This window comes from Shewanella sp. NKUCC06_TVS, from assembly GCF_019345515.1.
GTDB classification, from domain to species: domain Bacteria; phylum Pseudomonadota; class Gammaproteobacteria; order Enterobacterales; family Shewanellaceae; genus Shewanella; species Shewanella oncorhynchi.
On the sequence record NZ_JAHKQX010000026.1, the window covers coordinates 1 to 52,675 of the forward strand.

General features: G+C 42.5%; 57 protein-coding genes and 1 pseudogene. 42 read left to right on the top strand and 16 right to left on the bottom strand.

Going from position 1 to position 52,675, the window contains the following annotated elements; translation table 11 throughout:
* From KO531_RS21170 to KO531_RS21305, 28 genes and pseudogenes are all read left to right on the top strand, one after another.
* Window positions 1-470, top strand: a pseudogene (locus KO531_RS21170) (P-type conjugative transfer protein TrbL); the annotation flags it as partial.
* Between the two features lie 54 nt (window positions 471-524).
* A complete protein-coding gene (locus KO531_RS21175; RefSeq protein WP_012198013.1) occupies window positions 525-1,223 on the top strand; it encodes a VirB8/TrbF family protein in 699 nt (232 codons plus the stop codon).
* Window positions 1,223-2,101 (top strand): P-type conjugative transfer protein TrbG, encoded by an 879-nt coding sequence (trbG, locus tag KO531_RS21180; protein WP_012198014.1) that lies wholly within the window; start codon window positions 1,223-1,225, stop codon window positions 2,099-2,101. Before KO531_RS21175 ends, trbG begins: the two co-directional genes overlap by 1 nt.
* Window positions 2,102-2,103: 2 nt before the next feature.
* Complete coding sequence (locus KO531_RS21185) at window positions 2,104-2,544, top strand: hypothetical protein (protein ID WP_219252170.1); 441 nt, start codon at window positions 2,104-2,106, stop codon at window positions 2,542-2,544.
* A complete protein-coding gene (locus KO531_RS21190) occupies window positions 2,537-3,832 on the top strand; it encodes a TrbI/VirB10 family protein (protein ID WP_219252171.1) in 1,296 nt (431 codons plus the stop codon). Before KO531_RS21185 ends, KO531_RS21190 begins: the two co-directional genes overlap by 8 nt.
* 65 nt (window positions 3,833-3,897) lie before the next feature.
* Entirely contained in the window at window positions 3,898-4,707 is an 810-nt protein-coding gene (locus KO531_RS21195) for a hypothetical protein (protein WP_251069036.1), read from the top strand.
* A gap of 13 nt (window positions 4,708-4,720) precedes the next feature.
* Window positions 4,721-6,199, top strand: coding sequence for a hypothetical protein (locus KO531_RS21200; protein WP_012198018.1), 1,479 nt, complete (start codon window positions 4,721-4,723; stop codon window positions 6,197-6,199).
* On the top strand, window positions 6,196-7,308 hold the full coding sequence (locus KO531_RS21205; RefSeq protein ID WP_219252172.1) for a hypothetical protein: 1,113 nt from the start codon (window positions 6,196-6,198) through the stop codon (window positions 7,306-7,308). Before KO531_RS21200 ends, KO531_RS21205 begins: the two co-directional genes overlap by 4 nt.
* Window positions 7,305-7,751, top strand: coding sequence for a hypothetical protein (locus tag KO531_RS21210; protein ID WP_219252173.1), 447 nt, complete (start codon window positions 7,305-7,307; stop codon window positions 7,749-7,751). Before KO531_RS21205 ends, KO531_RS21210 begins: the two co-directional genes overlap by 4 nt.
* A 177-nt stretch (window positions 7,752-7,928) precedes the next feature.
* Window positions 7,929-9,665 (top strand): ATPase, T2SS/T4P/T4SS family, encoded by a 1,737-nt coding sequence (locus KO531_RS21215; RefSeq protein ID WP_251069037.1) that lies wholly within the window; start codon window positions 7,929-7,931, stop codon window positions 9,663-9,665.
* Window positions 9,662-10,687: a hypothetical protein gene (locus KO531_RS21220; protein ID WP_219252174.1), complete on the top strand. Its 1,026-nt coding sequence runs from the start codon at window positions 9,662-9,664 to the stop codon at window positions 10,685-10,687. Before KO531_RS21215 ends, KO531_RS21220 begins: the two co-directional genes overlap by 4 nt.
* A gap of 102 nt (window positions 10,688-10,789) precedes the next feature.
* A complete protein-coding gene (locus KO531_RS21225; protein WP_012198023.1) occupies window positions 10,790-11,311 on the top strand; it encodes a hypothetical protein in 522 nt (173 codons plus the stop codon).
* A gap of 22 nt (window positions 11,312-11,333) precedes the next feature.
* Complete coding sequence (locus KO531_RS21230) at window positions 11,334-11,840, top strand: hypothetical protein (RefSeq protein WP_251069038.1); 507 nt, start codon at window positions 11,334-11,336, stop codon at window positions 11,838-11,840.
* Window positions 11,837-12,787 carry a hypothetical protein gene (locus KO531_RS21235; RefSeq protein ID WP_219252175.1) on the top strand — a complete coding sequence of 317 codons (951 nt, stop codon included), beginning with the start codon at window positions 11,837-11,839 and terminating at the stop codon, window positions 12,785-12,787. The genes KO531_RS21230 and KO531_RS21235 overlap by 4 nt, the downstream gene beginning before the upstream one ends.
* 13 nt (window positions 12,788-12,800) lie before the next feature.
* Complete coding sequence (locus KO531_RS21240) at window positions 12,801-13,490, top strand: hypothetical protein (protein WP_219252176.1); 690 nt, start codon at window positions 12,801-12,803, stop codon at window positions 13,488-13,490.
* 291 nt (window positions 13,491-13,781) lie between these two features.
* Window positions 13,782-14,780 (top strand): trypsin-like serine protease, encoded by a 999-nt coding sequence (locus KO531_RS21245; protein WP_219252177.1) that lies wholly within the window; start codon window positions 13,782-13,784, stop codon window positions 14,778-14,780.
* 68 nt (window positions 14,781-14,848) lie between these two features.
* The gene (locus tag KO531_RS21250; RefSeq protein WP_219252178.1) at window positions 14,849-15,520 is read left to right on the top strand and encodes a hypothetical protein; all 672 of its coding nucleotides are present in this window, start codon (window positions 14,849-14,851) and stop codon (window positions 15,518-15,520) included.
* A gap of 65 nt (window positions 15,521-15,585) precedes the next feature.
* On the top strand, window positions 15,586-15,849 hold the full coding sequence (locus KO531_RS21255; RefSeq protein WP_012198029.1) for a hypothetical protein: 264 nt from the start codon (window positions 15,586-15,588) through the stop codon (window positions 15,847-15,849).
* A gap of 3 nt (window positions 15,850-15,852) precedes the next feature.
* Entirely contained in the window at window positions 15,853-16,059 is a 207-nt protein-coding gene (locus KO531_RS21260) for a hypothetical protein (RefSeq protein ID WP_048908723.1), read from the top strand.
* 98 nt (window positions 16,060-16,157) lie between these two features.
* Window positions 16,158-16,550 carry a hypothetical protein gene (locus KO531_RS21265; protein ID WP_219252179.1) on the top strand — a complete coding sequence of 131 codons (393 nt, stop codon included), beginning with the start codon at window positions 16,158-16,160 and terminating at the stop codon, window positions 16,548-16,550.
* Window positions 16,550-17,437: a hypothetical protein gene (locus KO531_RS21270; protein WP_012198031.1), complete on the top strand. Its 888-nt coding sequence runs from the start codon at window positions 16,550-16,552 to the stop codon at window positions 17,435-17,437. Before KO531_RS21265 ends, KO531_RS21270 begins: the two co-directional genes overlap by 1 nt.
* Before the next feature lie 54 nt (window positions 17,438-17,491).
* Window positions 17,492-18,001, top strand: a complete 510-nt coding sequence (gene traF, locus KO531_RS21275; protein ID WP_048908724.1) for a conjugative transfer signal peptidase TraF — start codon at window positions 17,492-17,494, stop codon at window positions 17,999-18,001.
* Window positions 18,002-18,009: 8 nt separating this feature from the next.
* Window positions 18,010-19,890: a type IV secretory system conjugative DNA transfer family protein gene (locus tag KO531_RS21280; protein ID WP_219252180.1), complete on the top strand. Its 1,881-nt coding sequence runs from the start codon at window positions 18,010-18,012 to the stop codon at window positions 19,888-19,890.
* Between the two features lie 77 nt (window positions 19,891-19,967).
* The gene (locus tag KO531_RS21285) at window positions 19,968-22,037 is read left to right on the top strand and encodes a DNA topoisomerase 3 (protein WP_219252181.1); all 2,070 of its coding nucleotides are present in this window, start codon (window positions 19,968-19,970) and stop codon (window positions 22,035-22,037) included.
* Between the two features lie 60 nt (window positions 22,038-22,097).
* The gene (locus KO531_RS21290) at window positions 22,098-22,277 is read left to right on the top strand and encodes a conjugal transfer protein TraD (RefSeq protein WP_219252182.1); all 180 of its coding nucleotides are present in this window, start codon (window positions 22,098-22,100) and stop codon (window positions 22,275-22,277) included.
* Window positions 22,270-25,503, top strand: coding sequence for a zincin-like metallopeptidase domain-containing protein (locus tag KO531_RS21295; RefSeq protein ID WP_219252183.1), 3,234 nt, complete (start codon window positions 22,270-22,272; stop codon window positions 25,501-25,503). Before KO531_RS21290 ends, KO531_RS21295 begins: the two co-directional genes overlap by 8 nt.
* 110 nt (window positions 25,504-25,613) lie before the next feature.
* Window positions 25,614-25,874, top strand: coding sequence for a type II toxin-antitoxin system Phd/YefM family antitoxin (locus tag KO531_RS21300; protein ID WP_012197989.1), 261 nt, complete (start codon window positions 25,614-25,616; stop codon window positions 25,872-25,874).
* Window positions 25,874-26,185, top strand: a complete 312-nt coding sequence (locus tag KO531_RS21305) for a type II toxin-antitoxin system RelE/ParE family toxin (protein WP_219252184.1) — start codon at window positions 25,874-25,876, stop codon at window positions 26,183-26,185. The genes KO531_RS21300 and KO531_RS21305 overlap by 1 nt, the downstream gene beginning before the upstream one ends.
* A gap of 43 nt (window positions 26,186-26,228) precedes the next feature.
* Here the strand turns inward: KO531_RS21305 and traI are convergent, their stop codons facing one another.
* Together traI and traJ are read right to left on the bottom strand one after the other, a co-directional pair.
* On the bottom strand, window positions 26,229-28,370 hold the full coding sequence (traI, locus tag KO531_RS21310) for a TraI/MobA(P) family conjugative relaxase (RefSeq protein WP_219252185.1): 2,142 nt from the start codon (window positions 28,368-28,370) through the stop codon (window positions 26,229-26,231).
* A complete protein-coding gene (gene traJ, locus KO531_RS21315; RefSeq protein WP_012197992.1) occupies window positions 28,367-28,741 on the bottom strand; it encodes a conjugal transfer transcriptional regulator TraJ in 375 nt (124 codons plus the stop codon). The genes traI and traJ overlap by 4 nt, the downstream gene beginning before the upstream one ends.
* A 355-nt stretch (window positions 28,742-29,096) precedes the next feature.
* Here traJ and KO531_RS21320 point away from each other — a divergent pair, with 355 nt between their 5' ends.
* Genes KO531_RS21320 through KO531_RS21335 form a run of 4 tightly spaced genes read left to right on the top strand, consistent with a single transcriptional unit; the run spans window position 29,097 to window position 31,469 of the window.
* Window positions 29,097-29,462, top strand: coding sequence for a TraK family protein (locus KO531_RS21320; RefSeq protein WP_219252186.1), 366 nt, complete (start codon window positions 29,097-29,099; stop codon window positions 29,460-29,462).
* Between the two features lie 8 nt (window positions 29,463-29,470).
* Entirely contained in the window at window positions 29,471-30,193 is a 723-nt protein-coding gene (locus KO531_RS21325) for a conjugal transfer protein TraL (protein ID WP_219252187.1), read from the top strand.
* The gene (locus KO531_RS21330) at window positions 30,190-30,645 is read left to right on the top strand and encodes a conjugal transfer protein TraM (protein WP_219252188.1); all 456 of its coding nucleotides are present in this window, start codon (window positions 30,190-30,192) and stop codon (window positions 30,643-30,645) included. The genes KO531_RS21325 and KO531_RS21330 overlap by 4 nt, the downstream gene beginning before the upstream one ends.
* An 11-nt stretch (window positions 30,646-30,656) precedes the next feature.
* Window positions 30,657-31,469, top strand: coding sequence for a hypothetical protein (locus KO531_RS21335; RefSeq protein ID WP_219252189.1), 813 nt, complete (start codon window positions 30,657-30,659; stop codon window positions 31,467-31,469).
* On the opposite strand, the gene KO531_RS21340 is transcribed toward KO531_RS21335, so the two are convergent.
* From KO531_RS21340 to umuD, 6 genes are all read right to left on the bottom strand, one after another.
* Complete coding sequence (locus tag KO531_RS21340; RefSeq protein ID WP_012197997.1) at window positions 31,466-31,732, bottom strand: PapB/FocB family fimbrial expression transcriptional regulator; 267 nt, start codon at window positions 31,730-31,732, stop codon at window positions 31,466-31,468. The two genes, KO531_RS21335 and KO531_RS21340, sit on opposite strands and share 4 nt — an antisense overlap.
* A 127-nt stretch (window positions 31,733-31,859) precedes the next feature.
* Window positions 31,860-32,204: a hypothetical protein gene (locus KO531_RS21345; protein ID WP_219252190.1), complete on the bottom strand. Its 345-nt coding sequence runs from the start codon at window positions 32,202-32,204 to the stop codon at window positions 31,860-31,862.
* Window positions 32,205-32,222: 18 nt separating this feature from the next.
* Window positions 32,223-32,561: a type II toxin-antitoxin system HicB family antitoxin gene (locus KO531_RS21350; RefSeq protein ID WP_219252191.1), complete on the bottom strand. Its 339-nt coding sequence runs from the start codon at window positions 32,559-32,561 to the stop codon at window positions 32,223-32,225.
* A complete protein-coding gene (locus KO531_RS21355; RefSeq protein WP_219252192.1) occupies window positions 32,558-32,803 on the bottom strand; it encodes a type II toxin-antitoxin system HicA family toxin in 246 nt (81 codons plus the stop codon). The genes KO531_RS21350 and KO531_RS21355 overlap by 4 nt, the downstream gene beginning before the upstream one ends.
* 283 nt (window positions 32,804-33,086) lie before the next feature.
* Window positions 33,087-34,340: a Y-family DNA polymerase gene (locus tag KO531_RS21360; RefSeq protein WP_219252193.1), complete on the bottom strand. Its 1,254-nt coding sequence runs from the start codon at window positions 34,338-34,340 to the stop codon at window positions 33,087-33,089.
* Window positions 34,328-34,762: a translesion error-prone DNA polymerase V autoproteolytic subunit gene (gene umuD / locus KO531_RS21365; protein WP_219252194.1), complete on the bottom strand. Its 435-nt coding sequence runs from the start codon at window positions 34,760-34,762 to the stop codon at window positions 34,328-34,330. Before umuD ends, KO531_RS21360 begins: the two co-directional genes overlap by 13 nt.
* Before the next feature lie 375 nt (window positions 34,763-35,137).
* On the opposite strand from umuD, the gene KO531_RS21370 reads away from it, so the two are divergent.
* Window positions 35,138-35,389: a hypothetical protein gene (locus tag KO531_RS21370; protein ID WP_219252195.1), complete on the top strand. Its 252-nt coding sequence runs from the start codon at window positions 35,138-35,140 to the stop codon at window positions 35,387-35,389.
* Window positions 35,390-35,539: 150 nt separating this feature from the next.
* Here the strand turns inward: KO531_RS21370 and KO531_RS21375 are convergent, their stop codons facing one another.
* Window positions 35,540-36,052: a hypothetical protein gene (locus tag KO531_RS21375; protein ID WP_219252196.1), complete on the bottom strand. Its 513-nt coding sequence runs from the start codon at window positions 36,050-36,052 to the stop codon at window positions 35,540-35,542.
* Between the two features lie 36 nt (window positions 36,053-36,088).
* Window positions 36,089-36,721, bottom strand: coding sequence for a site-specific integrase (locus tag KO531_RS21380; protein WP_219252197.1), 633 nt, complete (start codon window positions 36,719-36,721; stop codon window positions 36,089-36,091).
* Window positions 36,722-37,195: 474 nt separating this feature from the next.
* On the opposite strand from KO531_RS21380, the gene KO531_RS21385 reads away from it, so the two are divergent.
* Genes KO531_RS21385 through KO531_RS21395 form a run of 3 tightly spaced genes read left to right on the top strand, consistent with a single transcriptional unit; the run spans window position 37,196 to window position 40,468 of the window.
* Window positions 37,196-38,146: a retron St85 family RNA-directed DNA polymerase gene (locus KO531_RS21385; RefSeq protein WP_219252198.1), complete on the top strand. Its 951-nt coding sequence runs from the start codon at window positions 37,196-37,198 to the stop codon at window positions 38,144-38,146.
* On the top strand, window positions 38,139-39,782 hold the full coding sequence (locus KO531_RS21390; protein WP_219252199.1) for an AAA family ATPase: 1,644 nt from the start codon (window positions 38,139-38,141) through the stop codon (window positions 39,780-39,782). The genes KO531_RS21385 and KO531_RS21390 overlap by 8 nt, the downstream gene beginning before the upstream one ends.
* Window positions 39,779-40,468 carry a retron system putative HNH endonuclease gene (locus tag KO531_RS21395; RefSeq protein ID WP_219252200.1) on the top strand — a complete coding sequence of 230 codons (690 nt, stop codon included), beginning with the start codon at window positions 39,779-39,781 and terminating at the stop codon, window positions 40,466-40,468. Before KO531_RS21390 ends, KO531_RS21395 begins: the two co-directional genes overlap by 4 nt.
* 370 nt (window positions 40,469-40,838) lie before the next feature.
* Here the strand turns inward: KO531_RS21395 and KO531_RS21400 are convergent, their stop codons facing one another.
* The 6 genes from KO531_RS21400 to KO531_RS21425 all read right to left on the bottom strand — a co-directional run bounded on the left by KO531_RS21400 (window position 40,839) and on the right by KO531_RS21425 (window position 45,476).
* Window positions 40,839-41,051 (bottom strand): hypothetical protein, encoded by a 213-nt coding sequence (locus KO531_RS21400; RefSeq protein ID WP_219252201.1) that lies wholly within the window; start codon window positions 41,049-41,051, stop codon window positions 40,839-40,841.
* A 155-nt stretch (window positions 41,052-41,206) separates the two neighbouring features.
* On the bottom strand, window positions 41,207-41,809 hold the full coding sequence (locus tag KO531_RS21405; RefSeq protein ID WP_219252202.1) for a hypothetical protein: 603 nt from the start codon (window positions 41,807-41,809) through the stop codon (window positions 41,207-41,209).
* A 270-nt stretch (window positions 41,810-42,079) separates the two neighbouring features.
* Window positions 42,080-42,304: a hypothetical protein gene (locus tag KO531_RS21410; RefSeq protein WP_219252203.1), complete on the bottom strand. Its 225-nt coding sequence runs from the start codon at window positions 42,302-42,304 to the stop codon at window positions 42,080-42,082.
* Between the two features lie 48 nt (window positions 42,305-42,352).
* The gene (locus KO531_RS21415) at window positions 42,353-42,973 is read right to left on the bottom strand and encodes a ParA family protein (protein WP_219252204.1); all 621 of its coding nucleotides are present in this window, start codon (window positions 42,971-42,973) and stop codon (window positions 42,353-42,355) included.
* Between the two features lie 898 nt (window positions 42,974-43,871).
* Complete coding sequence (locus KO531_RS21420) at window positions 43,872-44,804, bottom strand: hypothetical protein (RefSeq protein WP_219252205.1); 933 nt, start codon at window positions 44,802-44,804, stop codon at window positions 43,872-43,874.
* Between the two features lie 411 nt (window positions 44,805-45,215).
* Window positions 45,216-45,476, bottom strand: a complete 261-nt coding sequence (locus KO531_RS21425) for a hypothetical protein (RefSeq protein ID WP_219252206.1) — start codon at window positions 45,474-45,476, stop codon at window positions 45,216-45,218.
* A 678-nt stretch (window positions 45,477-46,154) separates the two neighbouring features.
* Here KO531_RS21425 and KO531_RS21435 point away from each other — a divergent pair.
* The 6 genes from KO531_RS21435 to trbL form a co-directional block, all read left to right on the top strand.
* Window positions 46,155-46,334, top strand: a complete 180-nt coding sequence (locus KO531_RS21435) for a hypothetical protein (protein ID WP_048908719.1) — start codon at window positions 46,155-46,157, stop codon at window positions 46,332-46,334.
* Window positions 46,335-46,914: 580 nt separating this feature from the next.
* Entirely contained in the window at window positions 46,915-47,847 is a 933-nt protein-coding gene (trbB, locus tag KO531_RS21440) for a P-type conjugative transfer ATPase TrbB (RefSeq protein WP_012198008.1), read from the top strand.
* 11 nt (window positions 47,848-47,858) lie between these two features.
* Window positions 47,859-48,179 (top strand): TrbC/VirB2 family protein, encoded by a 321-nt coding sequence (locus tag KO531_RS21445; protein WP_012198009.1) that lies wholly within the window; start codon window positions 47,859-47,861, stop codon window positions 48,177-48,179.
* Between the two features lie 207 nt (window positions 48,180-48,386).
* Window positions 48,387-50,915: a conjugal transfer protein TrbE gene (locus KO531_RS21455; RefSeq protein WP_346345254.1), complete on the top strand. Its 2,529-nt coding sequence runs from the start codon at window positions 48,387-48,389 to the stop codon at window positions 50,913-50,915.
* Between the two features lie 19 nt (window positions 50,916-50,934).
* Window positions 50,935-51,693 carry a P-type conjugative transfer protein TrbJ gene (gene trbJ / locus KO531_RS21460; protein ID WP_012198011.1) on the top strand — a complete coding sequence of 253 codons (759 nt, stop codon included), beginning with the start codon at window positions 50,935-50,937 and terminating at the stop codon, window positions 51,691-51,693.
* 9 nt (window positions 51,694-51,702) lie between these two features.
* A partial coding sequence (trbL, locus tag KO531_RS21465; protein ID WP_219252209.1) for a P-type conjugative transfer protein TrbL occupies window positions 51,703-52,675 on the top strand: 973 nt, incomplete at its 3' end.

The window sequence follows — 52,675 nt, forward strand, 5'->3', positions numbered from 1 at the left end:
CAACGACCGCAGCACTCACGGCCGGAGCCATTGCCCTTGCCTCTGGCGGAGGGGGGCTGCTCAAGAATGCATGGTCACAGGCTGGCGGAGACGGAGGGGACAGCGGAGGTGATGGCGGCGGAGGCAATGACCCCGCAACGTCACCGTTAGCTGAAAATAATGATGGCGGCGGTGGGGGTGAAGCAAATGCCTCGCCACTGCCTCGCTCGCACGGGAATGACAACGCTGATTTTCAGGGTTCGATATCCGGTAGTGAACAGTCTCCTTTAAATGCAAACCCTCAAGACAATGGCAGTGAGCAAGCAGCACCCAAATCGTCCTTAGCGAGCAAATTTGTCACAACCGCCAAAATAGCCAGTGGCGCGTTAGCAAAAGAAGGGGCCAGTAGCGCTAAAAAAGCGTTCTTAAGTTCACAAGACACATTCATCGGTCGTGCTGCAAATTCATTAGCCCCCAACAAGAAAGATTAATCCCACTGATGGTGGGGTTTCCCGCATATAGCAAACATATCAATAGGAATTTATATGGAAAACACCCCAAGTGAGGTGAGCGCATCCTCACAAGATGAATTAACGCTTCTCTATGCCCGAGCACGGCATGAGTGGGATGAAAGGTTAGGCGATACCCTGTCTCAAAATAAAAATCTCAAACTGATCACCCTCGTAGCACTGTGTATTGCGCTCGCTGCCGTTTTTGGGGTTATTTACATTGGCTCTCAAAGCAAAATAGAACCGTATGTTTTTGGGATGAATGAGGGACAAGTTATTGCGTTACAAGCGGCGAAATCAATGCCTGCAGATGACCGAAAAAAACTCGAAATGACGAAAATAGGGGAAATTGTTGAGTACACCAGAACAGTCTTCACCGATATCAACGCTCAACGTACTTTTGTACTAAAAGCCTATGCTCATCTTCGCAGTTCAGATCCTGCATTTATGCAAATTAACACCTATTTGAGCCAGACCTCACCGCCCAATGTTCGTGCTGAAACTGAAGTCGTTACGATAAAAATAGAAAGCATTTTACCGTTGGGCGACAAAGCAATGACTTATCAGGTGGAATGGACGGAACTCATTACGGACCGTAAAGGGGTCCCCAAACCGTCACAACATTTCAAAGCTGCGGTAGAAATCTATTATTCACTCCCCACAACCCCTCAAGAATTCATGAAAAATCCATTGGGCTTATGGGTTAAATATTTCAACGTTACGGAGCGTTTTTAATGCGATATCCCCTCATTATTACGGCATTACTGTTCTATATCCCAATGGCAGCTGCAGAGTCATTTGACGACGATTACCCCGTTCCCTCCTTATCCTTGAAAGAAAATTCAGCGCTGGCGTTATCTGATGCATGGATTGAAAAATCGACCCAACCTATCACCGATGGGACCGGACGAGTGACGTACTACTTTGGTGATTCATTACCATCGGTCGTGTGTTCGCCGATAAAAACCTGTGTCGTTGAATTAGAAGATGGAGAAATGATCGCCCAATCCGGATTGCAATTAGGGGATAGTGCGCGTTGGAAGGTGTCAATGGCCGTGTCTGGCATGGGTGCAAATAAGCGTACTAATTTAATCATCAAGCCCACCGACATTAATCTTGAAACCACGATGACGGTAGCAACCGATAGACGCGTCTATCAAATTAAGTTGATTTCAGACGCAGTGAAATGGATGCCCTTTGTTGCGTTCACTTACCCAGAACAGCGCCAAATGGAGTGGGAAGTCTACAAAGCCGCCATGGTTCACGAGATAAAACAAAACACCCTTTCTGATGGGGCCTATATTCCAGAACTGGATTTTAATTATCAGGTCAATGGCAAGGCGTCATTTAAACCGTTACGTGTTTATAACGATGGCGTCAAAACGTATGTCGAAATGCCCTCCCAAGTTGAACAGGGCAGTTTACCCATTATTTTAGTCGTCAACGGTTCACAAAAAGAACTCGTGAACTATCGATACCAAAACAGTTTTGCTCAAGATGATGGTCGGAAAATCAACGGTCGATTCATTATCGACCAGGTATCCAAAGAGCTGATCCTAACGATGGGTGTTGGAAGTGATCAGGTATCCATTTTGGTTAAGCACAAGGGCTAAAAATGAAAATCATATTTGCCGCAATATTGACGTTGCTGTTGGCAGGTTGTGCAACATCGGATGTCAATTATTACGATTTCCCCGTGAGCAAGCCTGACCAAATACGGGTCGCTAAAGACTTAGCTTGGCATATAAAAGAAAAGCATGGCGCAAATGCCGTATTCAATTTCAATTACCCCCAGTGGTCAACAGGGACGTTTTTTTCTGAAGCGCTTGAAACGGAACTCAGACGACTAGGTATTGGTGTTTACGTATCCGATACCCCACAGAGTAAACATAACGATCTGTACTACACGTTATCAAAACTGAATAACAGCCAGTTTTATATCCGAGTCGTCGTAAACCAACAGTTTTCATTTCAGCGAATTTGGATATACCAAGACGATGAATTATTTCCGTTGCCAACGACCACAGTTTTTAAAGGAGTGAAGAATCGTGACTAAGATTTCAGCAATGGGCGACCCCACCCAACATCACCAAGGCGCGTCACTCAAAAAGACCCCAATAAAAATCATATTTTTTGTCATGGGTATACTGCTCTTGCTCGTTCTGTATGTCATAGCGTCGAAAGGACAGCAGAAACCTCAAGAGCCCAGTGCAGCAGAAGAAACCCAATCGAGTCGTAACAATAATGGTAACTCAGCGGAAATTCCGCAGGCACTGCAGGGGATTGGCCAAACGCCCCCGTCCATCCCCGCAGCTGACGAGCCACCACCCAAACCCGCATCACCGGATTACCCAACGAGCCCTGATTATAATTATAGTGACAATAGTGGTTATCAAAGAGAAGCTCCCCCGTCTCTGGAAGAACAACTCCGTATTCAACAAATGCAACGACTCGCAGATTTTAGAACCCAACAACATCTCGCGGCATTGGTGGCTGATACGGAAATAAAAATCAATGACAGCATCACTCAATCGATGACAAAAGAACAAACGTCTAGCATGAGTGAAAACGATAGTCTGATCATGCAAGCAAAAAAAAAAATGACTGAGTTACAACAGAATTTAGGAGGCAACCCGTTTATCTCTTCTGCTATGGCAGAACCGATGATGCAACAAGCCGATCCTAATGGCCAAGCCCAAAAAGCCGCATTCTTAGGGCAACAACGCAGTGATGATTATCTGGGATATACCAGAACTGAACCGCTTTCACCCTACGAGTTAAGTGTGGGGACACTCATCCCCGCCACGTTAATAACCGGTATGAATTCGGATATTCCTGGGGCCATTACTGCTCAGGTATCACAAGACGTTTACGACAGTGCCACGGGTAAACACTTGCTCATTCCGCAAGGAGCTAAGTTATATGGTGTATACGATAGCAACGTGTCCTATGGGCAAACTCGCGGGGTGTCGGCATGGACACGGATAAACTTCCCCGATGGTACTCGGCTTAATCTGGCGGGAATGGGGGGTACTGATACCGAGGGTTACAGCGGTTTTGCCGATGAAGTCGATAACCATTATTGGAAAACATTTGGTAATGCATTTTTACTTGGCATGATCTCCGGTGTTGCACAAGCTGGTATTAGCGAAGATAGCAAAAATGGTGATACCAAAAGCGCAATTGCAGATGGCGTAACTCAACAGTTTGCGCAAACGGGATCTACATTGATCCAGAAAAACCTAGATGTGCAGCCCACCATCAAGATAAGACCAGGATATAAATTTAATATCATGGTCAATAAAGATGTGATGCTATCCCCCTACAACAAACGCACTCGTTAGCCATTCAGCCCCCCCTTATATAACTCTTTTCATGCGACTTTTTGTAAAGCCGTTAAGGAACTATTTTGTCCAAAAAAATCGCTTTTATGCTCACTATTCCACTACTCCCCACCATGGCATTTGCTGCCCAGCCATGGATTGAAAACGAATCAGCAACCTATTCGAAAGAGGGAATTGTGATCAATGCCGAGGTGTTAAGAAAGACACCCGCACCGACACCGGCAACACTCCCCAAACGTCAAAAAGTGGAGGATGACACTTTATTTAATGACACGCAGGCCGTCACTGAAGAACCCAAATTAGCAATAACAGAGCCAGTGGCTGTGGCTGTTACTGAACCGGCAGTGATCACCCACAACTTATTTATCTACCCTGACGAATCCTATTTTGATGCCATTAATCGTTGGCTGAAAAATGCTGGCTACCAAAATGTGGCATGGTCTATCGACGATCACACCGCCGAGGAACTGAAAAAAAATCCAGCCGGTATTGTCAGTTTCGCAGGTTCTGTCAGAACCGTGCTCCCGACGTTATCTAAACAACTTGGTGTGCCATTTTATTTATCTGAAACATCCAACCTTGCCGCGATTCACCAATGGCATAACCGCGAGGTCCAAATTGTCATGGTCAGAGGCTCCTCGATGAAAGTGGCCATCGAGCAACTGGCAAGCGATTACGGTTGGAACTGGAGTGATGACACGACAACCAACAAAAGTTGGTTAGCTAAAAACGATTACCCCTTTTCGGGGAGCTACCCCCTCGTGACGCCAAAAAATGATATCGCTAAGGCGCTGCGGGTGGTTTTAGAAGGTTATCCCATTTCTGCAAAACTGCTCACTGGCACTCAATCACTGTTCATCGTAGATACCCAATAATTAAGGACATAAAATGTCACTGTACAAAAAATTGATAGTAACAGCATTGGTTGCAACCCTTGCTGGCTGTGTTACTCAAGATTTTAAGGACACGAAATCGGCGGCGGATAATATTCATAACCAGATTGGTGAGCACAGCCAATCGCAATACACCTCGCAAGTTTCCAACATCATCAGGCCGCCCATTTCAACTACGCCATTAGCCGTAGAAAAAAACATCCCTTGGCTCAATGATCCTGTCTCTATCAACTCAGTGGATATGCCGTTATCGATGGTGATATCTCAAGTGTTAGCCGGCGCGGAATATCAAAACAAACCGATTAAAATCTGGTTTGACGGCGACGTAGACCCTAATCAGCGCGTCACATTGTCGTTTAAATCCAGCCGAGAAGACGTGCTCAACTTATTAGCGAGGCAGACCCAATACGGTATCAACACCACAGAGGATAAAGTCAGCATATCGCGCTTTGAATCTGAGCTATTCGTCATTCATTTACCACAGGGCACTTACAGTGGCCAGCTCGGTTCACAGGGTAGTTCGTCTGGCTCGGGTGCCATGGGCAGCAGCCCTCGCGTCGAAGGGCAGTATCTCAATACCGCCTATAGCAACGTCGATTCTGTCACAGAGATCGTTACCGGCATCAAAGCGTTGCTGAAAAATGATGAGAGTGATGATGATAAATTAGTCGGCAGTGTTGAAGCGATCAAGTCTCTTACCGCTATCGCGGTACGCACTACCCCTGACCGCATGGTCAATGTTCGCAATCTCGTTAACAGCGTACAAGAGCAGTTTGGCCAGCAAGTGGTACTTGATATTCGCATCCTCGAATTTCGCTCTAATCGCGGAAAAGAGCGCAGTCTAGATTGGAACATTATAAAAGACGTGGGCAATGGGTCGCTGGAATTTATGATCCCAGGCACCACAACCGTCTCGCAAGGCGCAAGCTATGGAATGGCATTTAGAGGCACGGGAAAATGGGATGGCACCGCCGCATTTATTAGGGCATTAGAGCAACAGGGCACCGTCTCAACAGAAACCCCTATCACCGCGCTAGGCCTAAGTAATCGACCTGCTCGTATCGCTCAGACAATGACAACCCCCTACATCGATGAGATCAAATCCGAGTCTAACGACAAAGTGATCACCGCATCCGTGACAAGAGCATCACAGAGTGAGGGCGTGGATATGATGATCACCCCCAAAGTAATGGATGATGCCGTTTGGCTCAGCATTGCGGGAAAACTCACAAAAATCGTCGGGAAGCGCAATGAAACAGTGCATGACGTTCAATTACTGTTTTTAGATACTCGGGAATCAGAAATCAATTTTACTAACAAATTATTGTATGGCCAAACGGTGGTCATTGGTTCCATTAAGCAGACCAGCACGACTGCTGAAAGCAATTCAAATTTTGGCGTACCGAGCGGTGAAGGCACGTTAAGCAACACAGTTGAAACCCTCGTATTGCTGACACCAAGGAAAGTGCAATGATAATCCCACGATTAGCCGCGCTCCCCAATAGCGCGGCGCTACGCGAACACCGTTCGCGATATCCCAGTCAGTTTGAAAAAATCATTAAACACGATGAGGGAATAACCCGTTATTACAGTGATTCCGCTGCAACGTGTATAGGCGAATGGGTGTTAACCCAATTTGTCCCTGCGCACAGTGAATGGTTATTGCTGCTACCGATGGACAACACGAACTGGTATGGCTTACACGTTAATGCCGGTCGCGTACAGACTGAATCTGTCGAAACGAGTCTGACAGCGTTAATCACTCGGTTAGCATTCGAATGTGAGCACAGCGAGCAACTGTATTCATCAGACAGTGATATTCCGCTACCCGCTGACTTAAAAGCGAAATGCTCGACCGTTAACGCATTTAATCTACACGCTATCGCGAATCAATTTGTACTCAAAAAGAGTGAGCGATTTCCTAAAAAAATCATATTGGGATTAACGGGGGCCATCATAACAAGTGGTGCGCTGTGGTTTGCTCTACTCAATCCACCTGCGGTGAAACAGAACAACCAACACGATCCACTGGCACTGTGGATCACTCAATTAGCGCAAACACCCACGGCTGAAAGTGTTTTAGAGCAAAGTCAGTTGTTACTCAATTCGACTCGGTTATTACCCTCCCAGTGGCAGGTCAAATCGACAACGTTATCTGGGACTCAATTAACATTACAACTCAGCACAGATGCACCATCCGCAAACCGAGCGGCTTTACTTGCATGGCTATTGGCTGAGCGTAACGAATTGCAGTGGAATGACAGTGGCCAACAACTCACAACTAACATCCCATTGAATACGCAAATGCAAATTAACCCGCTCGGAAATTACCCCGAGCAACTCTATGAAGAATTGCGGCTACTCAATGCGGGTAATTTAACGATCAATCATATCGGGATCACCGGTGCCGTCGACTTGTGGACGATTACCGGTAAATTTTTACAAACCGCACTTTCCCGCCCGTCGACTCTCGCCAAGTTGTTCAAAGACAAACCTGTTTTTGTTCAGGAGTACAGCACTCAGCAGGGGAGTGAAGGGCTGGATATTACATTTTCATTATCTATTTTAGGGTCACCACAATGAATAAAAATAGGCTCATTTTGATAGTCGCGTTACTCAGTCCATCCGTTTTCGCCAACGATTCAGATGCACACGTTCAGCAATTATTGGACTTAGCACGTCAAACCGAGATTAATAACGCCAAGGCCGAAGCTGCGGCAGCAAAACTTAAATTGAATGACCTCAATAAACAATTAAGCCCTCCGGCCGTGATTGCGCCTGAACCTGCGATTGAAAAGCTATCCAGAACATCCCCCACTGTACTAGACACGATTCGTCTAAAAAGTTTAGTCACGACTAACGGCGTCACGACAGGCTGGATAGCAGTTGACAGTGAATTGGTGGAGATTAAAAGAGGGTCACGATTTGGCTCTATAGCGATTATCGAGCTGACCAGCGAGTCGGTGTTATTGAGTGATGGCCAACGTCAAAAGCGACTTTATGTTGCAGGTCAAGGTAATCAATGAACGAGAATCGTTTAAATATAAGAATCGTGTCAGGTCACACTAGGCAAGGCAGAACAACGCTCATTGCGGCGGCGCTAGCGTTAAAACAGTCTGACAAGACTCGAACATTACACGTTCTAGATGAGCCCCCTGAGATTGAACTCTCCCAGAATGTGCCGCAATTGATAAGGAAAGTTCATGAGCGATAATTTATTAAAAAAACTGTGGCGATTTTTACGCCAAAGTCAAAATCAGATTGAGAATGATGGAGGCTCGACTCAAACAACATTGACCGATTTTGATACCGATATTATCGTGAGTCACAAATTGAAAATGTGGTATTACCAAGGCCGCAACGTCATCGCGTTAACCAATGGAACCATCATCACCAGCGATTTCCGCGCAGAAAAGCTCAGTGAAATACGTGAACACATTCGAACTAACCCCGATATTTGCCAAGGCCGATTTTTTGGGCAATCGCTACCCATCAAGCTGACCACCCCTGATGTTATCGAAAAACTACTTGAGCGAGGAAGCCTACTTCTCGAACACAAATCTGAAAAATTAGTGGATACAGAAGTCGCGCAGCACCTGACCGAGTTAATGCAAAAAGCCGTGTTACTGGGCAGCTCTGATATTCATATTGAGTTATACGAAACGGAGACTCAATTCTTTACACGGGTTGATGGCCGGCGGATCTATCTGCAAAACACCATTCCGCTTCACGCTGTAGGACTGCGATTGTTCGGCTACATTTTCACGTCTCTCGCGGTTGATACTGATGATGACTTTTTCATCAAAAAAATCAACAACGGCAAAATCGAAATGGTCCTCGATTGTCCGACCGATGACAAAATGACTGAACGGCGGGAAACCTTATGGCGGATTGCGTTTATCCCAGCAAAAGGCGGTGGAAAGGTGACAATGCGTTGGCTCAACGCCAATAAAAAAATCCCACCACTCACGAAAATGGGACTTGAGCCTGGTCATATCAACATATTGAAAGCGTTTTGCGAGGGCAACTCAGGGCTAATGATCATGGCAGGTAAAACAGGCAGTGGAAAATCTACGCTGATTGCCGCGTTGCTTAAGCTGTTTGGTAAAGATAGGTCGCTACACGCATTGGAAGACCCGCCAGAATTTGACAACGGCATCCCACAGACTCACGTCACGCCGAGTCTTAAAAAAGGCGGCGACGACTTGTTAGGCTTCAACTTTTACTCGAAAGCACTCTTACGCCATGACGTTGATGTTGAGTTACACGGGGAAGTACGGGATCACGATGGCGCAATGGAAGTCACGCGCAAAGGCGAGACGGGCCAGATTATGTTTACCACACTGCATACATCGAGTGCGGCAGGTATTGGACATACACTGACAGAACAGCTACACGTTCCGCTTGCCGTCGTCGCCGCACCGGATTTGATGCGTATTTGGGCGTATCAAACACTGGTAAGGACACTGTGTAATCATTGCAAAATGACCGAAGACGCTGCTAGAGCGTTTTATATCAAAAATAATGAGGAGCATATTTTCGATGCAAAACTAGTACAAACCATTGCGCTCGTCGGTGAATCAAAACGCTCAAAAGTGCTTTATATGAATCCGTTAGGGTGTTCGCATTGCACACAAGGTGAAAAAGGCAGAACGGCGCTCTTTGAAGTCATAGCTCTCGATGATGAAGATCGCGGCTTTATTCAGCGTAAAGACTATCTCGGCTGGAATGTGGCACTGAAAAATAAGGGCTACAAAACAGTGCGAGATCATGCGATTCATAAAATTTTGAACGGAATGATTGATATCGATACCGCGTCACGCAAGGTAGCAAATTTAATTCCCATCGCGACACAAACCATTTATGCCCAACTTAACTACGATGAAGTTGATTCAACGCTCTTGCGGCCAATTGCAACACCGGAGCTTAGAACACAATGAGAATACGCAAAAAGTTAAAAAAGCAGCATCAGTTAAAGTTACTGTCCGATTTATATCGGTTGGCCAAGGCAGGTTTAAAGCAGGCAGAGGTCGCCCAACAACTGATTTTGTTCGGCAGCAAAACCCACAAAAAGATCGGCAGAGAGATCCACGAAGCCTTAATCAGTGGCGGTAAATTTGCCGAAGGACTCAAGCCATGGATAGACCCATTGGCGTGGGAAACCTTACTCGCGAATGAAACCACGGGTAACTGGGCAAAGGGGCTTGAAAACGCAAAATTAGCGGTATCAACGCAAAATGCGGCCACTGGCCAATTGTTTGGTGCATTATTGTTCCCGATTATTGGACTGATAACGCTGTTTGCACTGGCGGCAGCCAATGCCACCCAATTCTTACCCATGTTTGAAGAGATTATTCCGCAAGCTCGTTGGGGTACGTGGACAAACTACGCATTAGGATTTGGCCAGTTCAGCGCGGCATGGGGCAGTGCGCTAGTGATAAGTGTTTTTGTGTTCATTGTTTTCTGTTTGATCACATTGCCATTTTTTACGGGTGCAGTACGAAAGTCGGTTGATAATTTTCCGTTATATCGACAATACAGACTGATCCAGATTAGTACACTACTCAGGTCAATGAGCGACCTGAGCCAAGCGGGTTTTGGTCTTAAAAGTATTTTAATTCAATTAAAAGAAAACACGTCTCCTTACCTGCGTTATCACGTCAACATCATGTTAGCGAGAATAAGCGAAGGTGAAACCAATCTTGGGAACATCATGAATACCGGAATATTGAATCTATCAGAACAATATTCAATGCGTATTTTAGGTCAGATAGATGGCTCGACGACGACGGAAACACTGCGTAATAGCGCAGAAATCCACCACGATTTACTCATGTCAGAGTTGAATATCATCAAAAAATATGGCGCTGATGCGATTAAAATCGCAGCCGCTATTATCGGTTTATTAATGGCAGGGGGGATTGCTCAACTATTACTGCAAATCACGACAACGCTTCGATAACACCTCAATTTTCACACACCCATGTTCACACCCAATAGTCTCTGATCGCAGTATTTCGCTAGCGTGAACGGGCTTTATTTTATTTAAAAAAGGAAGTACTTCATGTCAAACCAAACGATGAGCACCAACACCGTCAACAACTTCATGAAAAATAAGCAGCGTGGCGCGCAGTTACTCGATATGAGTTTAACCTCAATGATCTTCATTGGTGCACTCGTCACTATCTTGTTGATGTACCCAACAATTTCTAAAAGCATGAAGAGAGCGTCATTTCAAACAGATGCAGGGATGATTATTGCTGCCGCCAATACTTGGAAAATGGGACGCTCTAACTTCACTGGCGCGAGTATGGCTGAATTATGTAAAGGCTCATTACCAAAAGGGGGTTCTATTTGTGGTACCGCTAACACCGGCACCGGCACAAATCACTTTGGTGGTAACTGGACACTTACCACCGGCTCTAATCCTGGGTTACTACAGTTAACCAGCACATTCCCTAACGATCCTGAAGTCATCGCGCTACTTGCAGATGCCATGGCCCCCTCAACCCGTGCGAACTGCCAAGAGGCGGCAGGATGTAGCTCTATCAGCAGCACAACCAGTTCGCTTGTCATGACCTACTAAGTTAATTTTTCGAGGACATAACATGCTTACATTCCAGCGAGGCTCTGCCTCGTTGGGTATTGCTTTGTCGATATCCGCAACACTTGGCGCGATTGTTTTTGTATTAATGTTGGCAAGCCCATTAGCGGCTTATCGGGATGCTATCGCGATTAAATCCACGCTGTCACTCATCGAGACGCAAGCCAACTTGTCTTACAGAAAAAAAGTGATGCTGAGCCGATGCGTCACAGACAACGCGCCAATGACAATCCAGCGGTTAATCAACGAAAAACGTATCCCAACGGACGTTAATAGCGGGTTACACACGTTTGAAACCCGCTTTACCAGCATCAACATTAACGGATGGACACGGCCAAACTATTTAGAAATACGCGTGACATTTGCCGATAGCGCTGCGCTTGAAGCAATCGCGTCTCACCTCAACCCCACGATATATCAGCCATTGACGTTAGTTTTTTTAACGCCAATTCAGATTGATGTTACCGACAATCTGAGTCATTTCGATAAAAAAACAGGGTGCCTACAATGACAAACTTACACAGGCAGCGCGGCTTCGGCGTCGCCTCGATGCTCGGGGTTGTATTCGCCCTCGGGGCCTTTAGCTTTTTTTTGATGGAACTATCAACGATTGTTCAAACGCAGAACATTAAACGCAAGGGCAAGATGTTTTATGCCCAAATTGCGGATATTCGTGATGCGATCCGTATGCATCAAGTCGATAAAATAGCGCAAGGCCAATCAGGAATTTATCTCTTTCCTGCTGGCTGGAATGATTTAGTGCCTAACTATTTGCCTGACTGCTCGACGACTGACAATCAAGCCGGTCGATGCCGCATGCCAAGTCAAACAGGCTGGGGAGGGGTGATTACTCTCACGAGAGTTGCGGCCACGGTATTAGCACCAAGCCACAACTTGATTGTTATCCCACTCCCGCCGGTTAACGCTGAGTTCAAATTTGAACACGATGTGCATGTTAGCGAACTGCTGCAATTGCCGTTCGCGCGTTACAACGAATCGGCCAATACCGTGTCATTTCAAGTACATCGGAACGGTGATGAACTTGAACATGACGGCTTAGTAAAACGCTCAGGGGACGATTCCACTCTCACAGGTGATTGGGACGTGGGCGGCAATTATGCCATTACCAACGTCAAAGACGTGATCGTGCGTAACAGTGATGGCAGTCAACGCAGCTTGGCAGCGGGGACCGTCGCCATGGTCGCAAAACACGATCAACGCATTGATAAGCACAAGTGCCCCACCGGATTAACACCGGATATCGTCACCGGTATTAAGGGGATGTTTAACAAAACAGACCCATTACTTACATTTCGTAATGTCAGTGCCAGCCGCAGCTATACCGTGGCCAGCTCAACTTATTGGACGGTCAAACTCGACTATTTCGCAGAATTTGAAGGAACCATGACCGAGTTTCACGATGGTGAAGTCAACGTTACTCTTATTTGTAAACCCTAAAAGGATATACTCCATGAAGATACCAAAAGCCCTTAGCGCCCTGTTCCTAACCATCATGACCACGACAATCGCGGTCGGCGCAGAAGAGAAAATGACCTATGAGAAAGCCATGGCGTCCCACAAAGCGACCTATGGTAAATACAGCACCCAAAGCATTACCGAAGCCCAGAGCCAAAAATCATGGGACGACTATAAGCAAAGACCCGAAATAAGCCCTTCTGGGGCAAACGATGGCGCACTGACCGAAGTATGGTCAGGAAAAGCAACATCAATAAAAAATACATGGGGGGAGGGGGCATTTTTAATACAGCTAGCCGATCCTTACCAACCAACTGACACCGTCGCATCTTTGTGGTTAAAAGTAGATGGTTCTAAATTACAACGTAGCAGTGCTGTCAGCATGTACGGATATGAAAAGAGTTGGTTTGTAGAATACAAAAATAACACTTTTTATGGCGTTGGCGTTAGAGAATCTACCCCTTCTATCATATCGATCGCTAAACAAGAGATTGCGATAAAAATGTATAACGATTGCACACCAGGACAAAGCGAAGGTACACAAAACTACAGTTGTGCAAACCCTTCAATTGAAAAACTTTGCGAGAATGGTTATAGAACTCGCACATGCGCATCAAACGGCGTGTGGAATCAGTGGGAAGTCAAAGCTCCGCTTTGTGTTCGCCGTGACCGAGAGTGCCCATAAATACCGAGTTAATACCCCAAAAAAATATTAAATATCCCCACTTATTTTTAGCGGGCGATCTAAACAGATCGCCTTATTTAAGCCCAGCCCCACCCGTTTAACGAAACGTTCATTTTAATCAGCTTATCGGTTTAGACGCTTCTCCACGGCCTTAAAATAGGTTTTCTTATGGTGTAAAACCCCTAAGCATAACCGCATTAAACCCTTATTTAATAACAACTTATGATGGTTGACACTCTTAAAAAAGAGGATCACAATAACGCTATAAACAACGAAAAGGATTGCCGTAACATGAAAAAAACACTTCTCGCTATCGCACTACTGAGCTGTTCAACCAGCGCCTTGGCCATCAAAGATGGCACTGCAGTGGATTGGTCAAAAAATGATGACATGGTAAAGATGAACTGCACTGGCACATTGATAGCGGGCAAGTGGGTATTAACCGCCGCGCATTGCAGCAAGAATGCCCCTCAAGGGGTAAGCACAGTGAATAACGGGCGTTTTACTGCAACCGCAAACAACTATCCCGCTGGCGGCCCAATAGCCCTTGATATAGGACTATGGCAACTCAATGGTGTCCCTGACACACACGCGATTCAATTTCTATCGATGCGAAACGTAGAAGAAGGTGAACACATTCGGATCACCGGCTTTGGGGCTGGCGTAGGTCTACAAGATTTAGCTTATGCTGAGCAAATCGCCATTCCACCAACGGAGGGCCGTCCTGAATGGCTGACCTTAAAATTTACAGGTAATGGACAAACGATAGGTGGGGACTCAGGGGCTCCTTATACTGACGCGGATGGCTTAATCATTGGGGTGAGTACTCATGGCGGCATTGATCATGAGACAGGGGAGCAAGCTTCGGGTTCACGCTTAAGCTATGCCAAAGATTTTATTCTAGAGCACATCAACGCCTGGCATTACCCAACGGTCGCGAATACCCCAACAAACGGCGGCACCATCACCGTAAAAGTGCAGAGCTTACACATCGACAGTGTTGTCGATAACGCCACAGCCAGCGGTGATGCAACAATCACCGGCGGAACGTGTTCTGGTGCGATAGTAAACTCATTTGATATCTGTAGTTACGACGTTGCGAGTAATGGTTATGAGGGCACAGTCACACTGGATGACAATCAAACCATTACCATCAATAAAGGCCGAACTAAACCCGTCACGCCCCCAACGCCAGACCCTGAAACAGGTTCTAGTGGCGGCGGTTCTCTGGGCTTCTTATCGTTATTGAGTCTGCTAGGACTAGGGCTATTACGCGTTAAACAAAAATAACGCGCCCTAACCCAAGACTTGAGCCCCATTACTGCACAGTGTGGGGTTTTTCTTTGGGATTTTTCGTTATGCACATCGAGCTCAAACTGGTATTAACTTTGGTGTTAAGCCTCTCCTTGTTTTATGTATTGCAAAAACTCCATTTCACGAGCCTGAAAAACCGAACGATAAACTTACTCGATGCGGGGTTTATTCGTGCCAGACTCGATTTAGCATTGAGAATATTTGCATTCTCCCTGTGTCTCGCGTTGCCTCCGCTACTGCTGTTCAGTGATGTATTTTCCTTACTGTTTCCTTTGGGTATTTGCATCACATTTTGCGTAGTCGCCAGCGTATTAATCAGCCCTGAACTCACACTTTATCCTGGTGCGAAACTGATTATCACAAAGGCGCTTTTTAGTAACACGGTCCACCTTCATCTTGCACAGCCCTATCAAGATTTTGACCGTGAAACTTACCAAGAGCTTTTACAACTGGTGTCACGATTACCGGCTTATCAAGTCCGTCAGATTATGCTCAGTTCGCCCATGTTTTATGACTCAAGCGGCAAACTCAGAAGTTTTACGTTATTAGAGACACTGCTGACCCGCAAAGGGGCGACATTGACTCACGCAAAAGGGCGTTTTTGGCAAACGATACTCGGCACGTTAAGCCTGGTCATGTGTGCCGATACCCGAAAAAAAACCAAACGGGACAATATCAAGTTTACCCATTGGCACACCCTATACATCACCCTATGAGCCAACAGAACTCGAGCTGGATTAAATGTCAGTTTAAAAAGGTCTCAAACTAAAAGGAAAATCGAATGAATACGACGGAAAGTAATTCTATAGCTGTAGCGGTATACGAAGAAGCCTATCAACGTCTGCTTGAACGTCCTGATGTGAAAAAGGCACTGTTTCGACTAGAGATCGCCCAAGCAAAGCACGATAGCGTCAGTCGAAAATTAGGTAATGGTTCGTCGGTAGTGTCCCTCGATGATCTCTCGTTTTTGGAAAGCGAACTTGTAGCCGCTAAAGCAGATTTCGAAAGCAGAGTTAGAGAAATTGCTATACTAAAGGAGCGTTAAACAATGACGTCATTCAACACAACAACACGAGTCCCTGAATTACCAGAGAAGAAATCCTCTCGTAAATCCTCACAGCCACGAAAGGCACAGCAACCCGAGTCCGCAGAGAAAAGACGCGTTCAATCTAAGATTGAATTTATTCATGAGCTACGAGCCCAAGGGCTTGAGCAAGCCGAAATTAATGAAGCACTGAAATTTCAGTTTTATTAATGAACACTCAACGTCATCAACTTGCAGGGTAACCCGCTCAATTCTTCACTTCACCCGTTAATGCCTCAATACAGGCTTCAATTCACTAGAGAGTTCCTATGATATTCGAGTGTGCAACCCGCGATATGTGCTTTTCACTGCATTTAACGGTGGTCTTACAATGCCTCGCTATTTGCGAACATCAAAATCATGTCCCTCAGATTTCCGCGCTTTGGTGGCAAGACACTCAGTTGCGCTACCCTGACGTCACGCTTTCATTTAGCAACATGGAACACGTTACCCAAGAGCCGTCTATTGATTGCGAACAGTGCGATGATCCAATCATGTTTAAAGTCATTGCAGAAAATGAAACGGAATTCGTACTGGATTTTGAATCGATGTTAGCAATATTATCAGTGGCCTATGAACAAGGTGCAATATCGGCACTCACAGATGAATGGTGGTTAACCTTAGAACATATCTACGGGCAACCACGCATAAGGACGCAATAATGGATGTGTTTAAAATACCAACCCTCTCGGCCAAACCAATTCCGATCACAACCAAAGAAGCGTTCGAATCCTTCACAAAGAAACAAAAACCGTGGATACAGTTAATCTCCGACGCCATGAGTTTTAGCTGGCGCTATTATGCACAGTGCCCACACTGCGACAATGCCATCATCATTATTGGATTTAACCCGACTCATACCCAAACACCCCACGGCAAACATTACATGGTTCGGTCCGTTAATGGGGTAGGATTTCTCGACCGCTCCGCCTACGAAGCCTGCCCTTATCGGAACCAAGCCAACAAAAAATTGAGTAAGGAAGATAAGTATTCCACTGAGCATCATTTGCCGTCTAAAGCGCTCAATATACTCATTGAACACTTTGACAGGGCTATCTACTTGCTGGAAAAAGAGCTTCAGATTAAGTTTTCGACCTCTTGCCTGAAACGAATGTTAGAAGATTTTCGAGCCTCGCAGGGATGGCTCTATAAAGGAGTCTCAGAGCAAAATATTCCTTGGATTTTTGCCTACTTCACCCTGTCAAAATCACTCTATAAACAACGTATTCTCAACAAAACATTGAAAAGCAACTTGTTAGCCTTAGAGCCTAAATTGCAATTTGATAAACATGAAACCTTATTGGTGACCGATGGGCTCTTTTTTAAAACCTCATTCAGCTTTTTTGACCACCAACGCTCGGTTAATGACCACCACTTAATAGAGAGTATTACGTTTAAAGTGAGTGATAAAAATAATCGGGATCTTTATATCAAAAAAATTGAATTCGACCCTTTGCACTTTGCAAACCTCATCAATATGGATGAAGAAAAAGCCAAAGAATTTCGTAATATGAAACTCGTCGAAATGGCAAGGGCCGTATTCAGATGAAGAAGATATTACGCCGAATAAGCGATATAGACCTTCTCACGCAGGTACACCAATTTGAAAAAATATTTCATCGTAGTGGGCTTAATGCTAATCGCTACCGTCATTATGTATGGTGTGGGGATCAGAATTAATTTCAGCCACTCATACCCCCCTGGGATTTATCTTGTTTCAAAGGCTCACGTTTACGAGCGTAATGATCTGGTCCTGTTTTGCCCTCCCAATAATGCCGCTATCCACACAGCAAAAGCGCGTGATTACATCCGCTCTGGTCGCTGTGACAGTAGCACAGTTCCCATGATTAAACGGATTGTGGGACTCGCCGGAGAGCGTGTGGAGTTTACCCCAACCATCTTAATCAATGGTGTCGCCCTTACAGACTCTGAGCGCCTTATTACAGATAGTCAGCATCGACCGTTAACACAACTTCCAAATTTTATGATCCCTGAGAACAGCTTTTTTGCTTATTCAGACCATGCCCCAAAAACCTCATTTGATAGCCGCTATTTTGGTGCTGTTCCGATGACCAACATCATTGGCCATATCGCCCCTCTCTATATATTTTAAGGTAAGCCATGAAGAATGAAGACCACAACAATCTTGTTGGGGCGCAGCTACGTGCGCCTAAAAAACAACATAACTTTATGCCACTGGCGATAGTGTCTGCCTCGGTTCTGGTGGGATTACAAATCGCAACACAGCATTTTGCTCACTCGTTTGGGTATCAGGCGCAATTAGGAGAAAACTACCATCACCTGTATTTACCCACAAAGATCTTAACGTGGGCTTTTGAATGGCATTCCATCTATCCGCAATCATTCGTCCAATCGGCTAGCGCCGGAATGATGGCCACAGTCCTTGGCTTCATTGCCGCGCTGACCAATAAGGTCTATACCGCCACAAAATCGAAATCCAACCCTTATTTACATGGTTCAGCTCGCTGGGCTAATCGCAGTGATATTGAAAATGCGGGGTTACTCAAAAAAGTCAAAAGCAAAGACACTGACGATGGCACCAGTGTTTATGTCGGTGGATGGGTGGATGACCAAGGGGTCACGCATTATTTAAGGCACAGTGGTGCAGAGCACGTACTCTGTTATGCCCCAACCCGCTCAGGTAAGGGTCTTAGTTTAGTCATTCCGACGCTTTTATCATGGCGTAAAAGCGTACTCATTAGCGATTTAAAGGGTGAGTTATATGCACTCACTGCCGGCTGGCGAAAAAGCATTGGACAGAAGATTTTGCGCTTTGAACCTGCAAGCCGTCTAAGCGTTTGCTGGAATCCACTTGATGAAATTCGAGTGGGGACCGATTCCGAGGTCGGTGATGTTCAAAACCTATGCACGTTGATTGTCGATCCGGATGGTAAAGGTTTAGATGATCACTGGCAAAAAACAGCCTATTCACTCCTGTGTGGTGTCGTCATTCACACCATTTATAAATACATCGATGAGGGTAAAACCGCATCATTACCGGCTATTGATGCCATGCTGTCTGAGCCCAACCGAAATATTTCAGACTTATGGAATGAAATGGTGAATTACCCGCACGTCAATGGCAGCCCTCACCCATTAGCCAGTGCCGCAGGTCAAGATATGATTGATAGACCTGAAGATGAAGCCGGCTCGGTACTGTCTACAGCGAAAAGCTATTTGATGTTGTATCGCGATCCTGTGGTTGCGGCCACAGTGAGTAAATCTGAATTTAAAATCAGAGATCTCATGCACCATGATACCCCCGTCAGTCTTTATATTATCACTGAACCTACTGATAAAAACCGCTTAAAGCCGCTCGTTAGGATCATGTTAAACATGGCCATCCGTATACTCGCATCAGGTATGACCTTTAACAAAGGTCGTCCAGTCGCGAATTATAAGCACCGTTTGCTCGGCATGATCGATGAAATGCCAACGCTCGGTAAACTTGAAATTTTGCAAGAATCCCTCGCGTTTGTGGCGGGATATGGGATCAAGTTTTACTTGATATGCCAGGATATAAACCAGCTAAAAAGTGAAAAAACGGGCTATGGTAAGGATGAGCAGATCACATCAAATTGCCATGTTCAAAATGCGTTTCCCCCTAACCGACTAGAGACCGCTGAATATCTGGCAAAACTCACCGGTGAAACCACGATTATTAAACAGCAGATCACAACCTCAGGGAAACGGCTTGGCACAAGCGACAATGTGTCGGTTACCTACGGAGAAACCAAGCGAACGTTGCTGACTGCAGATGAGTGTTTAAGGATGCCAGCTCCTAAGAAAGATGAGAATGGGGATATTTTAGAAAGTGGCGATATGGTTATTTATGTCGCCGGCAACCCTGCAATATATGGAAAACAAACGCTTTACTTCCAAGACCCTATTTTTAAAGCAAGGGCCGCGATAGAAGCCCCAATACAAACAGACAAGCTCAGAACACCCCCTCAAGTCGAACAATTCACGCTACCTGATTAGACCAATCTAGTTATCCACAATTTTAGTGGATAAGAAAGGTATAACCAAAATTACCCCATACATTATAAGGATCTACTATGCGATTATTCATTGCAGAAAAACCGTCGGTGGCCACCGCTATTGCAGAGGTATTAGGCATCACCAAAAAGAGTCGCGGCTTTTTTGAATGCAACACAGGGGATATGGTGACATGGTGCTTTGGCCACATGCTAGAACAAGCAGAACCCGACCGTTATACCGCTGATGATGTACCGATGCGTGATGGTAAGAAAATTTGGCGGGTTGAAGATTTACCGATCATTCCACAAGAATGGATTTTGCAGGCTAAACCTGATGCTAAAGATCAACTTGAACAAATTGGCCTATTAATCTCAAAAGCAACTGAGATTGTCCACTGTGGAGATCCCGACCGCGAAGGGCAAAACTTAGTGGATGAGGTGCTTGATTTATATAAAAATCAATCACCTGTTTTACGCTACTGGGCAAGCAGTATCGATTCAGTCGCCGTAAAACGTGCCTTAGAATCATTAACTGACAATGCCTTAAAAAAATCATTTGGTGATGCTTCTATTGGCCGCCAACGTGCCGACTGGCTGATTGGCATGAACCTGAGTAGGGCATTTACGCTCAGAGCCGAACGGGCTGGTTCAAGAGCATTAATAACCGTTGGTCGAGTTCAAACGCCTGTACTCTCGCTGATTGTTCATCGCGATAGAGAAGTGGAAAACTTTATACCTATCCCCTTTCACACGCTTAAAGCGACCTTAAATCATCCCGAGGGGTCATTCTCTGCAAAATGGAAAGCGAAAGAAGATCAAGCGGGACTCGATGCTGAAGGGCGGCTAATTAGCACTGAGATTGCCGATGCGTTAATACTACAAATGAAAGACGCGGTGGCCACAGTGACAGACGCAAAATCTGTTGCTAAAAAACAACAACAGCCGACAGCCTTCTCACTATCAGCGTTAACCATTTTAGCCTCTAAAAAGTTTGGCTATTCCGCTCAAGACGTACTGGATATTTGCCAAGGCTTATATGACAAGAAGATCACGACTTACCCTCGTTCTGACTGTGGCTACTTACCGGAGTCACAGTTTGCGGATGCTAAAGAAGTATTAGCAGCCATAAAGATAGTAACCCCTGAGCTTGCCGCCTTAGTTGATACTGCCGATCCCACAATAAAATCGAAGACTTGGGATGATTCAAAAGTCACTGCGCATCACGGCATTATTCCCACAATGGAAGCGCATAACAAAAATCAACTTTCTGAAAAAGAGAAAACGATTTACGACTTGATTGTCCGATCCTATTTAGCTCAGTTTTATCCCGTTCATCAATTTTTAAGTACCACCGTCCAAATCGATATCGACGGTGAAAGCTTTACCACGAGCGGTAAAGTGGTCACACATAATGGCTGGAAAGACGTTTATGCCGACCCCGATGATGATACCGATGAATCAGATAAGGACGACGCAAGCCAACGCCTCCCTAAGCTAACGTCTGGCGAGAGCCTAACCCTTGGAGCCTTGGAACGTAAAGACGCGAAAACCAAAGCGCCAAGCCGTTTTAATGAAGGTTCTATTATTGCCGCCATGATAGGCATTCATAAACACAGTGATCTCAGCGCTGCAGATAAGAAACTACTGCGTGAAGGGGATGGACTCGGAACAGAGGCCACACGGGCAAGTATTTTAAGTGAACTTAAACGCCGTGAGTATTTAACGATTCAAGGCAAACATCTGATCAGTACTACCATGGGCCGCGCCATCATCGATGCACTTCCCTCGATGGTAAAAAGCCCAGTATTAACCGCCTTGTTTGAGCGGATGCTCAAAAGCGTTGAAATCGGAGAAATGAAACTAGAGGACTTTATTGCTAAACAAGAGTCGTTTATTCGTGATCAAGTAGAAAAAGCCAATGTGGGCTCAGTCAAAATTGCCGGTGCAAAATCAGTGACGCCAATTTCAGATATCCATAAATGTGGCGCATGTAATCACGGGTTAAGTCGTCGCCCTTCCTCTAAGCGCGGTCGCTATTGGTGGGGGTGTAGCAATTACCCAACATGCCCTCAAATGTATGCCGATTTTAACGGTAAGCCCAATTTCTCAAAGCCTATTGTCCCTAAAGAAAAACCCGCCGAAAGCTAACAACCACCCTACCCCAAACGGAGCGCCTTGTGCGCTCTTTGCTTTAAAAGGAACGACGTAATGTCAGATAACAACGAGTTAAACGTAATTAATCAAAAAATGAGTGATGCTTCAATTCCTCAATTTGAGGCAGAGGTATCTCCTTTAGAAGCCGATATTATGGGCGCATTTGTTGAAGATGCACTCGATGTTCAAGATGCCGTAGACTCGGCAATTGAAGGGGACGTCGATCATGAGTAAACCCTTTCATGAGTTGGTCGCGGAACGACTCATCGAGCAGTTAGAGAAAGGCACCGCCCCTTGGCAAAAACCATGGACACCTGGACAAAGTGCCACGTCATTACCTTACAATCCCAAAAGCGGAAAACGCTATAAAGGCATTAATACCCTTAATTTAATGGCGCAAGGTTATGATGACCCGCGCTGGATGACATACGAACAAGCCAAAACGATTAATGCTCAAGTCATGAAAGGTGAGCGCAGTACACCAGTACAATACTGGAAGTTCAAAGAGGAACATAAGGTATTAGACAGTAACGGTCAGCCCGTTCTTGACGCCAACGGGCAACCTAAAATTGAAATTGTGCCATTAGAACGCCCAAAAGTGTTTTTTGCACGGGTATTCAACGCACAACAAATTGACGGATTACCCCCACTCGATATTCCACCACAAACCCAAGAACAAAGCTGGGATGCCATCCGTCGAGTTGAAGATATTCTTAAAGCGTCTGCAGCCAACATACACCACGTATCCCAAGATAAAGCGTTCTACCGCCCCAGCACAGACAGTATTCACCTCCCAGAAAAAAATCAGTTCTCAGAAGCGAGTCAATATTATGCGACCGCGCTACATGAACTAGGTCATTGGACGGGCCATCCTACTCGACTAAACAGAGATTTATCTCATCCCTTTGGTAGCCAAGGATATGCAAAAGAGGAACTTCGCGCCGAAATATCATCAATGATTTTAGGTGAGGAATTGGGGATTGGTCATAACCCTGAGCAGCATGCAGCTTATGTCAAAAGCTGGATTAGTGTATTGAAAGAAGACCCGCTCGAAATTTTCAGAGCGGCGTCAGACGCTGAAAAAATACAATCTTTAGTATTGAGTTACGAGCAGCAACAAACCCTCGTGACAGCGTTAGAAGATACCTTAAGCTTAGAAGCGTTTGAATCATGGCGTAACTATCGATATATAGCAGAGGAATTAGGCTTAAAAGCGGAGTTGATAACAAATGATAACCGCAATGAAGCTACCCCTGACTATAAAATCACTTACACCTTAAACAACGTTCCTCAGACTTTCCATACTGAGTTATTTGGCCATCAGGGGACGGCGGCAACCTACCAAAATAATCAGCCGGTATGGGGTGATCACTTCAGTGACAAAGATAACGAATGGGTAAGCTCTCCCGAACTGCAAGCTGACGCACTTGAAACCGCATTTCGCCGTATGGTACTCGCTTACGTTGACACTGAGATCTCAAAACTATCACTTGAGGCACCAGATATTGAGGCCGAAAATCTCACAAGATTATCGGTGGCCATGTCTGCAGTGAATGATGGCCATTTACCAGCAACAGCATTAAACATCGTCGGTCACTCACCGGCATTTTTATCGCAAATTGAGGATGGCCTGACGATCAGCCCAAAGTGGAACGGTGATACTTTCATCGTTAAACCTAATCAGGGTAAAGAATCCGAGGACGCCCGATTTTATAATGATTCTGACCGCTATATGTTGATGTTAAGCGAATCGAAATCAGGCAAAGTGTGGAATACTGCGGCAAATTTCAACACATTACATGAAGCACAAACTGTTGAGACGCTTCTCAAAACGGCTTATTCACTTTCTCAGGAAAAGGCAGTTAACATGAGCACACCCCAAGTCGATCCCCCCCAGAATAAAGTTTTCCTAAGCGTCCCTCATAGCGAAAAAGAGCAAGCCAAAGCCCTTGGAGCCAAGTGGGACAGACAACATAAACACTGGTACACCTTTGAATCTGAGTTAATAAAATTTAACGGCCAATGGCCAATAGTGAAGATTGAACCTAAAGTCGAAACGAAGCTATATCTTGCCGTACCTTATGCAGAGAAAACGCAAGCTAAAGCGCTAGGAGCGCAATGGGATAAGCAGCAAAAATCTTGGTATATCGAACCTGGTATAGATAAAAAGTTATTCAACAAATGGTTGCCAGAAAATAGACCTGCAGAACAAGCTCCGGCAATCAATCCACGGGATGAATTAGCTTTAGTCATGAAAGAGATGGGCTTTGAGCTCAGTGGTGATCACCCGATTATGGATGGCGAGAAACATCGATGTCGATTAACGACCGATAAAGGCTCCATTAGTGATAAGAGCGGCAGCGGTATGTATGTCGCGTTTACTGACGGGATACCCGCCGCTTATCTATCCAATAATCGGACAGGTGAAACGCAAAATTGGTCATCAAAAGGTTATGTTATCAGTGATGCAGAAAAAGCCGCACTACGGGCCGATTCAGCGAGAAAGGTCCAAGCTCGGGAACAAGCTCAAGCCGAAGAACGTCAATCTGTCGCTACTGGTATTCAAAATTTATTGGAGGTCTGTAGTATTCCGCTTGGAAATGAAAAGTACCTGACCAATAAACAAGCTCAAGTGGGTAATTTGTTATTGGTGCCACCACCAGACGCATTAAAAGATGATCCTAAAGTGCTAATTGGGGCAAATTGGAAAGAAAGCAAAACACTACGTGAGGAGAATCCATACCACATTGTGTTTACTGCAGGTGAAATTCTTATCCCCGCTTATGATGCTCAAGGTAATATTTTGACCGCACAAACGATTCAATCCAATGGTACAAAGATGTTTCCCAAAGGTTCATCTAAAACAGGGGCATTCCATGTCGTAGGCGGCGATTTAAGCGCTCTCGCTAAAGCACCCACGTTAATTATTGCAGAGGGGTACGCGACTGCAGATACAGTGAGTGAAGCAGCTGCTCAACCTGTGGTTTCTGCATTTGATGCTTCCAACATGATTGCCGTGGCTAAATCATTACGTGAAAAATATCCCGATAAACCAATCCTCATTGCCGGCGACGATGATGCTCACTTAGTGATGACTGAAGGTAAGAACGTCGGCAGATATAAAGCGATTGCAGCGGCAGAAGCGGTTAATGGAATAGCCATATTCCCGATTTTCGCCCCAAAAGAGCAACACTATCCACCTGAGTTACCGATAGTCACACCGAGTGCCTGGCGTGAAAAAAACGTATCCATAGAACAAACTCAAGCGATTAATAGCATGAAGGGATTCACTGACTTTAATGATATTAAAGTCAAAAGTGTTTTAGGCATTGATGGTGTGAAACTGCAAGTAAAAACAGCCATTAAGCAGTTGATTAAAAATCATAAATTACAGAAGGAACTAGAGCAATCACAAGTCATTGACCAAGTTAAAAAGACAGCTAGAGTGAATTCGATATGATAAACAAGGTCCCGTAATCAATTACGGGACCTTTTTTCGTTTCACTACTAAATTTCGTTCGATTCGTTTAAAATAAACGAATCGAACTAAGCTACTAGAAGGTGACTAAAATGGATATGCTTACAGCAAACGAAGCTAAAACACATTTCGGAGAGGTGTTGTTAAAAGCTCAGCAAGCACCAATTCAAATCAATAAGAACGGCAAACCTGTTGCTGTAGTAATCTCAGTTGATGAATATAACTCTATAGAAGTGCTCAAATTGCGATTATTGCAATCAAGAGCAGCTCACATTAAAACAGATATGGCCACGGGCAAGTTGGTTGAGGGTGAATCATTTTTTAATGCCCTAAAAGAAGGCCAATACGACTAATGCCGCTCTATCACTTAACCCAAGAGGCTCAATCAGATCTCATTGAAATCCGTCGTTACACCGTCCAGCAATGGGGGGACGTTCAATCAAAAAAATACCTGTCTGAACTCGAACAAACCATTCAATTACTTGCCACTAACCCTCGGCTGGGCAGACTAAAACCGGATGTAGGGTCTAATGTAATGAGTTTCCCCCACGCCAGCCATGTGATCTATTATGTTACGAATGAGCCCCAATTAATTGTATTTGGTGTGCTTCACAAGAGCATGGTTCCCTTTAATCACTTAGGTGATCGAGAAATGATTTCATGAAAACATGATTTCATCTTTAGTAAGGTACACCGTATAAGCGTTTCTATCTTTTCATTTTCCGTTGGCGACTAACTTCGCCTTTGTCATTTACGCTGACCTGCTCTCCAACTTTAAACTGTTTTGTTACCCCTATAACCGGCAGAACAGCGATAGCGCTATCTACCGTTTGGAATAGCATTAACGATTGGCCATCAACATTCCGCATCCCTATATAAGTCGCTTTAGTTGCACTCACCATTGGCTTATGCTCCGCAATATCCATTCCCTTCGCTTTCTTATCCATACGCTCTAGCAAATACTTATCTGCAGCTGCCATTTGGGCCGGCATTAATCTTGGTTCAAAAACTCCCCATCGCAATGAGTCAGTAGTTCCTCTGGATTCTTGCTTGTCCATGTTATCGCGTGCATGACTCGACAATAGCACTGCACTTGGCTTGACGATGCTTGCCACATCGAGAGTGGACAAGTGCCGCAAACGGTTATGCCTGGAGGCTGGCGGGACTCCTCTAAGGCTGCGAGGGTTGGACTTTCGTTGGGATCTTGGTCCATCGGCTCCATCCCCTGATCGATAGCTGTTGCTGTCGGCAAATCGTCGTCCAGTTGGGCCATTGCTGCTGCTATTAAGTCCAAGTCGTTGCTTGATTGAGTCATTTTGAATTTCCATTTGTAAATTGAATTTTTGTTGTTCTAAAGCAGGGTCACTAAACGACACCGCAACTCGCCCTACTACTGCGGCCTTGACCACTAAAGCTTTAAATTCGTCAGTGCCATCAAGCGTGATAACATTGCCATACTGTTTTTGTGCCAATCTGAGGGCAGAAATAACCCCTTGAGCAGTGATATCACGCGCTATCTTGAGTCGTTGGCCATCATCTTTCACACCGGCAATACCACTCGTTTGATACGTAACCCGCCCCCCTTTAGTCACGACATTATTAGCTTGTATTGGTGTGATCTTTCCAATACCAGCACCAGTGAAGGTGTTACCTTTTAATGCACTATCTTTACGAGATCTCAATGCAGTTAATGCCTCTAAATCTCCCTGTTCAGCTTGTTTTTTTAGCCAATCAGCCCACGTGAGCTTGCCATTTTTTTGATAAATTGCTGAGGTTTCAACTTTATAATTGTCATTAATTTTTTTAAGATTAGCTTTCATTGAAAGACTTGCTTGCTTATACAAAACTTGACGCATTAAATAATTGTCAGACTTGGAAATAATAAAACGTTTTAATTTATTAGAACGTTTCAACATTTCAATATCAAATTTCTTATTATCTTTAAGGCTATTAATGCCTTTGTTTTTAATCAAATGATTAGTTTGCTGTTCAGTTAGAAAACATTTATATAATTCAGTAGTATCAACCTTTAGCTTCTTAGGTTCTTTCTTATAGCCTCGGGTTTGTAAAACTTCACCCTCTGGGGGTTCAAATGCACCTAATGTTGATTCTAATGTTGATTTAGTAAATTTCCGGTCCAGTGTACTTGCTTTAATGTATACACCTGAATCTATACTACCAATAACTAAGCCATTACCTTTTTTTTGTAATGTTAAACCATTAAACTCCATCACTTTATGAAGTTCTTCCCAATTAGTAGCAGCCTTCATATCCTCAAAACAAATTCTTTTTATCCAACCAACTAAGCTTTCTATACCTGAATGATGTTCCATATCACTTGCTTTAGCCGAGGAACTCAGTTGATGAGTCATATGGTTGTCAACTTCTAAACCATGTTTTATTTCTAGATCACGACACGTATCGCTTAATTTTTTATATGCTTTGAATGGTTCATGTATTGTGAGCTTTTCTGGATGAATTTTATTAATCGCAATGTGCATGTGAGTGTTGTCTGTATCGTAATGCACAGCACTGACTCTTTGATGCTCTTCAAATCCTAATGTTTTACAAATGTTTAATTCAATATCTTCTAAGACTTCATTGCTAGGATTCTCGCCATGTCGGAAACTAACAATTAAATGATAGGTCTTATCGTTTTGCGTTCTGGTATTCATTTGCTGTACAGCAAGAATTTCAGAAATAGCCATATCTAGATTTACTGATTCACAGTTATTAAAGGCAATATAACCCACTCGCTCAATTTTAGATTGTTGATCTGTGATATAATTAGCAAGGTTTGCAAAATCACTTTTTTTAAGTGAACGAATAGGAACATGCTTAGCAATCATTTATCAAGCCTCGGTCTTATAACCTTAGCCATAATATTTCCAAGCTCTACTTGGGATTCATCTATTTTTGAAAGCACGACTCTAATCGTCTCAGGGGTAAACTTTGCTGTGCGCGCGTCATCAGTTAACCACCATTTTAATAATCCACCAAGTCGCCCCAGATCACCACTAATGCGAGCCATTTCTCTCACTCGCTCAGCATCAACTACTCCTGTGATTTGGTATCCCTGGCCAACAGCTAACAAAAAGGACGAAACCGATTTACCAGCGGCTTTCGCGTTCGCGGCGATCAAGTCTCTTTCCTCTGGCAAGCAGTACACCTTGATCGGGGTGCTTTCGCGTCGTGTTTTGCTTTTTGTCATCTTTTCCATCTGGAGTCCAATTAGTGAATGACCTTAACTGACGGTAGTCAGTATGCCTCGCAGAGCAGGAACGTTGAGCCCCGAAGGGAGCGAATAAGTCAAAGTGATGAAGTCTGCAATGGTTTACCATTGTAGGACTACATCACCTATCCTGCCCGTCTTAAAGATCATTTTACACCACGGTTAAGGCCAGTTCAAATCGAGTATATGTTGCTGTTTATACTTGATATTGAAAAACTGAGTGATAAACTGGCCTAAAACGCGGTAAAAACACGTATTTCAGTATAAAATGATCGTTATTTCGGACCATAAACCTTGAAATAAGATCGCAATAAACGTGATATTTAGGATAGTGAGATTTTTAATGGCTAAAGGTACGTCAGGAATAGATGAATGGTATTCAAAACGGCCAGAAAAAGAGAAGAACCGGAGGAAAGGTGGCTGGATGTCATTTCTTGCCGTCTTAGATGAAGTTGTTGCCGCCATAAACGCTGGCTACAGCCTCAAGGTGATTCACGAATACCTATCAGACCAAGGTAAGTTAAAATGCAGCTATGACACATTCAGAGGCTATGTGAAAAAGCTGGGAAATCGCTCCTCAACTAATGTACCTGACGTGGGTTCCAAACTGGCATCCAAGCAATCAGCCGCCAAAAAGCAGCCAATAGCCAAAACGGAAATTAAAAGTTTTACTTTCGATCCTAAACCCAATATAGACGACATTTATTAGAGACTAATATGAAAATACATCTAGTATTACAAGGCAAAGGTGGTGTTGGTAAATCCTTAATTGCCTCCTTAATTGCTCAATTTAAACGAAACCAAAGCGAACAGATCACTTGTATTGATACGGACCCAGTGAACTCAACATTTGCAAGCTATAAGTCTTTAAATGTTAAAACGATAAAAATTATTGAAGATGACGAAATTAATACTCGCAGTTTTGACACTCTGATCGAGTTAATTGCAGCAACTGAATGTGATATCATTATTGACAACGGTGCGAGTTCATTTGTACCTCTTTCCAGTTACATCATTCAAAATAATATAGCAGACATAATACAAGAGTTAGGTCATGAATTAATTATTCACACTGTTATCACTGGAGGCCAAGCACAAGCTGATACATTACATGGCTTTGTTTCGCTTGTTAATCAATATCCAGAAAATTGCTCATTTGTCGTCTGGCTTAACCCTTACTGGGGGAATATTGAAGCAGAGGGAAAACAATTTGAAGATATGAGAGCCTACATTGTAAACAAGGATAGAGTTAATGCTGTCATTGCGCTGCCATCGTTGAAGAAAGAAACTTTCGGGCGTGATTTTGAAGACATGCTTCGGGATAAAAAAACATTTGATGAATCAATTAGCGATGAGTCACTGACAATCATGAATCGTCAGCGGTTGAAAATGTTAAAGACAGATTTATTCAAACTTATCACAGTGGCATCAATTATATGAGTACAGAACCAGCCTCTATCGACTCTATCATAGCCGAAATATCTAAGTCACATAATGTGACTATCGGTCGTGACGATCCAATATTAGTACTAAACACGTTAAATGAGATATTATTAAAACGCACAGCTGAAACACAGGAACTTCAATTAAAAAGATTTAATGAAGAGATCCAATTAATGATTTCGCAACTAGATAATGCTTCTAAAGAGAAAGCGGAGAAAATAATATCATCCGCTTTAACTGCAAGTAGACAAACCATCAATTCAGAAATGAATACACAAATTGACATTTTTAATAGCTCCATACGCAGCTCTATCAGCGATATGAAAAATGAAATAATTTCAGCATCAAGCACTGAGAAAGCTGTTATTACTAACATGGCTAAAATCAATTTAGCGGCATCAGTGATCACATTCTTGACAGTGCTAGTTTTATGTATATTTTTTAGATAGGCAGGAAAGTCATGTTAAGCGAATCCGCTCTTGAAGAACTAATGCAGTCGGCATCACCAATATGGCTCATCAGAGCAAGCACTAAAGCATCCAACTCTCCCGTTTATACATTAATGGTTCAATCTTTCGGATATGAGGATGAGTATTCTGAGATAAGAGCTATTAAGATTGCTTTGTGTCAAAAAGACGTGATTTGTAAACATGAAGATGGAACGGTTTACTTTAAAAACAGAACCATTGTCGATAAACCTGAATTCGTTTACCTCTATAACACTTTTCAGGTTGTTGTGAACAAAAGGCAGAAACTCATAAAGTTTGGACCATCAGGAAACATTCTCATATCAAGTGAAGAACTGAGAGGGTTAGGAATAGGCTCTTATTGCATGTCTAAATTAGTTGAATTTTTACAACTAAAATACCCTGACTACCACATTTTATCAGGCTCACTATCTCACGTAGATGCCCGAACCCTCGCAGAGCAGGCACGGCGAGATAACTTCTATAAAAATAGAGGCTTTGAAGTTCTGGTAAACGACAAAGGTATAGGTAAGTTTAGTGCCAGTAGTCCTATGCAACTATCAACAAAATTCAACTCAGAAAAGATTTTCGAAATGAACCAATTGCATTTACTAAATAAAATCAATGAATTAAATGATGAAAAAGATTCGCAAGCTAAGATAATTGTTCTGCAGCGAGAAGAACTGGATAGAGAGAAAGTTAACTATCAAAAATTAACTAATATAAACAAGTATTACCATAACTTTACGTTACTTATTGTATTCTTAATTGCGTCTTCAATCGTCTATTACTTCCCCTATCACTAGCCGCTACACTTACTTTTTGACTCGTTGGTAGCATCCAGCAACTGATTATGAATAGTCCATTTAGCATTCATACTATTTAATGCAAGAACAAACTTTGACTGCTTAATACCGCATGAAGTATAGGCCATTTTTTTATTCCATCCTTGAACAAGGTGTAACCTCAACGCATCAATGCGATCTTCGCTCGTTATTTTTGTCAGTTTAAGTAAACAGATAAGCTCTGCTTCTGATACTTTACCTTGAATTAATGGTGTAACACTCATATAAGCCTCACTTAGTTACCCCCTTTAGAAGGGGTATTTTTTACTCTAAATTTGCTATTTTCCTATTTTACTTAATTTTTTACTCCTGTTAACAGGGGTAAAAATTTTTACAATAGCTAGAAATTCCTCACACATCATCATCAACCCATTCGATGATGCTGTATTTTTGAAACTCAGGATGCACTTTAAGCTGTTCGTGAACATCTGCGGGAATATGAAAATTTAACTCACCCGCTTCAATCAAATACTTCAAACACGCTAAGCCTTCATGCTCTAGTCCAGACTCATCAATTACGCGTTGCACTTGGTTTGCTTGGCATCGATACCGCGCCCCCGCGACAACAACATTCACAGCACCAGAAGGCAGAAAATTCATTGTCACTGGATAGTGATGGCCACCAAACAAATTCACAAATGAAAAATTTGCGCGATTAGGTTGGCGAGTACAACTAACAACATTGTTGGTTAACATGATAGCTTCCCTCGACGCTTATGAACCTACACTTTTTTGAACAGCACGCTTTATAAAATCGTTTGTACTCATTGATGCCTGAAATGCTGCGATAGAAGCCGCTAAATGCAAGTCATGGCCTAATCTGACATTAAGCGATCCCTTGCAAGGCTTCTCTGGTTGAATGTCCTGTTGAGCGCAGTCAGCAAGATAAGCGTCAATCGCTTCTTGAAATGCTTGCTCTAACCCTTTTGCGGTTTCAGCTTCATAGTTGATCAAAGGTGAAATGAATAACACCTGCCCAAACAGAATATTATCCTGTGGGCTGATCTCTACCGAACCGTGATATCCCTTATAGTTCATTGTATTTTGCATCATAGCTTCCCCCATTCGGTTAATTTATCTCTAACTTGACGCAATGCGTAAGCCTTTAGTTCATTGCTAGGGTGAGGTTTATGCATGTTAATTAACTCTTTCGGAACACCATTATCAAACTTGACTCGCGAACCATCACCCTCTACTTGCTTATAACCTAATGCTTTTAAGGCACCAGTTAATTCATTCCAAGTCAGCGTTTTGGCCGATTTGAGTTTTGTTATAAATTTATCCGTTTTAGTCATAACCCCTCCCAACAAGATAGGATTATTATATCAAACCACCCAACACATGCAACTAAATACAGTTGCAAAATGCATTTTATTTTCAATCAAATCTTACTTAGCGTTTGCTTTGTCTTGAGAGGTTGGATTGGCAAGCCGCTACAATTAGCGCTTGTTGCTTTTTAACTTCTAAGTTCCTAGACATTTGATTTTTCCAATTATTCTCAAAAAATTGTAACCTATAACAGACGTTTTAGGTTTGTATACGTGGAGTAAGGTCTGGATAAAGCACCATAAAATCCTATTACGCTTTAATCATCGGAATATCGGACCAACGGGTGGTGTACTGCGGCGATAAAAACTGACGGCGCATAGTCCAATGCTGATCACTCCCCTGTGCAGCAATATACAACACATCACGGCCATAGCGATTATTCAGACTATCAAAGATTTTCATTAAGTTAGGATCGCTCTTTGGCGCATTAAATAAGTCATATTGCACTGACGTTTTAGGGCAAAGATCAATCAGGCCTACACCAATTCGGTAATAGCGCACACCAGGGCGATAAAGGTTTGATAGCTCGCTGCTAACCGCAGCGCACAGTTCACGACTGTCATCAGTGGCACAAGTAAACTGAACAAGCCTTTTAAAATACACAGGCTGTGGATCATGTGGCGAGTTGGCGGCAAACACGACCATTGCTTTACACAATGAGCCTTGTTCTCGAACCTTCGCACCGGCAATTGCGGCATGCTTTGCTAACGCTTGGTGTAAATGTTCCCGGGTACATATTCGTTCGCCTAGGCTGCGGGTGGAAAATATTTGCTGCTTATCTGCTTTGGTGACATCCCACGTTTTACAGATCTGCCCATTGAGTTCTCGTACTGTTCGCTCTACATCTATGGAAAAATGTTGTCGTGCCACTTTCGGCGCCAGTTGTGCCAAATCATACGCAGTATGCACACCCAGTAATCCCAGTTTGACCGTTAGTTTGTGGCCAATCCCCCAAACTTCATCAACTGGCATCGATTTTAAAATCTCAATACGCTGCGCATCATTATCAATAACGCAAACACCTTTATATTGAGCCAATTGTTTCGCGGCATGATTAGCCAACTTCGCCAAGGTTAATGTCTCACCAACCCCCACACACACCGGCAAACGGCATTCACGCCAAACTGTTCGGCGCAGCTGAGCACAATGTGCCGTTAAGTCAGCAATTGCAGCACAGCCTTTAAACGACACAAAAGACTCATCGATGGAGTACACGTATTGCTCGGGTGCGAATCGCCCTATCACTTGCATCATTTTTGCAGACAGATCTGCGTACAATTCATAATTAGATGAAAACACCTGCACATTATGTTGTCTGCACAAATGTTGCTGTTCAAAGTAAGGGACAAATTTTTTCACACCAACAGACTTAGCCGCACGATTGATTGCCACACAACAACCGTCGTTGTTGCTGAGTGCAATCGCGGGAAGTCCGCGCAAGTCGGGCCTAAAGACCATTTCACAGCTTACATAAAACGAGTTGGCATCAATTAATCCGAACATGGTTGACTCAGATATCTTTCTAGCAGATTTGAATGCTCATGAAGTCGGATTGATTTGATGATTACCCCTTCAACCGAGAAGGTATCTGCATCATCGATAGCAACGGACGTCATGTTTTGCTGTTGATCGATAGAAACCAGTAAGCGGCGTCTTTCATCGAGGAGCTTTACGGTAAATTCACCGTTATAACTCGCCACGACGATAGACATGTTGCTACGTTGAGCGGCGCGGTCTATCACTAAAATGTCACCATGATAAATGCCTACGCCCTCCATCGAACGGCCCGCAGCGCGGCCAAACCACGTAGAACTAGGATGCTCAACCAGCAGTTGATCAAGACTAAGGGGTAATTCTACGTAATCAGCTGCTGGGCTTGGAAACCCCGAAATTCCCGCACTCGCATTGCATGTAATGAGTTTCATAGCATCAAACCACTGTATAAATAATCAGTAATAATAGCAGTAAAAAATAAAAATCTAAAATTTCGATCCTGCTGCCGGTTCCTGACTTTTTTCGGTGGGTAATCACCGCGCTCTTTGCGGTGTTATCCACAAAAAATCAGGGTTCGGTGGCGAGTGGCATTTCTCTTAAAATGGTAATGAGTGATGGAAAACTGGTAAACAATTGCAGAAATAGCCGCTTTTGTTTCATAAGTCTGGTAAATATTCGCAGATTATTGACCACTTGTTGCAAATGACTTGGTAATATCATGACAACTGTCTAGAACCACGGTGAACAGCTCCTAGACAGCCAGCCCTCGAAAGAGGGCGCTTACTCTTCTTTATTAAGGAACTTTTGTGAGACATATTTATATTGTCGCTATATTAGCTGCATTGGCTATCACAGCAATGATCATGTACCCGCAATACGTTGATATGTATAATATTCAACAGTTATGTAAACGAGTATCAACTCAAAATTCACCAGATAGCGCATCAACTAGCAATGAACATTTTTGGAACAAACAATTTTCTACTCAAATAGAGCAAAGAGAAGAAAATGCGTATTTAAGATGTGTGATTAAACTGACTCATAATGGCATTCAATAGAACAATTATTCACAAGCATTGATAACAAGTAGATATCGTTCTTCATTTAGAATCTGCAGATAAGTTTGCTTGGCGTATACTCCTCACGAATAATAGTGTTGAGCAATCTATACGCATGTATGCAAGAGAGCAAAAAACGAAGACTTTTAGCTACCGCAGAATAGCCAATCCATGCTTATACATAAAATCCGTTTGTGGAACGATTTTAATTCTTTGCAAGCCTGAAACGACTTTTCCACGGTGTATTCTGACATTATCGTAACTAATTAAAGCTGGAGCACCATTATATTCCGATCTTTCTACCGTCCTCACAGTATCTAAAACAAACATGATCCGCTTTTCACTATCCAAACGCGGTGTAATATCGAAGAGAACGCCATCCAGATCTGACCATACACAATGAAACTGAGCTTCAATAAAATCATTCCCCACATCCTGGCTAATGATCCAACCATAAATAGGCTTTCCACCACTATATTCACATTGAACCCATACATTAAAATGACAATTACCTGGCTCTGAGGTAAATCCATTAGGGATTTTATACTTCAACCATACCGCATTATTTTCAGGCAATGCCAATTCCAGTAATAGTCTTCGCACCGCTGAATTTACTTTTTTGGGTGAATTCGATTTTATTCTCGTGTAATCACCTTCATGCATTATCATTCTAATACTCTCCACTACCTCTAATACGTATTAAGCCCACGCATTCATCACTAAGCTATGGCGTTCTTCACTCAGTACCTGCAAATAAATTTCTGTGGTTTTACTGTCGCTGTGTCCCATCAGTTGGCTGATCACATGTAATGGTACCGGAGGATTTGCCGTGACCAGCGCCACCCCAAAACCATGACGCAAGCCCTTCCCTGTCGCTTGCGCACCGACAATTCCCGCCCTATCCATCACCCGTTTGACCAAACGATAGGCCGTTGGCCGACTCATTGACCACAATTGCGCATCGATACCGAAATCACGGCGTAGCTGTGAGCGTAAGCCAAATACCAAATCCAAGTGTTCAATTAAGGAGGGTGGAACTGGCACGCTGCGGTACTGCGCTTGCTTAAGGCGGCCTTGCTGATCAGTCTTGTGTTTCTTTAGGCTTTGAATGACGATGTTGCTGTCGTTGATCATCACGCGCCTTGGCGTGATGGCCAATGCCTCAGACGGGCGGCAACCGGTGTAATGCAGCACATGGCAAAACATCCGCTCACTGGGCGACTCTAACGCACTGGCATCGAGGAAGCGCCGCCGTTCTTCACTGGTTAAATACAGTCTTTCACCATCAGGACTAAACAGGCGCATTTCAGGGGCAATTTCTGGGTTTTGCATGTACTTGAATCAGTTCTCTAGAGATTTGATTCATTCTAGGGCAAAAAAAGCCCCGTTGGAAGGAAGAAACGGGGCGAAATGGGTCTGTTTTAAGGCTCGCGTGAATCAGTCTACCCTAGTCTGTTTCACGCGCCGAACACTGTCATTTTTCATGAGCTTCTGGCTAACCAATGTTGCCCCAAAACGTGTTAGTTCCGATTGAAATTTGAGACATTTGCGTTTATTGATTCAGCACTGTTGGACTGTTATGATACCAATACTCTTTAGCGTTTTAGAGCTAATTTTTTTGGCTTAGTCGGGCGATACGCCAGACTGTAATTTATTGAACGACATTATGAATGCGAAGGTCTCGCATTTCATATTTCGTTCCTCAATAAGAAATGCGAGACCTTCGCTTTCTTTAGTAAAGAGTATATAGCCTGAGAGTATATTTACTCTTGGGCTTTTTTGTTAGATATTTATGGAGTGAGTGATATGCTGATATGTCAATCATTATGTACTGAACTGAATTTAAATCAGACTCAGCTTATTGATTTTGCAATAGAAGCTCCAAAGATGTATAAGGTTTACGCTATTCCTAAAAGAACCTCCGGTAAACGCATAATTGCACACCCTGCCAAAAGAGTTAAGATCGCCCAGCGCGCCTTATTAACGCAAATGGAAACCATTTTCCCTATCCATCGCTGTGCGTTTGCCTATCAACAAGGTCTTAGTATTAAACTCAACGCACAGCAGCATTGTGATAATCAGTTTTTATTAAAAATGGATTTTCAAAACTTTTTTAACAGTATTACTGCACCATTGTTCGTCAGTATGCTAGACAAGCTTAGTATTAACATTTCATCTCAAGACCTGTTTTTAATTGAACACCTAGCTTTTTGGTGTCCAAGCAAAGAAACTGGAGGTAAACGAATTTTAAGTATTGGCGCCCCGATCTCCCCGTTTATTTCAAACTGGATAATGTATGGATTTGATAAAACTATATTTGATTTGTGCCGGAAAGAAAACATTGTTTATACGCGTTATGCTGATGACTTGACCTTCTCAACTAATAAGAAAAATATTTTGCATAGAATGCCTAAAAAAATTAAAAGTATTTTACGCGATGAGTTAGGTGGTAATATTGTAATTAATGATATAAAAACGATACTTACATCTAAAAAGCATAATCGGCATGTCACAGGAATTACAATAACAAACCATGGTGATTTATCAGTTGGCAGGGATCGAAAGCGCTATATATCATTATTAATACACAAATTTTCACTTGGATTACTAAGTGAGGAAGATATAGCGTCTTTATGTGGGTTGTTCAGTTTTGCGAATCATATAGAGCCTGATTTTAAAGATAGAATGGTAAAAAAATATACGGCCCAAGTTATACAAAAATTATTTTCCTACGATAGAGTATATAAACATGAATAATAAATCTGATGACTCGTTCATTATTCCAAGTCGACTTACGAAAGATCTGATAGAAAGAGCAGATAACGGTGATTACTTAGCATCAATGGAAATGGCAAACAAATATGAGAAAGGCATACATGTTAAGGAAGATACCGTAAAAGCTAAACATTACCTTGATCAGGTTATGGAATCGGTTGAAAACTTTAAACTGGTAATGAAAAAATTAAATTTATCTCAATTTCGTCAATTTGAAAAACTAAGTGTCGAATTTGAACCACAAGTAACAGTTTTAGTTGGTGATAACGGCTCAGGTAAGTCGACGATTATCGATGCTATCGCTAAAACTTTAAAATATTTATCTGCCACTATTGAAAAGGAAAACTCCCCCCGCTCTTCAATAGATGACAGAGATATAAATGTTGATGAGTCAGCTGACGTTGCTACTATCATTAATTTATTAGCAGTTGAAGATGGTCAGTATTTTGAACACACACTATCGAAAGGGAAACGGTCAAAAGGTGAAACTAATCACACTCCTATTACGATTCTTGGTGATATTTATCGCAAATTTGATAGTGTAAATAATCAATCCAACTTACCTGTTATTGCCTATTATGCCATTGATCGAGCAAATGAAATAACAGCTGATATATCTAAAATGGCAGAAAAAAGAGCAGACAAACTTAGTTGGACAAAATTAGACGGTTATGCTGATTCACTTAAAAACCCACAAAATTTCACCAATTTTTTGGCATGGTTTATACTTTGTGACAAAACAGCAAAACAGGCAGAAGTACCAAAGGCACGCATAAAGCAATTACATGATGAACTGAAAGATATAAATGAACATATTCTTAAGGCTGATGGTGATCTGTTGGTTTATCTTGATAACGAACGCCAAAAAAAGCAGAAAGAAATCATTGATTTGGAATCATTAATCACTAATAGTGAAGCTGGCCTCAGTTTAAAAATGACCACTCAAGTCATCAGTGCTATTTGTACATTTATTCCCGAAATAAGCTCCATCTCAATTGTACATGGTAATGGTGGTGTTGATATGAAACTTGAAAAATCAGGTGTAATTATCAGCGTATTGCAGTTATCTCAAGGTGAAAAATCATTACTAGCACTGGTAGGTGATCTAGCAAAACGTATGATCATGTTAAATCCATCTAGAGAGAATCCATTTGATGGTAATGGTATTGTATTAATTGACGAAATAGACTTGCATCTACACCCTCGCTGGCAGCAACTAGTAGTAGGTAAGTTGATAACAACGTTTAAAAATATTCAGTTTATTTTAACTACACACAGCCCACAGGTTTTATCTACGGTACATAAATACAATATTCGAGTTCTAGGTCTGAATATTTATGATGATGCCGTTGCGGCTATTCCTCTTGCTGAAAGTTATGGTCATCCTAATTCCGATGTTATGCATGCCATTATGGGGGTCGCTGCAACCCCTCGAGTGGCTGAGTCAGGTATTCTTGATACATATCGAACGTTGGTAGAGCAAGGCGATTTGAAATCCATAGAGATCACTAATCAGATCTATAAATTACAGTCACAACTAAGTGCTGTATTAGGTGACCAGCACCCTGATATGATTAAATTGGCAATGGTTAAACGCCGCAGAGAGGTATTGGGTTGAAGTATATAATTAAAAGTGCCAACGCAGCGTTGGATCACTTGAACAAAACACCTCCACAGGACACTTTAGAAGCAAGGACTCGTTGGCAGAGGATAAAAAGCAAAACTAAAAATGAAACTAGAAAAAAATGCTGTGCTGAGCAATTTGGATTATGTGGTTATAGTGAGGTAGCCTTACTTAAAGCGAACTTTACTAATTTCACTGATTTAGGAGCACATTTGGAGCATGTTGAACCTAAAAGTAAAGTGCCGCAGCGGACCTTTGACCATAAGAATTTAATCCTTTGTGCAATTGATACTAATGATCAGAAAAATATAACGAAAGGAGACATATTTGGTGGTCATTATAAAGATGATTGGCATGAACCCAATGATTTTATAAACCCTTTCATGGTGGATTGTAGCAGCTATTTTCACTTCGAAAATGATGGTCGCATAAAGCCCTCGATACATCGTTCAGTCTTTGAGCAATGTAAAGCTCAAATAACCATTGATAGATTGAACCTCAATTCACCAACTTTGGTAGTATGGAGAAAGAACTGGTATGAAGAAATAAGCGACGATATTGATAAACACCTCGACCCTTATGACCAAGTGGGCTTAGCAAAGCTGAAGGATATGACACTAATGCAAAACAATGGCTTACTCCCCCCTTTTTACTCTATGCTTAAACAATTATTTAATTGATAAATTTATTTCTAACTCATTTTTAAATAAACGTAACGTTCTTAAATAATGCAAAATTTAAATTTTTATCAAAAACTTGTTTCCAAAAATGAGCAAGTGAATCAGTCTGGTGTAGAGTGTTTCAATTGCTCATTTTTGGACAGGAATTTGATGGATTGCAGATCTAACACGGGCGGATCAGATTGGAAAGTATCTTAAATTATTCAAAAATCCAATTTTCTCCAACCTCTTGAACCTATGAGTTAAGTGTAAGAAGGGGCTTAACTAGAAATTTCCGCCAAATCTAACTTAATTAATTGTTATTATTAAACATTGACTAACTTTACATTTTTGGCGCGTTGGGCAAATTTAACCAGTATTTTGCTTTATTTTATTTTTTTAAATAATTAATGTAATCGATGTAAAGTGAGCCTACTGCCGATAACCCCATAATGATTAGTGAAACTATTGCAACAATGGCAGTAAATCTAATCCAGAATAATTCGCGTCTTTTAAACTCTCCTTCTGCACGATTTCTTTGAGAGGAATCTGTTTGAGACATACCGTATAACTTTGATAGTTCATCGGCTGAATATTTACGCATTTTATTAATAACGACACCTCAATTTACTATACTGCTAACGCCTGTCTAAGGGTTGGTAACACTGCAGTGGCTAACTGAATTTAGTCACTGCTTTAGAAAAATGGTACAAAGTGATTCACTGGCACCATTTTGGGGCTAAACAGCTTGTATGTATGCTATGACCCATATTCAGCTCTCATTTCATCTTGATGACCTCTAAGAAGACTGACACACAAGCAGTATTTATCCAGCTTTTCTTTCAAAATATCCATTTGATCGTGGAGCTTCCTAAGGTTTATATGCTGAATACCATCAAGATTTTTGTTTCCATTTTTGTCTTTTGGGTATCTGAATGCAAACGACTCAGGATCAACCTTCACAAATTCTGTAATGATCATTTTAATGGTCTGAACATCTTCTCGAGTGATATAGTTTTTTATAGATTTATCATGATCTTTAATAATTCTAACCATCAGAGAATTAACGGTGTTCCACAAATCACCAATTTTGTGGCTCTCAGGGAAACTAGCCTCTTCTTCGAGATATATCCTTGACTCTCGAATAATATGCTTAAGTTGCAGTTCAATATACTGACGATAAAGAAATGATATAGGAAAAACCAAAATATCCTGGTTGGTTCCCGACTGAACTACATCATGGACGAGTTTATCAGCAGCCTCCCTATAACCTTCGATATAAAGTCCCATAGAATCGTGTGACCAATTTAAACATGCATTCGCCTTCCAATCCCTATCGCCTGAAAATAATGAATTACTCATTCGTCCCCCTTATGCATAGTTGTTTAATGACTCGTTGCTGCATCCACAATGGCTTAGTAGTTAGCCATTTCATGAGCAAGCCAGCAGGCAACTCTGGAATGTCTATTAGACGAGTTTTACCTATTTCGTTATACTGTGTTTGTAACATAAATTAACCTTTTTAGTTTATGTTTCAAGGTTGATGTTTGATGTCAGATATCAAACATCAACCGTTAAAACCCTTTGCATAAAGGGAGTCGGAACAACAATTAGCATGATATCATGCTTTCATTAATTCATTTTTTGGCGGTACATTTCATATCCTGCCAGTAGCATTTCAGTCATGCTAATCCCCTGCTCCGCAGCATACGCTTTCATTTCTTTATGTTGTTTCACAGGTACTTTAATTTGAATCGGCTTTGTATCATTATCTGGAAGTGCACTTTTCCCAGTAACATCTAACGTAGGTTCACTTATATGTGGTGGAGCAAGTTTAATATTTTTGGGAGCTTTCATTGGGAACCTCAGTCTAAATCAAAAAATTACAATCATGTTTTCATGAAATCATTTATTAATGATTTCATGAACTTCTTCTATCATTCCTTTTGCCGTATTATTTAATGATTTAAATGATGTTTCGTGTAATGCACGGCCAACATCTAAAGCGCTCCCATATCCAGTTTTAAATGGAATGACCGTGTCTAATACACGAAATCCCCAAGCTCTGATGGTTTCTTGGGCTTTGATACCTTCAGCATCAGATGACGATTTGGCAACTGAAAATACTATTTTATCTTTTTCAATACCTTTCTTTACAAGTTCTCTAGCCAATTCCAATGACGGTTCTAGATCATCAACTGTCGTCCCTGTTGAAATCAAAACTAAATCGGACTCCATGGCTACATCTAATGATGTAGTTTCAGCAGCTGGTCGGCCATCAATAATTAATAGATGATACTGATCTTTAATTTTCACTGCAGTTTCTACTCTTCGATATAAACCACAATCGATAGTAGGTAAACCCGCATCTTCTCGACGTTTACACCATTTCAATGATGTTTGCTGTTTTTCATCTATATCCGCAAGATGCGTTTTCCATCCGGCTTCACTAAAACCAACAGCGAGAGTCCTTGCGGTTGTACTTTTAGAACCACCACCTTTTTGACCAATGCAAGATATAATCATGATATCACCTTTTCATTATTTCATTATTTCATGCTTTCGATAATATGATAATGCCATAACAGCCAACACAATGAAAGCATTAAATCATGATTTCATGCTTTGTAGTTTTAAAAACGGCCTATTTACCTAAATTAATCTAACGCGCCAAAAGGGGGAGTGTCAGGGTTGGAACTGGCGTGACGGAAATTTCGGCGGTTCCGGCTTACAACCCAAAAATCCTAGCAAAGCTACAATTAACGCAAATTTTCCCATTATCTTTTAATCAATTTATCTTTATATTTTAGATAGTTAATACCATTACCTAGTATCATCACATGCACAATACAATGGTTAAACCATTTTATTCATCTTTGGCTTTATCTATGGTGTTAAATCAGCTTTTAAAACAGGTTTTTGATTTGATTTTTATCTAATGCTAAAACCTATTCGAATCTTGGCATTACGCTTGCAAAATCCCTTCTGCTAGACGCTTTTTTCTTTAGCAACTGACTTGCAGCACGTTTGAAGTTTAACGGTCGGAGACAAAATCAACTTACAGCGCTGCTTTTAATCTCTTGTAGAAGCGACTGATTTATCAGTCATCATTTTTAAGTCTTTTGCTATAGATCTTTTTATCTTTCATTTTCTAAAGCTAAAAATCAAAAGAAAAATCAAAAGAGGTGAGACTAAAGATCACAACTAACTTTGCAGTTTTTTTTTGTACTTTAAGTTTATTAAAAAGAAAGTATGGCTATACATAAAATATGATCAATCCAATCCAATTTGGCTAAGTAATATTAAGAATTGATGAAGATACCCCTAATTTATTAGTAATATGAGGGGCTTATTGGACATTGGGACATGAGAAGCATCAGTAAGGTACTGATTGATAGTCGAAGAATTAGAAAGGCTTAGAATGTCAATTGGGAGGTAAGTAGTAAGCTTCGCGCTCATAGTGAGATCTAATGAGTGCCAACAATTCTTGTGATGGTTTCACCACTGGCATATTTTGACGAAGCGAACCATCTTGACGATAACGCGAGCTCGCATAGCGGGGTTTTTGCTTATATGATTTCCCCACCAGTTTCAGATCAACATTATGCTTCGCAGCTGCTGTTCTTACGGATAATCTATCGGCCCCTAACATGGCCATCAGCTTTGATGATAAATATTTATGGCTTGCTTCAGCATGAAAAGAGGCGACGTGGCCATCCTCATAAATGCTCACCGTATGGCTTTCAATGTGGCCGCATTGAACTAATCGATTAACGTAAAAGTACCATGTTGATTCTGGTATGTAGACACCGTGACGCATAGCCACTTCTTTACGTAGTTCATCATGAGTAACGTTCTTGCCGCCATGTCTAGTAGCAACGACAATATGACCGTTGTTGACATTACAGTTAACAACAAATGCAGAGAGCATATAGCCTAAAATCACTTTAGAACGTGCCTGAGTTTTTCCTCTGCACAATCCATCCCCGCGATCTAAAAAATCGTCGCGGTGAGGCAATAGTTTAGATTGGGTTAATAACGTTTGCACAAAATCAGGTAGTCGCTTAGCTTTAAATCCAGCATAAGATGCTACTTTTGCTTTAAAGCCAACAGCTACACCTTTTTTCTTGACGATGTTAGCAAGGCTCTTAATTTCGGCATTGATCTTGTCACGCTCAGCTTTTCTAGCAACTTTTAACCTAATCGCTTCTTCATCGACAGAGTAAGCATTGCCATCTGGCAGTTCTGCCATATGAACATGAGGTATATCAGCATAACTCGATAAAGGAGGATGTTCTTGATAATCATCACTGCTGAATGATGAATAGAGAAGATCTGATTGACTAGAGTTTTGCATCAGACACAATCCCACAGCTATCGCTCAGCATAGATCGTAAGATCTGGCGGCGTAGTGGGTATCTGTATCTGAGTATTTGGATCTGGTGCTGCAAAGGGCAGCCAATGAAAAATTTAGGCATTTGTTTGATTCCACATGTTTTAGGTTGTTTGGGTGACGAATCCAAACATTGAAGATCACTTTAAACGAAACGATCGCAAAGATCAATGATCTTAATTCACTGAATTTTAGGCACAAAAAAGCCGGCCCATGTGGTAAGCCGGCTGTTCTGTCGAATGCTTAACGCTAAGAGGTCAGTCTCAGCACACTCTAATTCTCTTGGTAAATGTACACCACATAACTAAGTACGTGGTGATAGCAAGCTATGTGCTGCACTCTCACTTCAAGAACTGTCTTCAGTTTATCTAACTCTTACTTATTTTTCAAATCTTTTAAGTCAAAAAATTCTCTTAGAGTTACGTTATGCAATGAAGGAATTGCATTAACACATTCACCAACAAACTCTAAGGACGGAATAGCCCTGTTAGCGTTCAGTCGATTCCTAAAAGCCTGCAACTGTTCCTTGTTTGGTTCATTTCCATCATTTAGCAATTTATAAAGATCTCTTGGCTTTTTAGCGTCTTTGATCTGATCTAATGCGGCTTTTGAATACATCTTCTGGTTTGAGTCCATTTCTACTCTTTGCAAACACCTATGTTTATGTCAACATGCAATCATATTTGATTGCACCCTGTTTTAGAGGTCATTCCTTTGATAGCTAATTTTAGTGCAGAACAAGGGGAACATGAAAATAAAACAATCAAAAAAACCAGCAACAACAGTTAGTTAACATTTAAATAATGCTATGTTGAAGTGTTACAGCACTCCAACATAGCTAACCATATCAGCCTAAGCAAGAGGATGTATGGCTATGCCACATACTAAAGATCTAATTACATATTTCAAGCAAACTCCACCCAGTAATGTTCTAGATATATTAGAAAAACTATTTCCTGAACTATCTTTAAAAGAAACTGAGGCTTTATATTGGCTTTCTTTCGGTATGCATACCACTGATGTATCTACATTAATGAAAGCTAATAGCAACACAGTTAAAACATACATAACTCGTTGTAAAATAAAGCTTAATAGCGAATCATCAACAGATTTGAGACTAGTTTTTCATAGCCGTTTTAACAGTTTTACGCTTGCCTCCGCTTTCAACTATAACTTCCCACTCATATCCTAGATAGCTCTAGCCTACACATATTCACCTTGTAACCTTACAGGGTGACATACTTTTACATTCTTTTTGCACAAAATACACCTGAAGCACAATCCATTTAATTAAATCAATAAAGGCGTCCTGACATGCCCAAAAACAAAACAGTCAAAGCCTCAGAAGGCTTTCCATCTGTAAAAGTTTCGGTGCAATTGTCCGGTGAAAATAACCGGAAAATTCAAACATTACGAATTTCACGGGGCGGTAAAGAGACAAAGGCAGAGCTTACAGAAATACTTCTAAACGAATATTTAAACACACTCCCTTAAAGTCAGTAGGTTTCAGTGGGCTGACTACCCCTAATCCTATTTCAAAAACTCATATACGCACGGCGTAGGAATTTTTGCACCCCAAATTTAGTCAACGCTCTTTAACAATTTGAACCATGAACGACTAATCCCGAAGCGGACAAGGTCACTCCCGGCTGCCAGTGGTGGGAGAACACAAAACCACTGAAATAGACTTGTACGCCTCTGGTGGCGACCGAGCGCAGGAACGCCCAGATAAGCGTTAACACTCCGGAGAAACCGGTGGTCTGCGAGGGATTTAATCCCGACTTGTGAGCATGACCCACAAATGCGTACAACCCCGCCCGATCATCAAGTTTTTATGGCGGCATGGTGATGATTATTTCACTCCACCCCCTGTTTAAGGGGGTAGGGTGTTCTAGTAAATAAACTAATCAATATTGGCTCTATTACAACAGTATTTATTAACTTATTAACTTATTAACTTACTAAGGAGAGGGCATGCCTTATCTCTATTTTATCCTCACGATACAGTTCATTTCCGCGTTTATTACCCTCGTCATCTATATGACACCAAAAACAACATCGAGCATCAATCATTATGGACAGCAAACTCAGTAGTATTAAATCACACATGGGGCAAAGCATTCTCGACAAACTAAACGACCCTAATGTTATTGAAATTATGCTTAATCCCGATGGCCAACTCTGGGTTGAAGAATTCGGGGAACCCATGACGGTATTTGGTGCCATGTCACCAGGACAAGCTAGCCTCTTTATGAAAGCCATTGCGGGATATCACAATGTTGTAATTAGTAATGAGAAACCGATTTTAGAATGCGAACTGCCAATTGATGGTTCTCGATTTGAAGGGCTTTTCCCTCCGGTGACTGCAAATCCCGCGTTTACCATCCGTAAAAAAGCGGTAAAAGTATTCACTCTGCAAAACTATCTCGACAATAAAACCCTCTCTCAAGTGCAGTTCGAAGCCATTAATACCGCAATTGCAACGCACCAAAATATATTAATTGTCGGCGGAACGGGCAGTGGTAAAACCACGCTGGCCAATGCGCTCATTGATTCAATGGTTCTCCACAATAAAGATGAACGCATCGTTATCATGGAAGACACGAACGAACTGCAATGTAACGCACGTAATTCCGTCATCCTGCGCAGTAACGAGCACACCAGTATAAATCGCTTACTCAGAGCAACCCTGCGTCTACGCCCCGACCGCATTCTGGTGGGTGAAGTGCGCGGAGGGGAAGCACTCGAACTGCTAAAGGGGTGGAATACAGGGCACCCAGGAGGGATAGCCACAGTTCATGCCGATAGCGCGATTAAAGGGTTGGAAAGGTTGGAAGATTTGATCGCTGAGGCAGTGCCTACCGTGAACAAATCGATGATAGCCAACACTATCAACGTAATTGTTTTTATTTGTAAACACCCGACAGGCCGAAAAATTGAGGAGGTGATTCAGGTCACAGGGCATGACTCAGTATCAAACACATATCAATCTATACAACTCGCCTAGGAATAATATCCATGCAAAAGGTTCCCTTTGCTTTTTTCACCATATTCACTCTGATGATGATCTTCATCCCAGACCTCGCCCACGCATCCAGTAGTACCGGCATGCCATGGGAAAATCCGTTATTAAAAGTGGTTAACTCCATTACAGGGCCGCTAGCATTCGGGATATCCGTTGTTGCCGTTTGCTGCGCGACTTGGCCGCTCGCATTTGGGGGTGAACTTACTACGTTTGCTAAAACCGCACTTTATATTGCACTCGCTATCTCATTCTCAGTATTTGCAGTCAATATTTTATCTTCCCTGTTTGGTATTTCATCGACGCTCGTTAAATGAGGTAAATCATCATGGGGTCAAAACTTCATACCGTACCCATCTTTAGATTTAATCGCAGTAATTTAGTGCTGGGCGGTGAGCAGAAATTAGTTTATGGACTCGGAATTATTGTGTTGATCCTCTCAGTAACTTTGCAGAATTTACTGACATTCATTATCGGGGTTTTGTTGTGGATTTGTATCATGCCACTGCTCCGAATAATGGGCAGTGCAGATCCTGAAATGTCGCGCACATTTTATCGATATACAAAATACCAAAACTATTACCCCCCGCATGCACAGAAAGATTATTCAAGGAGAAACAAATAAAATGTTTCGAACAGCCTCTTATCGGACATCAATTAAAGGGATGCCCGACTTATTAAATTATGGAATTTTATGTGACGATGGCGTGGTAGCAAACAAAGACGGCTCATTAATGGCGGGATTTGTTTTTCGTGGAGTAGATATTTCAAGTTCTACATTTGGTGATCGAAACTCACTCGCCGATAGCATTTCAGATTTATTGGTGTCCTTCGGTACGGGTTGGATGCTCCATGTTGAGGCTGTTCGACAAAAAACAGCGGAATACTTAAATAAAGAAAATTCGCATTTTAGCCATCCTATGTTTGCTGCCATTGACGAAGAACGTCATGACTATTTCTCTCGGGTCGCTGAACGATATGAAAGTTCATATTTCATGTTTGTTACCTACATGCCCCCGTCAAAAGCCCAGGCGCAAATCAGAGATTGGATGTTTGAGGATTCGCTAGATAAAAAATCGCTGTTCTCAAAACATCTCGACGACTTCCAACGTAAACTCCGCGACATTAGCAGCCGGCTTCAATCCTATATCAGCATTCGCCGGCTGTTGGCTTATAAAGCCCGTAATGATGAGGGGGAAACCCATTATTACTGTGAGCTATTACAAAAAATCAATCTAATGGTCACGGGTAATGACCGCCCAGTGAGATTGCCATTTTGTCCCGTGGGTATTGACTCGCTGATTGGCGCTCATGAATTTTGGACGGGAATGAGCCCTAAACTGAATGATCAATACATCGCGACCATCGGTATCGATAACTTCCCCGATGAAAGCTCTCCCAATATTTTAAATCATCTTGATAAGCTCGGTTTTGCTTACCGTTGGTCATCACGGTTTGCATTTTTTGACTTATTTGATGCTGAAAAAGCACTTGAAAAAGAACGTAAAACATGGAAATCCAGAGTCATCAGTTTTAAAGACGTTCTTGCAAAAACGCCAAACCCTAAAATCAATGAAGATGCTGCAAAAATGGTATGGCAGTATGAACAAGCGCTCAACCTCGCTCGGGGAGGAAAATTAAAGTATGGCCATTACACCCCCGCGATTATTGTGATGAATGAAAGCAGGGAATACCTAGCCGAGTGTTGCGAGAAAATTGTCAAAACCATTGATCAATTAGGGTTCGGGTGCCGAGTAGAAACAGTAAACAGTGTCGAAACGTTTTTAGGCAGTCTCCCCTCAGACAGTCTACACAATGTTCGTCGGCCATTGGTGAACACCGTCAACCTTGGCCACATGCTACCGCTGTCTTCAATATGGTCCGGCAGATTAACAAACCCATGTCCATTTTATCCCCCTAATTCGCCAGCGGTGATGCAATGTAGCGCAGAAGGTGCGGCCCCTTTTCGATTAAATCTACATATCGATGACTTAGGCCATTTCCTTGTATTTGGTCCTACGGGCGCAGGTAAATCAACACTACTTGCGACTTTGGTCGCCCAAACAAACCGTTATGCCAATCGTAAGCAATTCGTGTTTGATAAAGGGCGAGCCGCATACCCCATTAGTCAATGTGGAGGCACTCACTACGATATCTGTGTTGACGAAAATGTGACCTTTGCGCCACTGTCACATTTGCGAACGGACTTTGCGTGGTGTTGCAACTACATCGAAAAATTGCTCGAACTGCAAAATGTTTTCATTTCAGCAAAACAGCGCAACGGCATAGAGAACGGCCTGCGAGAGTTAACAGCGTCCAATATTAAAGATATTAACATTAGCGATTTTCTACACATTGCTAACGACACTCAAATAACTGACGCGCTTAATTTTTATACCAGTGACAGTGCAGGGAATTTACTTAATTCACGAAAAGATTCATTTAAAAGTTCAACTTTAAATGTGTTTGAAATTGGCGAATTAATGAAGCGGGGAACAAAAGAAATGATCCCCGTACTACTCTACATCTTCCGCCAAATAGAACGAAGCCTAGATGGTTCACCAGGATTTATCTTTCTCGATGAAGCGTGGGTAGCATTTGGCGACCCCGTGTTTAAACCAATGCTCGTCGAATGGCTAAAGACCATGCGAACGGCTAACTGTGTCGTTGGATTATTTACACAATCTCTTACTGATGCGATTAAATCCGGCATTCTCGATGTACTCATCGAAGCGTGTCCGACTAAAATTTTCCTCGCCAATCCCTCAGCTGACGCCGATGTGATTAAACCAACGTATAAAAGCTTTGGTTTAAATGACCGTCAAATCGACATCATTAAACGTGCAGTTCGTAAGAAACACTATTACATCACGTCACCCGAAGGGAATCGTTTATTTGATCTCGCGCTGGGTGAGCTCACCCTTGCATTCGTGGGTTCAAGTAGTAAACAACATATCGCCAGGATTAAAACGCTCGTAGGGCAACATCAAGAACAATGGTACTCACACTGGTTAGTTGACCGCGGTGTGCTCAATCCAGAGGACATTAGTTAACAACATAAGGATACATACGATGAAAGTAAAAAATAAGGCGGTCATTACCGCCCTTTTTATCAGTTCAATTGGCATGCTACCCAATTCAAATGCATGGCCAGTCGTCTGTGTTAACTGCGGCACAGAATGGACGCAAATCGCAAATCAAATCCAATTAGTACAGCAATATTCAGAGCAAATCCGCCAAACCATCAATCAAGTCAAAATGATTGATGATCAAATAAAGAACTCTAAACGCTTAGTCGATGGGAATTGGGGAAATGCGTTTGAGCAAATCAATAAGCTAAACGAGCTGGCGAGACAGGGGCAGTCTATCGCTTATTCTGCCTCAGATTTAACCAGTGAAATGAATAAACGCTATAAGGGCTATGAACACTGGCAAAAAGAGATCAGCACACAAGATTTTGATGAGCACTATAAACAACTCAGCACGTCTATGGGCGATTCTGCAGGGTCAGCATTGAGAGTGGCCAATGGTATTTATCAACAGCGTGAAGAAGATGATCGCATTCTGCGCCAAATTCAAAACCGTTCGACTAACGCAAACGGTCGATTAGAAGCAATTCAAGCCGGTAACGAATTATCAGGGCAGGTTATTCGGCAGTTGCAAAAAATGGAATCATTGCTCAGTGCGCAAATTCAGCTAACCAGTACTTTTGTGCAAGCTGAAAATGAAAAAGAGCAGCTTCAAAAAGCCCAAATGAGTCAGTTTATGCAGGGCGAAGCCATCCCTCTTAACAATCGAAAAATTGAGACTTATCAACTCAAAAAATTCTAAGGAGTCACTATGCGGCTTTTTTGGTTGATATTGCTCTTACTCTTCATCGTCCCTAATGCCTACGCCGCCGGTGTCCCAGAATCTGGGGCTATCGACATACTGCTAGAAACCTTTGGAAATGCCGCCGCAAAATGGGCGCCGATATTACGCGAAACCGCCATAAGAATATTTTGGATATTAGTCACGATATCTTGGACGTGGACTTTTATCTGGATGATGTTCAAAGATTCGAACTATCCAGAAATTATCGCGGAGTTAACACGGCGAGTTGTTCTGATTGGAATTTTTAGTTGGTTCCTATTTGATGGCGTGTGGATAGCATCTTCGATTGTAGAAGGCTTCCAATATCTGGCATTAAAGCTAGGAGGTACGCCAATAAAACCAAGCTCCATTTTTGATATTGGTTATTCATTAGCATCCAGTATTCTCAAAAAATTAACCTATACAGATTGGGCGGACAACATTGGATTTATTCTTGCGGGACTCGGGATCTTAATCATCTTTGCGTTCATCACGCTCGAAATGATGTTAGTCACGATTCAATATTACATCATGCTTAATTTGGGGGTGATTTTGATGGGGTTCCTCGGACACGAATGGAGCCGTGAATACGGAATTAATTATTTCAGATTAATGTTGTCCATTGGCGTTAAATTTATGTGTATGCAGATGATCATCGTCTTATCAATGGAAATTTTAAACAGTTGGCTCCAAACCAGTGACCTAACGTGGACCCAAATATTGCTGATTTTACCCTGTATTATCGTTATTTGGGGGCTGGTACGGGAGGTTCCAGCTATGGCCCAGAGTCTGGTGAGCGGTTCTGACACTACATCAGGTAATGCCATGGCTGGTGCAATGCAAGCGGCCGCAACGACCGCAGCACTCACGGCCGGAGCCATTGCCCTTGCCTCTGGCGGAGGGGGGCTGCTCAAGAATGCATGGTCACAGGCTGGCGGAGACGGAGGGGACAGCGGAGGTG

Coding starts and splice junctions, on each gene's coding strand:
- KO531_RS21260 (WP_048908723.1), top strand. CDS start 15,853: ATGACGTCATTCAACACAACAACACGAGTCCCTGAATTACCAGAGAAG.
- KO531_RS21350 (WP_219252191.1), bottom strand. CDS start 32,561: ATGATGCAAAATACAATGAACTATAAGGGATATCACGGTTCGGTAGAG.
- KO531_RS21345 (WP_219252190.1), bottom strand. CDS start 32,204: ATGTTAACCAACAATGTTGTTAGTTGTACTCGCCAACCTAATCGCGCA.
- KO531_RS21280 (WP_219252180.1), top strand. CDS start 18,010: ATGAAGAATGAAGACCACAACAATCTTGTTGGGGCGCAGCTACGTGCG.
- KO531_RS21400 (WP_219252201.1), bottom strand. CDS start 41,051: ATGCGTAAATATTCAGCCGATGAACTATCAAAGTTATACGGTATGTCT.
- KO531_RS21270 (WP_012198031.1), top strand. CDS start 16,550: ATGGATGTGTTTAAAATACCAACCCTCTCGGCCAAACCAATTCCGATC.
- KO531_RS21240 (WP_219252176.1), top strand. CDS start 12,801: ATGAAGATACCAAAAGCCCTTAGCGCCCTGTTCCTAACCATCATGACC.
- KO531_RS21220 (WP_219252174.1), top strand. CDS start 9,662: ATGAGAATACGCAAAAAGTTAAAAAAGCAGCATCAGTTAAAGTTACTG.
- KO531_RS21335 (WP_219252189.1), top strand. CDS start 30,657: ATGTTAAGCGAATCCGCTCTTGAAGAACTAATGCAGTCGGCATCACCA.
- KO531_RS21305 (WP_219252184.1), top strand. CDS start 25,874: ATGCCGCTCTATCACTTAACCCAAGAGGCTCAATCAGATCTCATTGAA.
- KO531_RS21215 (WP_251069037.1), top strand. CDS start 7,929: ATGAGCGATAATTTATTAAAAAAACTGTGGCGATTTTTACGCCAAAGT.
- KO531_RS21390 (WP_219252199.1), top strand. CDS start 38,139: ATGAATAATAAATCTGATGACTCGTTCATTATTCCAAGTCGACTTACG.
- KO531_RS21385 (WP_219252198.1), top strand. CDS start 37,196: ATGCTGATATGTCAATCATTATGTACTGAACTGAATTTAAATCAGACT.
- KO531_RS21230 (WP_251069038.1), top strand. CDS start 11,334: ATGCTTACATTCCAGCGAGGCTCTGCCTCGTTGGGTATTGCTTTGTCG.
- KO531_RS21445 (WP_012198009.1), top strand. CDS start 47,859: ATGCAAAAGGTTCCCTTTGCTTTTTTCACCATATTCACTCTGATGATG.
- KO531_RS21410 (WP_219252203.1), bottom strand. CDS start 42,304: ATGAAAGCTCCCAAAAATATTAAACTTGCTCCACCACATATAAGTGAA.
- KO531_RS21210 (WP_219252173.1), top strand. CDS start 7,305: ATGAATAAAAATAGGCTCATTTTGATAGTCGCGTTACTCAGTCCATCC.
- KO531_RS21380 (WP_219252197.1), bottom strand. CDS start 36,721: ATGCAAAACCCAGAAATTGCCCCTGAAATGCGCCTGTTTAGTCCTGAT.
- KO531_RS21250 (WP_219252178.1), top strand. CDS start 14,849: ATGCACATCGAGCTCAAACTGGTATTAACTTTGGTGTTAAGCCTCTCC.
- KO531_RS21265 (WP_219252179.1), top strand. CDS start 16,158: ATGATATTCGAGTGTGCAACCCGCGATATGTGCTTTTCACTGCATTTA.
- KO531_RS21255 (WP_012198029.1), top strand. CDS start 15,586: ATGAATACGACGGAAAGTAATTCTATAGCTGTAGCGGTATACGAAGAA.
- trbJ (WP_012198011.1), top strand. CDS start 50,935: ATGAAAGTAAAAAATAAGGCGGTCATTACCGCCCTTTTTATCAGTTCA.
- KO531_RS21285 (WP_219252181.1), top strand. CDS start 19,968: ATGCGATTATTCATTGCAGAAAAACCGTCGGTGGCCACCGCTATTGCA.
- KO531_RS21200 (WP_012198018.1), top strand. CDS start 4,721: ATGTCACTGTACAAAAAATTGATAGTAACAGCATTGGTTGCAACCCTT.
- umuD (WP_219252194.1), bottom strand. CDS start 34,762: ATGAAACTCATTACATGCAATGCGAGTGCGGGAATTTCGGGGTTTCCA.
- KO531_RS21295 (WP_219252183.1), top strand. CDS start 22,270: ATGAGTAAACCCTTTCATGAGTTGGTCGCGGAACGACTCATCGAGCAG.
- KO531_RS21325 (WP_219252187.1), top strand. CDS start 29,471: ATGAAAATACATCTAGTATTACAAGGCAAAGGTGGTGTTGGTAAATCC.
- trbG (WP_012198014.1), top strand. CDS start 1,223: ATGCGATATCCCCTCATTATTACGGCATTACTGTTCTATATCCCAATG.
- KO531_RS21225 (WP_012198023.1), top strand. CDS start 10,790: ATGTCAAACCAAACGATGAGCACCAACACCGTCAACAACTTCATGAAA.
- KO531_RS21300 (WP_012197989.1), top strand. CDS start 25,614: ATGGATATGCTTACAGCAAACGAAGCTAAAACACATTTCGGAGAGGTG.
- KO531_RS21435 (WP_048908719.1), top strand. CDS start 46,155: ATGCCCAAAAACAAAACAGTCAAAGCCTCAGAAGGCTTTCCATCTGTA.
- KO531_RS21425 (WP_219252206.1), bottom strand. CDS start 45,476: ATGGACTCAAACCAGAAGATGTATTCAAAAGCCGCATTAGATCAGATC.
- traJ (WP_012197992.1), bottom strand. CDS start 28,741: ATGGAAAAGATGACAAAAAGCAAAACACGACGCGAAAGCACCCCGATC.
- KO531_RS21320 (WP_219252186.1), top strand. CDS start 29,097: ATGGCTAAAGGTACGTCAGGAATAGATGAATGGTATTCAAAACGGCCA.
- KO531_RS21205 (WP_219252172.1), top strand. CDS start 6,196: ATGATAATCCCACGATTAGCCGCGCTCCCCAATAGCGCGGCGCTACGC.
- KO531_RS21290 (WP_219252182.1), top strand. CDS start 22,098: ATGTCAGATAACAACGAGTTAAACGTAATTAATCAAAAAATGAGTGAT.
- KO531_RS21375 (WP_219252196.1), bottom strand. CDS start 36,052: ATGCATGAAGGTGATTACACGAGAATAAAATCGAATTCACCCAAAAAA.
- KO531_RS21355 (WP_219252192.1), bottom strand. CDS start 32,803: ATGACTAAAACGGATAAATTTATAACAAAACTCAAATCGGCCAAAACG.
- trbB (WP_012198008.1), top strand. CDS start 46,915: ATGGACAGCAAACTCAGTAGTATTAAATCACACATGGGGCAAAGCATT.
- KO531_RS21175 (WP_012198013.1), top strand. CDS start 525: ATGGAAAACACCCCAAGTGAGGTGAGCGCATCCTCACAAGATGAATTA.
- KO531_RS21185 (WP_219252170.1), top strand. CDS start 2,104: ATGAAAATCATATTTGCCGCAATATTGACGTTGCTGTTGGCAGGTTGT.
- KO531_RS21405 (WP_219252202.1), bottom strand. CDS start 41,809: ATGAGTAATTCATTATTTTCAGGCGATAGGGATTGGAAGGCGAATGCA.
- KO531_RS21420 (WP_219252205.1), bottom strand. CDS start 44,804: ATGCAAAACTCTAGTCAATCAGATCTTCTCTATTCATCATTCAGCAGT.
- KO531_RS21330 (WP_219252188.1), top strand. CDS start 30,190: ATGAGTACAGAACCAGCCTCTATCGACTCTATCATAGCCGAAATATCT.
- KO531_RS21415 (WP_219252204.1), bottom strand. CDS start 42,973: ATGATTATATCTTGCATTGGTCAAAAAGGTGGTGGTTCTAAAAGTACA.
- traI (WP_219252185.1), bottom strand. CDS start 28,370: ATGATTGCTAAGCATGTTCCTATTCGTTCACTTAAAAAAAGTGATTTT.
- KO531_RS21360 (WP_219252193.1), bottom strand. CDS start 34,340: ATGTTCGGATTAATTGATGCCAACTCGTTTTATGTAAGCTGTGAAATG.
- KO531_RS21340 (WP_012197997.1), bottom strand. CDS start 31,732: ATGAGTGTTACACCATTAATTCAAGGTAAAGTATCAGAAGCAGAGCTT.
- KO531_RS21245 (WP_219252177.1), top strand. CDS start 13,782: ATGAAAAAAACACTTCTCGCTATCGCACTACTGAGCTGTTCAACCAGC.
- KO531_RS21235 (WP_219252175.1), top strand. CDS start 11,837: ATGACAAACTTACACAGGCAGCGCGGCTTCGGCGTCGCCTCGATGCTC.